This window comes from Streptomyces sp. NPDC045701 (assembly GCF_056432045.1).
In genome coordinates this window covers 1-54753 of record NZ_JBWKJV010000027.1, presented here as the reverse complement: position 1 = coordinate 54753, position 54753 = coordinate 1, and the positions used below count along the sequence as shown (strand labels likewise).

At 73.0% G+C, this 54753-nt stretch carries 60 protein-coding genes and 2 pseudogenes (1 of these 62 only partly in view); 23 read left to right on the top strand and 39 right to left on the bottom strand.

The window, feature by feature from the left end; all coding sequences use genetic code 11:
• Positions 1-285, top strand: the final stretch of a protein-coding gene (locus tag AC07DW_RS24460) for an SCO3374 family protein (RefSeq protein WP_478859813.1). 291 nt of this gene lie to the left of the window's left edge; 285 of the gene's 576 nt are visible here — the last part of the coding sequence; its start codon lies beyond the left edge, outside the window; it ends in the stop codon at positions 283-285.
• On the opposite strand, the gene AC07DW_RS24455 is transcribed toward AC07DW_RS24460, so the two are convergent.
• The 11 genes from AC07DW_RS24455 to AC07DW_RS24405 all read right to left on the bottom strand — a co-directional run bounded on the left by AC07DW_RS24455 (position 264) and on the right by AC07DW_RS24405 (position 8686).
• Positions 264-599, bottom strand: coding sequence for a histone-like nucleoid-structuring protein Lsr2 (locus AC07DW_RS24455; RefSeq protein ID WP_478859812.1), 336 nt, complete (start codon positions 597-599; stop codon positions 264-266). The two genes, AC07DW_RS24460 and AC07DW_RS24455, sit on opposite strands and share 22 nt — an antisense overlap.
• 147 nt (positions 600-746) lie before the next feature.
• Positions 747-1301 carry an amino-acid N-acetyltransferase gene (locus AC07DW_RS24450; RefSeq protein ID WP_478859811.1) on the bottom strand — a complete coding sequence of 185 codons (555 nt, stop codon included), beginning with the start codon at positions 1299-1301 and terminating at the stop codon, positions 747-749.
• A 9-nt stretch (positions 1302-1310) separates the two neighbouring features.
• Positions 1311-1754: a BlaI/MecI/CopY family transcriptional regulator gene (locus AC07DW_RS24445; RefSeq protein ID WP_478859810.1), complete on the bottom strand. Its 444-nt coding sequence runs from the start codon at positions 1752-1754 to the stop codon at positions 1311-1313.
• A 103-nt stretch (positions 1755-1857) separates the two neighbouring features.
• A complete protein-coding gene (locus tag AC07DW_RS24440; RefSeq protein WP_478859809.1) occupies positions 1858-2040 on the bottom strand; it encodes a hypothetical protein in 183 nt (60 codons plus the stop codon).
• 13 nt (positions 2041-2053) lie between these two features.
• The gene (locus AC07DW_RS24435; protein ID WP_478859844.1) at positions 2054-2638 is read right to left on the bottom strand and encodes a hypothetical protein; all 585 of its coding nucleotides are present in this window, start codon (positions 2636-2638) and stop codon (positions 2054-2056) included.
• A gap of 254 nt (positions 2639-2892) precedes the next feature.
• Complete coding sequence (locus tag AC07DW_RS24430) at positions 2893-3699, bottom strand: type III pantothenate kinase (RefSeq protein ID WP_478859808.1); 807 nt, start codon at positions 3697-3699, stop codon at positions 2893-2895.
• On the bottom strand, positions 3699-4730 hold the full coding sequence (gene nadC, locus AC07DW_RS24425; protein WP_478859807.1) for a carboxylating nicotinate-nucleotide diphosphorylase: 1032 nt from the start codon (positions 4728-4730) through the stop codon (positions 3699-3701). The genes AC07DW_RS24430 and nadC overlap by 1 nt, the downstream gene beginning before the upstream one ends.
• A gap of 2 nt (positions 4731-4732) precedes the next feature.
• Positions 4733-6418, bottom strand: a complete 1686-nt coding sequence (locus AC07DW_RS24420) for an L-aspartate oxidase (RefSeq protein ID WP_478859806.1) — start codon at positions 6416-6418, stop codon at positions 4733-4735.
• Complete coding sequence (gene panC / locus AC07DW_RS24415) at positions 6415-7428, bottom strand: pantoate--beta-alanine ligase (RefSeq protein WP_478859805.1); 1014 nt, start codon at positions 7426-7428, stop codon at positions 6415-6417. Before panC ends, AC07DW_RS24420 begins: the two co-directional genes overlap by 4 nt.
• Entirely contained in the window at positions 7425-8435 is a 1011-nt protein-coding gene (locus AC07DW_RS24410; RefSeq protein WP_478859804.1) for a Rossmann-like and DUF2520 domain-containing protein, read from the bottom strand. The genes panC and AC07DW_RS24410 overlap by 4 nt, the downstream gene beginning before the upstream one ends.
• A gap of 68 nt (positions 8436-8503) precedes the next feature.
• Complete coding sequence (locus AC07DW_RS24405; RefSeq protein ID WP_478859803.1) at positions 8504-8686, bottom strand: hypothetical protein; 183 nt, start codon at positions 8684-8686, stop codon at positions 8504-8506.
• Between the two features lie 104 nt (positions 8687-8790).
• On the opposite strand from AC07DW_RS24405, the gene AC07DW_RS24400 reads away from it, so the two are divergent.
• Positions 8791-9897 (top strand): DUF5937 family protein, encoded by a 1107-nt coding sequence (locus AC07DW_RS24400; protein WP_478859843.1) that lies wholly within the window; start codon positions 8791-8793, stop codon positions 9895-9897.
• 93 nt (positions 9898-9990) lie between these two features.
• Here the strand turns inward: AC07DW_RS24400 and AC07DW_RS24395 are convergent, their stop codons facing one another.
• Both AC07DW_RS24395 and AC07DW_RS24390 read right to left on the bottom strand, forming a co-directional pair.
• Positions 9991-10665, bottom strand: coding sequence for a response regulator transcription factor (locus tag AC07DW_RS24395; RefSeq protein WP_478859802.1), 675 nt, complete (start codon positions 10663-10665; stop codon positions 9991-9993).
• 57 nt (positions 10666-10722) lie between these two features.
• Positions 10723-11925: a sensor histidine kinase gene (locus AC07DW_RS24390; protein WP_478859801.1), complete on the bottom strand. Its 1203-nt coding sequence runs from the start codon at positions 11923-11925 to the stop codon at positions 10723-10725.
• A gap of 147 nt (positions 11926-12072) precedes the next feature.
• On the opposite strand from AC07DW_RS24390, the gene AC07DW_RS24385 reads away from it, so the two are divergent.
• On the top strand, positions 12073-13041 hold the full coding sequence (locus AC07DW_RS24385; protein WP_478859842.1) for an SAM-dependent methyltransferase: 969 nt from the start codon (positions 12073-12075) through the stop codon (positions 13039-13041).
• Complete coding sequence (locus tag AC07DW_RS24380) at positions 13038-14180, top strand: NADH-quinone oxidoreductase subunit D (protein ID WP_478859800.1); 1143 nt, start codon at positions 13038-13040, stop codon at positions 14178-14180. The genes AC07DW_RS24385 and AC07DW_RS24380 overlap by 4 nt, the downstream gene beginning before the upstream one ends.
• A gap of 30 nt (positions 14181-14210) precedes the next feature.
• Here AC07DW_RS24380 and AC07DW_RS24375 read toward each other — a convergent pair whose 3' ends face one another.
• The 4 genes from AC07DW_RS24375 to AC07DW_RS24360 form a co-directional block, all read right to left on the bottom strand.
• Positions 14211-15206 (bottom strand): hypothetical protein, encoded by a 996-nt coding sequence (locus tag AC07DW_RS24375; protein ID WP_478859799.1) that lies wholly within the window; start codon positions 15204-15206, stop codon positions 14211-14213.
• 130 nt (positions 15207-15336) lie between these two features.
• Entirely contained in the window at positions 15337-16317 is a 981-nt protein-coding gene (locus tag AC07DW_RS24370) for an ABC transporter substrate-binding protein (RefSeq protein ID WP_478859798.1), read from the bottom strand.
• 39 nt (positions 16318-16356) lie between these two features.
• Positions 16357-17031 carry an ABC transporter permease gene (locus AC07DW_RS24365; RefSeq protein ID WP_478859797.1) on the bottom strand — a complete coding sequence of 225 codons (675 nt, stop codon included), beginning with the start codon at positions 17029-17031 and terminating at the stop codon, positions 16357-16359.
• 3 nt (positions 17032-17034) lie between these two features.
• Positions 17035-17736 (bottom strand): ABC transporter permease, encoded by a 702-nt coding sequence (locus AC07DW_RS24360; protein ID WP_478859841.1) that lies wholly within the window; start codon positions 17734-17736, stop codon positions 17035-17037.
• A gap of 245 nt (positions 17737-17981) precedes the next feature.
• Between AC07DW_RS24360 and AC07DW_RS24355 the strand changes: the two genes are divergently transcribed.
• The gene (locus tag AC07DW_RS24355) at positions 17982-19124 is read left to right on the top strand and encodes an ABC transporter ATP-binding protein (RefSeq protein ID WP_478859796.1); all 1143 of its coding nucleotides are present in this window, start codon (positions 17982-17984) and stop codon (positions 19122-19124) included.
• A 37-nt stretch (positions 19125-19161) separates the two neighbouring features.
• Here the strand turns inward: AC07DW_RS24355 and AC07DW_RS24350 are convergent, their stop codons facing one another.
• Positions 19162-20277: an alpha/beta hydrolase gene (locus AC07DW_RS24350; protein WP_478859795.1), complete on the bottom strand. Its 1116-nt coding sequence runs from the start codon at positions 20275-20277 to the stop codon at positions 19162-19164.
• Positions 20278-20424: 147 nt separating this feature from the next.
• Here AC07DW_RS24350 and AC07DW_RS24345 point away from each other — a divergent pair, with 147 nt between their 5' ends.
• From AC07DW_RS24345 to AC07DW_RS24320, 6 genes are all read left to right on the top strand, one after another.
• Positions 20425-22263 carry a phosphatidylglycerol lysyltransferase domain-containing protein gene (locus AC07DW_RS24345; RefSeq protein ID WP_478859794.1) on the top strand — a complete coding sequence of 613 codons (1839 nt, stop codon included), beginning with the start codon at positions 20425-20427 and terminating at the stop codon, positions 22261-22263.
• A gap of 154 nt (positions 22264-22417) precedes the next feature.
• Positions 22418-23278: a dihydropteroate synthase gene (folP, locus tag AC07DW_RS24340; RefSeq protein ID WP_478859793.1), complete on the top strand. Its 861-nt coding sequence runs from the start codon at positions 22418-22420 to the stop codon at positions 23276-23278.
• Complete coding sequence (locus tag AC07DW_RS24335) at positions 23275-23739, top strand: nuclear transport factor 2 family protein (RefSeq protein WP_478859792.1); 465 nt, start codon at positions 23275-23277, stop codon at positions 23737-23739. Before folP ends, AC07DW_RS24335 begins: the two co-directional genes overlap by 4 nt.
• A gap of 131 nt (positions 23740-23870) precedes the next feature.
• Complete coding sequence (folB, locus tag AC07DW_RS24330) at positions 23871-24230, top strand: dihydroneopterin aldolase (protein ID WP_064067363.1); 360 nt, start codon at positions 23871-23873, stop codon at positions 24228-24230.
• Positions 24227-24826 carry a 2-amino-4-hydroxy-6-hydroxymethyldihydropteridine diphosphokinase gene (gene folK / locus AC07DW_RS24325; protein WP_478859791.1) on the top strand — a complete coding sequence of 200 codons (600 nt, stop codon included), beginning with the start codon at positions 24227-24229 and terminating at the stop codon, positions 24824-24826. The genes folB and folK overlap by 4 nt, the downstream gene beginning before the upstream one ends.
• Positions 24827-24875: 49 nt before the next feature.
• The gene (locus AC07DW_RS24320) at positions 24876-25352 is read left to right on the top strand and encodes a DUF3180 domain-containing protein (RefSeq protein ID WP_478859790.1); all 477 of its coding nucleotides are present in this window, start codon (positions 24876-24878) and stop codon (positions 25350-25352) included.
• Between the two features lie 86 nt (positions 25353-25438).
• Here the strand turns inward: AC07DW_RS24320 and AC07DW_RS24315 are convergent, their stop codons facing one another.
• The 7 genes from AC07DW_RS24315 to dacB form a co-directional block, all read right to left on the bottom strand.
• Entirely contained in the window at positions 25439-26434 is a 996-nt protein-coding gene (locus AC07DW_RS24315) for an aldo/keto reductase (protein WP_478859789.1), read from the bottom strand.
• 140 nt (positions 26435-26574) lie between these two features.
• Positions 26575-27180 carry a GTP cyclohydrolase I FolE gene (gene folE, locus AC07DW_RS24310; RefSeq protein WP_478859788.1) on the bottom strand — a complete coding sequence of 202 codons (606 nt, stop codon included), beginning with the start codon at positions 27178-27180 and terminating at the stop codon, positions 26575-26577.
• A gap of 122 nt (positions 27181-27302) precedes the next feature.
• On the bottom strand, positions 27303-29342 hold the full coding sequence (ftsH, locus tag AC07DW_RS24305; RefSeq protein WP_478859787.1) for an ATP-dependent zinc metalloprotease FtsH: 2040 nt from the start codon (positions 29340-29342) through the stop codon (positions 27303-27305).
• 170 nt (positions 29343-29512) lie between these two features.
• Entirely contained in the window at positions 29513-30052 is a 540-nt protein-coding gene (hpt, locus tag AC07DW_RS24300) for a hypoxanthine phosphoribosyltransferase (protein ID WP_064067358.1), read from the bottom strand.
• A 41-nt stretch (positions 30053-30093) separates the two neighbouring features.
• Entirely contained in the window at positions 30094-31140 is a 1047-nt protein-coding gene (tilS, locus tag AC07DW_RS24295) for a tRNA lysidine(34) synthetase TilS (protein WP_478859786.1), read from the bottom strand.
• Positions 31141-31340: 200 nt separating this feature from the next.
• The gene (locus tag AC07DW_RS24290; RefSeq protein ID WP_478859785.1) at positions 31341-32468 is read right to left on the bottom strand and encodes a zinc-dependent metalloprotease; all 1128 of its coding nucleotides are present in this window, start codon (positions 32466-32468) and stop codon (positions 31341-31343) included.
• Positions 32469-32523: 55 nt separating this feature from the next.
• The gene (dacB, locus tag AC07DW_RS24285; protein WP_478859784.1) at positions 32524-33942 is read right to left on the bottom strand and encodes a D-alanyl-D-alanine carboxypeptidase/D-alanyl-D-alanine endopeptidase; all 1419 of its coding nucleotides are present in this window, start codon (positions 33940-33942) and stop codon (positions 32524-32526) included.
• Between the two features lie 157 nt (positions 33943-34099).
• On the opposite strand from dacB, the gene AC07DW_RS24280 reads away from it, so the two are divergent.
• Positions 34100-34594 carry an inorganic diphosphatase gene (locus AC07DW_RS24280; protein WP_064067354.1) on the top strand — a complete coding sequence of 165 codons (495 nt, stop codon included), beginning with the start codon at positions 34100-34102 and terminating at the stop codon, positions 34592-34594.
• Between the two features lie 99 nt (positions 34595-34693).
• Positions 34694-36373, top strand: coding sequence for a threonine/serine exporter family protein (locus AC07DW_RS24275; RefSeq protein WP_478859783.1), 1680 nt, complete (start codon positions 34694-34696; stop codon positions 36371-36373).
• 134 nt (positions 36374-36507) lie between these two features.
• Here the strand turns inward: AC07DW_RS24275 and AC07DW_RS24270 are convergent, their stop codons facing one another.
• The 6 genes from AC07DW_RS24270 to AC07DW_RS24245 form a co-directional block, all read right to left on the bottom strand.
• Complete coding sequence (locus AC07DW_RS24270; RefSeq protein ID WP_478859782.1) at positions 36508-37191, bottom strand: DedA family protein; 684 nt, start codon at positions 37189-37191, stop codon at positions 36508-36510.
• A 183-nt stretch (positions 37192-37374) separates the two neighbouring features.
• Entirely contained in the window at positions 37375-38133 is a 759-nt protein-coding gene (locus tag AC07DW_RS24265; protein WP_478859781.1) for a MerR family transcriptional regulator, read from the bottom strand.
• Between the two features lie 119 nt (positions 38134-38252).
• Positions 38253-38894 (bottom strand): PadR family transcriptional regulator, encoded by a 642-nt coding sequence (locus AC07DW_RS24260; protein WP_478859780.1) that lies wholly within the window; start codon positions 38892-38894, stop codon positions 38253-38255.
• Positions 38895-38988: 94 nt separating this feature from the next.
• On the bottom strand, positions 38989-39525 hold the full coding sequence (locus tag AC07DW_RS24255; RefSeq protein ID WP_478859779.1) for a DinB family protein: 537 nt from the start codon (positions 39523-39525) through the stop codon (positions 38989-38991).
• A 93-nt stretch (positions 39526-39618) separates the two neighbouring features.
• Positions 39619-41076 (bottom strand): aldehyde dehydrogenase family protein, encoded by a 1458-nt coding sequence (locus tag AC07DW_RS24250; protein WP_478859778.1) that lies wholly within the window; start codon positions 41074-41076, stop codon positions 39619-39621.
• 82 nt (positions 41077-41158) lie between these two features.
• Positions 41159-42040 carry a helix-turn-helix domain-containing protein gene (locus AC07DW_RS24245; RefSeq protein ID WP_478859777.1) on the bottom strand — a complete coding sequence of 294 codons (882 nt, stop codon included), beginning with the start codon at positions 42038-42040 and terminating at the stop codon, positions 41159-41161.
• Between the two features lie 310 nt (positions 42041-42350).
• On the opposite strand from AC07DW_RS24245, the gene AC07DW_RS24240 reads away from it, so the two are divergent.
• A complete protein-coding gene (locus AC07DW_RS24240; RefSeq protein ID WP_478859776.1) occupies positions 42351-42887 on the top strand; it encodes an ATP-binding protein in 537 nt (178 codons plus the stop codon).
• A 96-nt stretch (positions 42888-42983) separates the two neighbouring features.
• On the opposite strand, the gene AC07DW_RS24235 is transcribed toward AC07DW_RS24240, so the two are convergent.
• The 5 genes and pseudogenes from AC07DW_RS24235 to rpmG all read right to left on the bottom strand — a co-directional run bounded on the left by AC07DW_RS24235 (position 42984) and on the right by rpmG (position 45305).
• Entirely contained in the window at positions 42984-43223 is a 240-nt protein-coding gene (locus AC07DW_RS24235; protein ID WP_064067345.1) for a DUF397 domain-containing protein, read from the bottom strand.
• Positions 43224-43491: 268 nt separating this feature from the next.
• Positions 43492-43737 (bottom strand): 30S ribosomal protein S18, encoded by a 246-nt coding sequence (gene rpsR, locus AC07DW_RS24230; protein ID WP_478859775.1) that lies wholly within the window; start codon positions 43735-43737, stop codon positions 43492-43494.
• Positions 43738-43741: 4 nt separating this feature from the next.
• Positions 43742-44877 (bottom strand): annotated as a pseudogene (locus AC07DW_RS24225) (CobW family GTP-binding protein).
• Positions 44877-45134: a type B 50S ribosomal protein L31 gene (locus AC07DW_RS24220; RefSeq protein WP_478859774.1), complete on the bottom strand. Its 258-nt coding sequence runs from the start codon at positions 45132-45134 to the stop codon at positions 44877-44879. The pseudogene AC07DW_RS24225 and the gene AC07DW_RS24220 overlap by 1 nt, the downstream one beginning before the upstream one ends.
• 6 nt (positions 45135-45140) lie before the next feature.
• Positions 45141-45305, bottom strand: a complete 165-nt coding sequence (gene rpmG / locus AC07DW_RS24215) for a 50S ribosomal protein L33 (RefSeq protein WP_030573688.1) — start codon at positions 45303-45305, stop codon at positions 45141-45143.
• Positions 45306-45367: 62 nt separating this feature from the next.
• On the opposite strand from rpmG, the gene rpmB reads away from it, so the two are divergent.
• From rpmB to AC07DW_RS24200, 3 genes are all read left to right on the top strand, one after another.
• Positions 45368-45604 (top strand): 50S ribosomal protein L28, encoded by a 237-nt coding sequence (rpmB, locus tag AC07DW_RS24210; protein ID WP_478859773.1) that lies wholly within the window; start codon positions 45368-45370, stop codon positions 45602-45604.
• The gene (gene rpsN, locus AC07DW_RS24205) at positions 45604-45909 is read left to right on the top strand and encodes a 30S ribosomal protein S14 (protein WP_478859772.1); all 306 of its coding nucleotides are present in this window, start codon (positions 45604-45606) and stop codon (positions 45907-45909) included. Before rpmB ends, rpsN begins: the two co-directional genes overlap by 1 nt.
• A gap of 61 nt (positions 45910-45970) precedes the next feature.
• Positions 45971-46315, top strand: a complete 345-nt coding sequence (locus AC07DW_RS24200) for a hypothetical protein (protein WP_478859771.1) — start codon at positions 45971-45973, stop codon at positions 46313-46315.
• A gap of 145 nt (positions 46316-46460) precedes the next feature.
• On the opposite strand, the gene AC07DW_RS24195 is transcribed toward AC07DW_RS24200, so the two are convergent.
• Positions 46461-47621, bottom strand: coding sequence for a DUF2786 domain-containing protein (locus AC07DW_RS24195; protein WP_478859770.1), 1161 nt, complete (start codon positions 47619-47621; stop codon positions 46461-46463).
• Between the two features lie 137 nt (positions 47622-47758).
• Between AC07DW_RS24195 and AC07DW_RS24190 the strand changes: the two genes are divergently transcribed.
• The 3 genes from AC07DW_RS24190 (at position 47759) to AC07DW_RS24180 (ending at position 52408) form a co-directional block, all read left to right on the top strand.
• Entirely contained in the window at positions 47759-48526 is a 768-nt protein-coding gene (locus tag AC07DW_RS24190) for an ABC transporter ATP-binding protein (protein ID WP_478859769.1), read from the top strand.
• Positions 48520-50607 (top strand): FtsX-like permease family protein, encoded by a 2088-nt coding sequence (locus tag AC07DW_RS24185; RefSeq protein ID WP_478859768.1) that lies wholly within the window; start codon positions 48520-48522, stop codon positions 50605-50607. Before AC07DW_RS24190 ends, AC07DW_RS24185 begins: the two co-directional genes overlap by 7 nt.
• A 106-nt stretch (positions 50608-50713) precedes the next feature.
• Positions 50714-52408 carry a bifunctional 3'-5' exonuclease/DNA polymerase gene (locus AC07DW_RS24180; RefSeq protein WP_478859767.1) on the top strand — a complete coding sequence of 565 codons (1695 nt, stop codon included), beginning with the start codon at positions 50714-50716 and terminating at the stop codon, positions 52406-52408.
• A 75-nt stretch (positions 52409-52483) separates the two neighbouring features.
• Here AC07DW_RS24180 and AC07DW_RS24175 read toward each other — a convergent pair whose 3' ends face one another.
• The gene (locus AC07DW_RS24175) at positions 52484-53242 is read right to left on the bottom strand and encodes a hypothetical protein (RefSeq protein ID WP_478859766.1); all 759 of its coding nucleotides are present in this window, start codon (positions 53240-53242) and stop codon (positions 52484-52486) included.
• Between the two features lie 123 nt (positions 53243-53365).
• A pseudogene (locus AC07DW_RS24170) lies at positions 53366-53530 on the bottom strand (SigE family RNA polymerase sigma factor); the annotation flags it as partial.
• Positions 53531-53577: 47 nt separating this feature from the next.
• On the opposite strand from AC07DW_RS24170, the gene AC07DW_RS24165 reads away from it, so the two are divergent.
• The 3 genes from AC07DW_RS24165 to AC07DW_RS24155 are packed head-to-tail and all read left to right on the top strand — an operon-like array spanning position 53578 to position 54695.
• Positions 53578-53742 carry a hypothetical protein gene (locus AC07DW_RS24165; RefSeq protein ID WP_478859840.1) on the top strand — a complete coding sequence of 55 codons (165 nt, stop codon included), beginning with the start codon at positions 53578-53580 and terminating at the stop codon, positions 53740-53742.
• 27 nt (positions 53743-53769) lie between these two features.
• Positions 53770-54567, top strand: coding sequence for a transposase (locus AC07DW_RS24160; RefSeq protein WP_478859765.1), 798 nt, complete (start codon positions 53770-53772; stop codon positions 54565-54567).
• A complete protein-coding gene (locus AC07DW_RS24155) occupies positions 54564-54695 on the top strand; it encodes a hypothetical protein (RefSeq protein ID WP_478859846.1) in 132 nt (43 codons plus the stop codon). The genes AC07DW_RS24160 and AC07DW_RS24155 overlap by 4 nt, the downstream gene beginning before the upstream one ends.
• Positions 54696-54753 lie beyond the last annotated feature (58 nt).

Genomic DNA, 54753 nt, shown 5'->3' with positions numbered 1-54753 from the left:
GACTGGGGCGGGATCACCCTGGACCTGGTGGCCCTGGGCGCCGGTGACCGGATGACCGCTCCCGTTCCCCCAGGATGGAGCGGATCCGGCTCGCCCGACGCCGTCACCTGGCTGCGCCCCCCGGAACCCGGGCGCGAAGTGGAGCCGACACTCCCGGCCATGGCAGCCGTGGCGGGCGGCGCCGGCGCCCCCTGCCTCGTACGGCTCGTGGACGCGGCGGCATCGGAATGTCACCGGGTCCGGTTGCTGGGTGCGGACCACCCTCAGCGGTTGGCGTCCTCGTAGGCCTGCTTGATGTCGGCGGGCACGCGACCGCGGTCGTTCACGTTGTAGCCGTTCTCCTTGGCCCACGCGCGGATCTTCGCGGTGTCGGGGCTGCCACCCGCGGCGACCCGGCCCTTGCCGCGCCCGGCCGAGGAACGGCCACCGGTGCGACGGCCGCTCTTGGTGTACGGCTCGAGCAGCCCCCGGAGCTTGTCCGCATTGGCGGTGGTGAGGTCGATCTCGTACGTCTTGCCGTCCAGAGCGAACGTCACCGTCTCGTCCGCCTCGCCACCGTCGAGGTCGTCGACAAGAAGGACCTGAACCTTCTGTGCCACCGGATTTCCTTTCATCGAAAATGCAGTACGCGGAAAGGAAACCGCTTTTCCCTGGAAAACACAAACCCCTGGGAGAGGTTCAGTTCCCCGAGAGCGCGGGAAACATGCGCGATTCGGACATAGGGGCCGGGATCGGGGATCAGCAGATCACAGGTGCAGAAGCATCCGGCTGTTGCCCAAGGTGTTCGGCTTCACTCGTTCGAGACCGAGGAACTCGGCGACGCCCTCGTCGTAGGAACGGAGCAGCTCGCTGTAGACATCTCCGTCGACCGGGGTCTCACCGATCTCGACGAAGCCGTGCTTCGCGAAGAAGTCGACTTCGAAGGTGAGGCAGAAAACCCTGCGGACACCGAGCCAGCGGGCGGTGTGCAGCAACTTGTCGAGCACGTGATGGCCGATGCCGGCGCCCTTGCAGTGCGGATCGACGGCGAGAGTACGCACTTCGGCGAGGTCTTCCCACATCACGTGCAGTGCGCCGCAGCCGACGACGGTGCCGTCCTCGTCGCGTTCCGCGACCCAGAACTCCTGGATGTCCTCGTAAAGCGTCACGGGCGCTTTGTCGAGCAGGATGCCTTCGGTGACGTACGGATCGACAAGTCGGCGGATCGCCTGCACATCACTGGTCCGGGCCCGGCGCACGGTCACGGCATTCGCCGGCCCGGGGGAGGGAAGCGCGGATGGCGGGGAGGAGGAGGACGACATGGCTGGACGCTATCGCCCCGCCCCCGCCTCCCCCTCGGCGGCCCGGCCCGGTCCCGGTTCTTCCCTCGGTTCTTCGGCGCCCTGTTCCGGGGTGTCCCGTTGCACGACGCGGACCGCGTCGTTGAGTGCCTCCCGCTGCTCCGCCGACATCATGCCGAAGAAGGCCACGAGTGCGGCGGCGGGGTTGTCGCTCTTCGACCAGGCTTCGTTCATCAGTGCGGCCGAGTAGGCGGCGCGGGTGGAGACCGCCGTATATCGATAGGCGCGGCCCGACACTTCGCGGCGCACCCAGCCCTTCTGATGGAGATTGTCCATTACGGTCATGACGGTGGTGTAGGCGATGGACCGTTCCTGCTGGAGGTCCTCCAGGACTTCCCGGACGGTGACGGGCCGGTTCCATTGCCAGACGCGCGTCATGACGGCGTCTTCCAGCTCTCCCAATTGACGGGGCACATCTTCACCATAGTGGGAGATGTCCGAATAACTGGCTATTGAGGGAACAAAAAGGGCGTACGACGGGTGCGTCGTACGCCCTGGGCGCGGGGTGGGGCGCCGGTCAGGCCGGTCCGGGCGTGCCGTCGGCCTGGCGGGTGGCCTCGGCGCGGGCGAGCGCCGCGTCCACGACCGCGTCCTCCTTGGCCTTGTTGGGGCCGCCCTGGCTCTTGACGATCGTCACGACGAGGCCGATGAAGAAGGCGGCCATCACCACGGGGGGCAGGAGCGCGGATACGTATTCCATGGCTCCAGGGTAGCTAGCCGGCGGCGCGCTCCTCGGGTGGGGGCGCGGCGGGGCGCCGCCGGGGCGGGAACACCTCGGACGGCTTGGGCACCGGGCGGTCGCCCGGCGGCGGGGTGGGCGACGGCGCCGGGGAGGGCGTCGCCGGCCGGGGCTTCGGCTCGTCCGCCGCGGCGGCCCGGCCGCCGGGCAGGGCGAGCAGCCGGGTACGGGGCGCGGGGGCGACGTGCCGGCCGGCCAGCCGGGCCCGTACGGAGTGCTCGGCCAGCGTCCGGCACCGGCCAAGCAGGGCGGCGCCCACGGGCGTGCCGCTGAGGGTGCGCAGGGCGGCGAGGTCCTCGGGCCGGGGGTCGTAGCCGGCGGCGAGGGCGTCCTGGAGCAGTTCCAGGTAGCCGGTCGCCGAGCCGGGCAGCGCGTCGCGGTAGCGGGCGAGGTCGGCGAGGAGGAAGGCCCGCATCCGGCCGGCCTCGCGGACCGCCTCGTCCACGGAGCCGGCGAGTCGCAGGCAGTCCTGCACGTCTTCGTCGTCGAGGGGCGTGGGGTGGAGGGCGTGGGCGAGGGCGCGTCGGAGCACACGCAGTTCGTCTGCGCCGAACGCCAGGCCGCCGCGGGATCCGTAGGGCGTGGGCATGGCCCGACGATACGGTCTGATCAGACAAAATTCTCTTATCGGACACTCCGGCGCGTTGCGGACCGCGCCGGGGTGTGCGTTGCGGACCGCGCCCGGGTGTGCGTTGCGGACCGCGCCCGGGGCCCCGGCCGCCACCGCGGCGGCGGAGGCCGTGCGGCGGACGGCCCGGCCGGAGCCGCCCGCACACCGGGGCGGGGCCCGGGGGCGGCCCGCCCGGAGCGGCGCTACATGCGGGAGACGTTGCGCTCGTAGACCATGCGCAGGCCGATCAGCGTCAGCCACGGCTCGTGCTCGTCGATCTCGGCGGCCTCGCCCAGGACCATCGGCGCCAGGCCGCCCGTGGCGATGACCCGCACGTCGGAGGGGTCGCCGTCCCGGCCGACGAGTTCGCGCTTCATACGGCTGACGATGCCGTCGACCTGGCCGGCGAAGCCGTACACGATGCCCGCCTGCATGGCCTCGACCGTGTTCTTGCCGATCACGCTGCGCGGGCGGGCCAGCTCGATCTTGCGGAGCTGGGCGCCCTTGACGCCGAGCGCCTCGACGGAGATCTCGATGCCCGGCGCGATGACGCCGCCGATGTACTCGCCGCGCGCGCTGATCGGGTCGAACGTCGTCGCCGTACCGAAGTCGACGACGATCGCCGGCCCGCCGTACAGCTCGTTCGCCGCGACCGCGTTGACGATGCGGTCGGCGCCGACCTCCTTGGGGTTGTCCGTGAGGATCGGCACGCCCGTCTTGATGCCCGGCTCGACGAGGACGGCGGGGACGTCCCCGTAGTACCGCCGCGTGACCTCGCGGAGCTCGTGGAGCACGGACGGGACCGTCGAGCAGATCGCGATGCCCTCGATGCCGTCGCCCAGCTCGTCCCCGAGCAGGGGGTGCATGCCCATGAGGCCCTGGAGGAGCACGGCGAGCTCGTCGGCGGTGCGGCGCGCGTCGGTGGAGATGCGCCAGTGCTCGACGATCTCCGCGCCGTCGAACAGGCCCAGGACCGTGTGGGTGTTGCCCGCGTCGATCGTGAGCAGCATCAGCCCTGGTCCGCCTCTCGCAGGTCGAGGCCGATGTCGAGGATGGGGGACGAGTGGGTGAGGGCGCCCACCGCCAGGTAGTCCACGCCCGTCGCGGCGTACGCGGCGGCGTTCTCCAGCGTCAGGCGGCCGGAGGACTCCAGGACGGCGCGGCCCGCGACGAGCGTGACGGCCCCCTCCGTCTGCGCCGGGGTGAAGTTGTCCAGCAGGATCAGGTCGGCGCCCGCGTCCAGCACCTCGCGGACCTGGTGGAGGGTGTCCACCTCCACCTCGATCGGTACGTCGGGGAAGGCGGTCCGCACCGCCGTGAAGGCCTGGGCGACACCGCCCGCGGCGACCACGTGGTTGTCCTTGACGAGGGCCGCGTCGGACAGCGACATGCGGTGGTTGACGCCGCCGCCGCAGCGCACCGCGTACTTCTCCAGGGCGCGCAGGCCCGGCGTGGTCTTGCGGGTGTCGCGGACCTGCGCCTTGTAGCCCTCCAGGGCGTCCGCCCACGCGCGCGTGGCGGTGGCGATGCCGGAGAGGCGGCACATGACGTTCAGCGCGCTGCGCTCACCGGTGAGCAGGTCACGGGTGCGGGTGGTGACCGACAGCAGCTTCTGGCCGGCCTCGACGCGGTCGCCGTCCGCCACGTGCCGCTCGACGGCGAACTCCTCGGTGCAGACGACCGACAGGATCGCCTCCGCGATGTGGATGCCGGCGACGACCCCCGCCTCGCGCGCGGTGAAGTCACCGGTCGCGACGGCGTCCTCGGGGACGGTCGCGGCGGACGTCACGTCGACCCCGCCGTCCAGGTCCTCCTCGATGGCGCGGTACGCCACGTCCTCGACGAGGACGGGGTCGAGGCCGGCGTTCACCAGGAGCGCGGCGAGCGCCGGGTCGAGCCCGCACTCGTACGCCTCCTCGTCGAAGGCGTCACCGCCGCAGCCGCAACCGTCGCCACAGCCGTCCCCCGCCTGGCCGGCCGGGGCGCTGATGTTGATCAGGGGTACGTCCACGGGCTGCGGGCGTTCTTCGGGCGTGCTCACGGTTACGGCTCCCTGGGGGCGTCGGCGTCGGTCGGGGGGAAGTCTTGGGTGTCGGTGGCGCGGACGTCCAGGCTCCGGTCCGGGCCGAGGCGCACGACCAGGTGGCGGCGCCAGGCGGTGTCGTCGCGGTCGGGACGGTCCTCGCGCCAGTGGCAGCCGCGGGTCTCCTGGCGGCGGCGCGCGGCGGCGACCAGGACGCGGGCCACGCACAGGAGGTTGGTGGTCTCCCAGGACTCCACGCCGGGCTCGGCGGCCTTGCTGCCGTCGTTCAGCGCCTCCGCGTGCACCGCGTCCAGCGCGTCGGCCGCCTCCGCGAGGCTCGCGGCGGAGCGCAGCACCCCGGCGCCGGCGGTCATGACGTGCTGGACGCGTCCCCGGGCGTCCGGGTCCAGCAGCGGGAGGACGGTGGGGGCGGGGTGCGGTACGGGGTCGCCCGCGCGGGCGCCGGAGGCCGCGATGTCGTCGGCGATGCGCTCGGCGAAGACCAGGCCCTCCAGCAGCGAGTTCGACGCCAGCCGGTTGGCGCCGTGGACCCCCGTGCAGGCGACCTCGCCGCAGGCGTACAGGCCGGGCACGGTGGTGCGGCCGTACAGGTCGGTGCGGACGCCGCCGGAGGCGTAGTGGGCCGCGGGGGCGACCGGGATCGGCCGCGTCACCGGGTCGATGCCGTGGGCGCGGCAGGCTGCGAGGATCGTGGGGAAGCGGGACTCCCACATCGCGGCCCCGAAGTGCCGGGCGTCGAGGTACATGTGCCGGGCGTCCTGCTCGCGCATCCGGCGCATGATGCCCTTGGCGACGATGTCGCGGGGCGCGAGCTCGGCCAGCTCGTGCTGCCCGACCATGAACCGGACGCCGTCCGCGTCGACCAGGTGGGCGCCCTCGCCGCGTACCGCCTCGGAGACGAGGGGCTGCTGGCCCTCGGCGTCCGGGCCGAGGAACAGGACGGTGGGGTGGAACTGGACGAACTCCAGGTCGCTGACCTCCGCGCCCGCCCGCAGCGCCAGGGCGACGCCGTCGCCGGTGGAGACGGCCGGGTTGGTGGTGGCGGAGAAGACCTGGCCCATGCCTCCGGTGGCGAGGACCACCGCGGGGGCGTGCACGGCGCCCACGCCGTCGTGCTGCCCCTCGCCCATGACGTGCAGGGTGACACCGGCGGTACGGCCGTCGGCGTCCGTGAGCAGGTCCAGGACGAGGGCGTTCTCGATGGTGCGCACGGCGCGGTCGCGCACCGCGTCGACGAGCGCGCGGGAGATCTCGGCGCCGGTCGCGTCGCCGCCCGCGTGGGCGATGCGGCGGCGGTGGTGGCCGCCCTCGCGGGTGAGCTCGATGGTGCCGGTGTCGTCGGTGTCGAAGCGGGCGCCGGTCGCGATCAGGCGGCGTACCGCGTCGGGACCCTCGGTGACGAGCAGGCGTACGGCCTCCTCGTCGCACAGGCCCGCGCCGGCGACGAGCGTGTCGTCGAGGTGCTGCTCGGGGGTGTCGCCGTCGCCGAGGGCCGCCGCGATGCCGCCCTGCGCCCAGCGGGTGGAGCCGTCGTCCAGGCGGGCCTTGGTGACGACGACCGTACGCAGCCCGGCGGCCGTGCAGCGCAGCGCGGCGGTCAGGCCCGCGACCCCGGAGCCGACCACGACGACGTCGGCGTCGATCGACCAGCCGGGGGCGGGGGCCTGGAGGCGTATGCCGGTCATGCGGGGGCTCCGAAGGTGAGGGGGAGGTTGTCGATCAACCGGGTGGTGCCGACCTTCGCGGCGACGGCGAGGACCGCCTCTCCGGTGTGGTCGTCGGGGACGTCGGTGAAGTCGGCGGGGTCCACCAGCGCCACGTAGTCCAGGCGCAGCGGCGGGTCGGCCTTGGCCGCCTCGTCGAGTACCGCGCGGGCCGCCGCCCGAACCGCGTGGGCGGCGCCACCCGGGGCGGCCGCCGCCACCGAGTGCGCGTCGGCCGCCGCCCGGGCCTCGCCGAGCCGCGACAGGGCCTCGGCGCGGCTCTCGGACGCGGGCAGCGTCTCGGCGCGGGCCAGCAGCGCCGTCTGGGCCGCGAGCCGGTCGCGGGCGGCGAACAGCGCGGCGGAAAGGGACAGGGCGGTGCGGCGCTCGCCGGGCGACAGGTACCGGTTCCGGCTGGACAGGGCCAGCCCGTCGGCCTCGCGGACGGTCGGTACGCCGACGATCTCGGCCGGGAAGTTCAGGTCCCGGACCATGCGGCGGATCAGGGCGAGCTGCTGGGCGTCCTTCTGCCCGAAGAACGCCACGTCGGGGCGTGTGAGGTGCAGCAGCTTGGCGACGACGGTCAGCATGCCGTCGAAGTGACCGGGGCGGGACGCGCCCTCCAGCCGCTCCCCCATGGGGCCGGCGGTGATCCGTACCTGGGGCTCGCCGCCCGGGTAGACCTCGTCGGCGGACGGGGCGAAGACGGCGTTCGCACCGGCCCGCTCGGCGGTCCTGAGGTCGGCCTCCAGGGTGCGCGGGTAGCGGTCGAGGTCCTCGCCGGCGCCGAACTGGAGCGGATTGACGAACACGGTGACCAGCACGTACCCGTCGCGGCCGACGTGCTCACGGGCGGCGCGCACCAGGGTGGCGTGGCCCTCGTGGAGGGCACCCATGGTCATGACGACCGCGGTACGGCCCCGGGGCGCGGAGCGTTCGAGGGCGCGCTCCAGGTCGTCCCGGGTGGGCACGAGGGCGAAGTCGGGGCTCATCGGCCGCTGTCTCCTTCCTCGCCGGCGGGGCCGTCCGTCCCGGCGGCGCCGTCCGTCCCGGCGGCGCCGTCCGTCCCGGCGGCGCCGTCCGTCCCGGCGGCGCCGTCCGTCCCGGCGGCGCCGTCCGCGAGGACGCCGAGCAGGTCCTCCGCGAGCTCGGGCTTGAGCAGGCCGTGGGCGAGGGCGCGGTCGGCGGTCGTCCGGGCCATGGCGAGGTACCCGGCGACGGTGGCGGGGGCGTGCTTGCGCAGCTCCGCCACGTGCGCGGCGACCGTGCCCGCGTCACCGCGCGCGACGGGGCCGGTGAGGGCGGCGTCGCCGGAGCGCAGGGCGTTGTCCAGGGCGGCGCCGAGGAGGGGGCCGAGCATCCGGTCCGGGGCGGCGACCCCCGCCTGCCGGAGCAGCTCCATGGACTGGGCCACGAGGGTGACCAGGTGGTTCGCGCCCAGGGCGAGGGCCGCGTGGTAGAGCGGGCGGGCCGCCTCCTCGATCCACTCCGGCTCACCGCCCATCTCGATGACCAGGGCCTCGGCGGCCAGCCGCAGCTCGTCCGGGGCCGTGACGCCGAACGAGCAGCCGGCCAGCCGGTCGACGTCGACGCTCGTGCCGGTGAACGTCATCGCGGGGTGCAGGGCCAGCGGCAGGGCGCCGGCCCGGCGGGCGGGGTCGAGCACGGCGGTGCCGTACCGCCCGGAGGTGTGCGCCAGGAGCTGCCCGGGGCGTACGGCGCCGGTCTCGGCCAGCCCCTGGACCAGGCCCGGCAGCGCGTCGTCGGGGACGGTGAGCAGCACCAGGTCGGCGCACTCCAGGACGTGGGCGGGCGGCACCAGCGGCACGTCGGGCAGCAGGGCGGCGGCGCGGCGGCGGGACGCGTCGGACACGCCGGAGACGGCCACCGGGCGGTGCCCGGCGAGCCGCAGCGCCGCGGCGAGGGCGGGTCCCACCCGGCCGGCGCCGACGACGCCGACGGTGAGGCGGGCGGGGCGGGGTGGTGAGGGTGCGTTCACGCGTCGACGGCCTTCCGTTCCAGTCCGCGGGGGGTACCGGACGATTTCTCGTCATGCTACGCCAGGCGTTACGCGGGGCCGCCTCCCTGTCCACAGCCTGTGGACCCGCCTTCCGCGCGGGCGCGGCGCAGGTGGTGGTCGCGGGCCGCGCGGAGGGCGGCCACGTCGTCCCGGCCGGGGGGCGGCGGAGGTGCCTCGCCGTGCCGGGCGGCCCGGTAGGCGTCGATCATGTGCTGGTGCAGGGCGTTCATGTACGCCACCCTCCGCCCGCCCGTGCCGCGGCGCCCGTGGATTGACGAGCCCCGTCAATCGGCGCGAGGTCCACCGCCGGACCCCTCACCATGGGGCCGTGAGCGTGATCATCGACATCACGGGCCTGCCGCCCGAGCGCATCGTCTTCGAGCCGTCGCCCCTGGCCGAGCTGGGCGTGGCGCTGCACGCGCTGGCCGAACCCGGCCACCACCCGGGCCTGCACGGCTGGGCGACCGCCACCTCCGCCGCCCTCAAGCCGGACCTGGCCGACCGGCTGCACGAGGCGGACTTCCTCTGGACGACGAGCTTCTCGGACATCCTGATGCCGTACGCCGGCATCCGCGGCGGCGACGGCCGCACCGGCGCCACGCTCGCCGAGGAGCTGGACCTGCTGGACCGGCTGGACGAGGACCGGTTCGTCGCCGCCGCGCTGGAGTTCACCTGCTCCGAGCAGTACGCGGCCGGCGGCCCCGTCCGCACCGACCGGGCCCTGGAGCTGGCCGCCAACCGGGGGCCGAGGCAGCTGGACTTCACGCGCCGTCTGCTGGCCGACCCCGCGGACGTACGCGCCTGGCTGCGCAGGCTCTTCGAGGACTGCGACCGGGCGTTCTTCGCGGACACCTGGCGCCGGGTCGCGCCCACGCTCGCCGCGGACGCCCGGCACAAGACGGAGCTGCTGCGCCGCAAGGGGCTGGCGGAGACGCTGCGGGCGGTGTCGCCCGCCGTGACGCTGGGGCTCTCCGGGGACGGCACCCGGCAGCGTGTGGAGGTAAACAAGCTCGCCAACGGCCGGACCACCGCCGCCGACCCGGCCGTCGGGGCGGGCGTGACGTTCGTGCCGTCCAGCTTCGGCTGGCCCCACCTGATGGTGCTGCACGCCCCGGGCTGGCGACCGGTCGTCCACTACCCGGTCGGCGCCCCGGAGCTGCCGAGCCCGGCCTCCGTGGAGCTGCTCCAGCTGCGCATGGACGCCCTGGCCCATCCGATGCGGATGCGGATGTGCCGCCAGCTGGCGCGGGCCGCGTACACGACGGGCGAGCTGGCCGAGACGTACGGCATCACCTCGCCGGAGGTCTCCCGCCACCTGGCCGTACTGAAGAAGGCGTCCCTGGTGACAACCCGGCGCCGCGGCCGGTACGTCCTGCACCAGCTCGACGTGGCGGCGGTGGCCCGGATCGGCAGCGACTTCCTGGAGACGGTGCTGCGCTAGGGGGTGTCGTGCCGGTCGTGCCGGGCTCACGACGTCCGGCACCGCCCGACGCGGCCGGGCCGGGCGCCGCCGGGTGGCCGCGGGGGCGGCGCCTCAGTGCGTGCCGCCGCCGGCCCGGACGAGACCCGTCTCGTAGGCCAGGACCACGACCTGGACGCGGTCGCGGAGCGCCAGCTTGGTGAGGATGCGGCCCACATGGGTCTTGACCGTGGCCTCCGACAGGACGAGCCGGGTCGCGATCTCGCCGTTCGACAGGCCCTGGGCGACCAGCATCATGACCTCGCGCTCCCGCTCGGTCAGCTTCTCCAGCGTCTTGTCGCGCGGCTCCCCGCCGGTGACCGGGAGCATCGGCGAGAAGCGGTCCAGGAGGCGCCGGGTCGTGGACGGCGCGACGACCGCGTCGCCGCTGTGCACCGAGCGGATCGCGCTGAGCAGCTCACCCGGCGGCACGTCCTTGAGCATGAAGCCGCTGGCGCCCGCCTTCAGCCCCGAGAACGCGTACTCGTCGAGGTCGAAGGTGGTGAGGATGAGGACCTTGGGCGCGTCCGGCGCGGCGCAGATCCGGCGGGTCGCCTCGACGCCGTCGAGCCTCGGCATGCGTACGTCCATCAGGACCACGTCCACGGCGGTGGCGCGGAGGACCTCGATGGCCTCCGCCCCGTCGCCCGCCTCCGCCACGACCTCCATGTCCGGCTGGGCGGCGAGCACCATGCGGAAGCCGGTGCGCAGCAGCACCTGGTCGTCGACGAGCATCACGCGGATGGCCATGAGGTTCCTTAACCGGGGGGACGGGAGAGGGGAGTCGGGGGCGGGGAGGCCGGGGGATCAGTGGGCGGGCTTGAGGGGGAGCAGGGCGCTGATCCGGAAGCCTCCGCCGGGCCGGGGCCCGGCGTCCAGGGTGCCGCCGACCATACCGACGCGCTCCCGCATGCCGATCAGACCGTGGCCCCGGCCGTCGGCGCCGCCGTCCACGTACAGCTCGTGCGCCGCGCCGCGGCCGTCGTCCTCGACCAGCAGGCCGAGGCCGTCGTCGAAGTACACCAGCCGCACGCTCGCCCCGGCGTCGGGGCCGCCGTGCTTGCGGGTGTTGGTCAGCGCCTCCTGGACGATGCGGTACGCGGTGAGCTCCACGCCGCTCGGCAGGGGGCGCGCGGTGCCCTCGACCCTGAAGTCGACGGTCAGGCCCGCGGCGCGGACCTGCTCGACCAGGTGCTCGATCTGCTGGACGTCCGGCTGGGGCACGTAGTCCTCGGAGTCCTGCGGTTCCCCGGTGCGCAGGATGCCGAGCAGCCGGCGCATCTCGGCGAGGGCCTGGCGGCCGGTGCCGGAGATGGTCTCCAGGGCCTGTTTCGCCTGCTCGGGCGAGGCGTCGAGGACATAGGCGGCGCCATCAGCCTGGACGACCATGACGGAGACGTTGTGCGCGACGACGTCGTGCAGTTCGCGGGCGATACGGGCGCGCTCGGCGGCGACCGCGACCTTGGCCTGCGCCTCGCGCTCCCGCTCCAGCCGGGACGCGCGCTCCTCCAGCTGGTCGAAGTAGGCGCGGCGGGTGCGCATGGAGTCCCCGAGCACCCAGGCGAGGACGAACGGCACGGTCAGGACGACGGTGAAGAACACCTTGCCGGGGGTCGAGACGTTCTCCGAGGGCCAGCGCAGCTGGGCGAGCGGCGCGGCGCTCACTCCCCCGACCAGCGCGAGGCGGGACGCCCAGCGGTGGCCGTCGCCCTGCGCCGCGACCGTGTAGATCACGACGAGCATCGCGAAGTCGGCCGGGTTTATGTGGATGTCCAGGGCGAGCTGGGCGACGCCTATCCCCGCGACGAGCAGCAGCGTCTTCTCGGGCGCCCGGCGGCGCAGCGCGAGCGCCAGGCAGAGCAGCAGGACGATCCCGGCCGCCACGGGGCGGGGGTCGGCTCCGACCGGCTCCTGGACCACCCACAGCATGGAGAACCCCAGGAGCGTCACAGCCCAGAAACTGTCGACGCCCGTGGGGTGTCTGCGGAGGAAGTCATAAAGGCGCTGCACGTAACCCAGAGTAGGGAAACCGGATAGGTGCATGGGTCAACCGGAGGGCCGATCCGGGCGGCGGGGGCGTACTCCGCAAGGTGGAGACTGGTGCCCGTGAATGATGAGACGTGCCGGCCCGGCCCGTGGCGCGGCTGGCGGGCCGCGATGGAGACGGCCCTGTACGGGCCGGACGGCTTCTACCTGCGCCCCGAGGGACCGGCGGGGCACTTCCGCACGTCGGTGCACGCCTCGCCGCTGTTCGCGGGAGCGGTGGCCCGGCTCCTGGCGCGGGTGGCGGAGGAGCTGGGCACGGACGACGTCGACCTGGTCGACATGGGGGCGGGGCGGGGCGAGCTGCTGACCGGGGTGCTGGCGGCCGTGCCGCCGGGCCTGCGGGTACGGGCGTACGCCGTCGAGCGCGCCGCCCGCCCCGAGGGGCTCGACCCGCGCGTCACCTGGTCGGCGGAGCCGCCCTCCGGGGTGCGCGGGCTGCTGTTCGCGAACGAGTGGCTGGACAACGTCCCGGTGGACGTGGCGGAGCCGGACGGGGCGGGTACGCCCCGATACGTGGAGGTGGCGCCCGACGGGTCCGAGCGGCCGGGCGCGCCGGTGGCGGGCGCGGACGCCGAGTGGCTGGCCCGCTGGTGGCCGCTGCGGGAGCCGGGCGCCCGCGCCGAGATCGGCCGGCCGCGGGACGAGGCGTGGGCCCGGGCGGTCGGCACCGTGGAGGCGGGCCTGGCGGTGGCGGTCGACTACGCCCATGTGGCGGGCGCCAGGCCCCCGTTCGGCACGCTCACCGGCTTCCGGGCCGGCCGCGAGGTGCCTCCGGTGCCGGACGGGTCGTGCGACCTCACGGCGCATGTGGCCCTGGACGCCTGCGCGGCGGCGGGCGGCGCGGCGGCGGGTGCGGTAGCGGGCGGGGGCACCGAGCTGATCGCCCAGCGGGAGGCGCTCGGGCGGCTCGGAGTCGGCGGCGGACGGCCGCCCCTCGACCTGGCCCGCACGGACCCCGCCGGGTACGTACGGGCGCTCGCGCGGGCCGGGGAGGCCGCCGAGCTGACCGCGCGGGGCGGGCTCGGGGACTTCACCTGGCTGCTCCAGCGCGTGCCCGGGGAGGGATACTGTCCGGCATGACGGAGACCACGGTCGGCATCGGCGGTGCCGCGGAAAGCACCGACATGGTGCTGAACATCGGACCCCAGCACCCCTCCACGCACGGCGTGCTGCGCCTCCGCCTCGTCCTGGACGGCGAGGTGATCCGGCACGCCGAACCCGTGGTCGGCTATATGCACCGCGGTGCCGAGAAGCTCTTCGAGGCGCGCGACTACCGGCAGATCATCATGCTGGCCAACCGCCACGACTGGCTGTCCGCGTTCTCCAACGAACTGGGTGTCGTCATGGCCGTCGAGCGGATGCTCGGCATGGAGGTCCCGGAGCGGGCCGTGTGGACCCGCACCCTGCTCGCCGAGCTGAACCGGGTCCTCAACCACCTGATGTTCCTCGGCTCCTACCCCCTCGAACTGGGCGGCATCACCCCGATCTTCCACGCCTTCCGGGAGCGGGAGGACCTCCAGCACGTCATGGAGGAGGTCTCCGGCGGCCGGATGCACTACATGTTCAACCGGGTCGGCGGCCTCAAGGAGGACCTGCCGGCGGGCTGGCCCGGCCGGGTCCGCGCCGCGGTGGCCGAGGTCCGCTCCCGTATGGACGTGTACGACCGGCTGGTCCTCGGCAACGAGATCTTCCGCGGCCGCACCCGGGGCGTCGGCGTCCTGTCCCAGGAGATCGTGCACGCGTACGGCGTCAGCGGCCCGATCGCCCGCGCCTCGGGCGTCGACTTCGACCTGCGGCGCGACGAGCCGTACCTCGGGTACGGCGACCTCCAGGACACCCTGGAGGTCGTCACCCGGACCGAGGGCGACTGCCTGGCCCGCTTCGAGTGCCTGCTGGGGCAGACCCACAACTCGCTGGACCTCGCCGACGCCTGCCTGGACCGGCTCGCCGAGCTGCCGCCCGGCCCGATCAACCAGCGGCTGCCGAAGGTCCTCAAGGCGCCCGAGGGCCACACGTACGCCTGGACCGAGAACCCGCTCGGCCTCAACGGCTACTACCTGGTGTCCAAGGGCGACAAGACCCCGTACCGCCTCAAGCTCCGCTCGGCGTCCTACAACAACATCCAGGCGCTGGTGGAGCTGCTGCCGGGCACGCTGGTCGCCGACATGGTGGCGATCCTGGGGTCGTTCTTCTTCGTCGTCGGCGACATCGACAAGTAGACCGGGAGCCGGCCGGCTCCCGGTCGCCGGTCAGGACACCGCGTCGCGCCGCAGCTCGACCACGTCGAGCTGCTCGGTCTCGTCGTGCGCCGTCAGGTCGATGACCTTGCCGACCGCGCGGTCCTCCCTGCGCCGTACGGCGAGCGCCTCCTCACCCACGACGTCCGCGAGGTCCTCGTGCTGCACGGACTCGATGGCCGCCGGGGGCTTCGCGCCCGTGCCGAAGAAGTCGAAGCCGCCCTGGAGGCGCGGCGCCGGCCGGCGCTGCTCGGCGTACGGCACGACCGCGGAGGCCCGCGGGACGGGGCGCATCGCGGAGGCGCCGTGGACGGAGGGGGCGGCGGCCGACGGGCGGTCGTGCCGCCGCTCGGTGACCGCCGCGTGCTTCCCCTGCGGCTCGTCCGCCTCACGGCCCCGCTCGGCCAGGTCGCGGCGCCGGGGCTCCCCGGTGGTGCGCCTCGCCTCCTGCTCGGCGGCGTTGCGCGTCAGCCTCTCCAGCGCCCTGGCGGCCCGGAGGTAGGCGGTCGGCGTGGGCGTGGAACCACCGGCGGGCAGCGCCCGGGTGGGGGCGGCGGCCTCCAGGGCGAGCCGGCGGCGGCCCTCCAGCGCGCTGGCGCGTTCGGTCTCGGCGGTGGCGTACCGGCGCAGCAGCTCCGCGTGCTCGTTCCGCAGCGCGGCCAGTTCGACCCGCTTGGCGCGGAGTCTGGCGTCGAGCTTGGCGCGCAGCTCGCGCGACTCCTCCAGGTCGGTCTCCAGCTCGGCGACGCGCTCCTCGGCGCGCCACTGGTCACCGGCCCGGGCCCGGGTCAGCTCGGCGACCCGGCGGCCGGCCGCGCGGTCCCAACGGCGCATCAGGACCGCGCCGGTGACCGCCGCGGCGGCAGCGGCGGCGGTCAGGACGCGCAGCACCAGCGGATCGGTGAGGAGCCAGGCGCCACCGGCGCACACGACGGCCGCTCCGGCTACCGCGGAAGGGGGGAGAAGCCGGTGCAGGGGTGGGGAATGGCGGTGGCGTCCACGTGGCATGGCCTGAAATTTACCGTGCGTAGGTGCCCTATGGGGGATCCGCCCGGCAATGTTTCGGCCCTGTGATCCGAAACGGAACAGGAAGCGCTGCCCGGCCGGCCCGGCGACCGGGCCGGCCGCCCTTACGGCCCTACTTCCCGATCAGTGCCTTCGACTCCAGGTAAGCCTTCGCCACGTCCGCCGGCTTTGCCCGCTCGGCGTCCACCTTCCTGTTCAACTCCACCAGGTCCTCGGTGGTGAGCGCCTTGGTGATCTTGTTAAGGGCGGCGGCTATCTCCGCGGATCCCGCGTCCTTCGCGTGGACGACGGGAAGCACGTTGTCGGCGTTCTGGAGCTTCTTGTCGTCCTCCAGCAGCACCAGCCCGAAGCCGTCCAGCGTCGCGTCGGTCGTGGTGGTCAGTACGAGCTGGTCGATGCCGTCCTTCACGGCCTGCTTGGCCTGCGGCGTGCCCACGCCCTTGGGGTCGATGCCGGTCACATCGATCCCGTACGTCTTCTTCAGGCCGGGCGCGCAGAACGGCCGTATCTCGCACTCGTCACCGGCCGCGATCCTGACTTTCAGCTTCGAGGCGCCGAGATCCGAAAGCGTCCTGAGCTTGTTCTTCTCGGCGAATTCCCTGCTCACGGCGAAGGCGTTCTGATCGACCGCCTCACCGGCCGGGAGCACCTTCAGTCCGCGCGGTCCGGCGAGCTTCTCCAACGCCGTTACGGTGGCCGTCACATCGCTGGAAGCGACCGGCTTCTCCTCGACCGCCTCGGGTCCGTTCACCTTCGCGTTCAGGAATTCCGCAAGCGTAGCCGCGTATTCCGGTACGACGTCGATCTCGCCCTTCTCCAGGGACGGTTCGTACAGCTCCCGGTTCTCCACCGTCTTGACGGACGTGGAGTATCCGGCGTCCTTCAGCACCTGGGCGTACAACTCCGCCAGCACATTGGCCTCGGTGAAACCGGCCGACCCGACGACCAGCGTCCCCTTGCCACCGCCGTCGGACGCGGAGGTGCCGGGGCCGCCCCGCTCCTCCAGGCTCTGGCCGCCACCGCACGCGGCCAGCCCTCCGGTGAGCGCCACCACGCCCAGTACCGCACCCGCCATCGCCGAGGTCCTGCTCATCACGTTCTCCGTCCGGTCCCGCTGCTTGCCGTTCATCGGTCAGTGCGCCCGCGTCGCCCGCATGGGGTCGAACGCCCGGCCCGCCACCACCAGCAGGCCCTCGGCCAGCAGGGCGAGCGCGCCGACCACCAGTGCCCCGGCGACCACCTGCGCGGTGTCGTTCCTGTTGAAGCCGGCGGTGATGATCCGGCCCAGCCCGCCCTCGCCCGCCATCGCGGCCAGCGTCGCGGTGGCGATCACCTGCACGGTCGCCGACCGCAGGCCCGTCATCACCATCGGGTACGCGAGGGGCAGTTCCACCCGGCGGAACACCTGGCCGCCCGACATGCCCATCCCCCGGGCCGCCTCCACCACCGACCGGTCCACCTCGCGCATGCCGACGTACGCGTTGGTGAGCAGCGGCGGCACGGCGAACAGCACCAGCGCGATGATCGTCGGCAGGCCGCCCTGCTTGCCCAGCGGCGTGAGCGTGAGCAGCACCAGCACCGCCAGCGTGGGCACCGCCCGCCCCACGTTGGAGATGTTGACGGCCAGCGCCCCGCCCCGGCCGATGTGCCCGAGCCACAGCGCGAGCGGCAGGGCGATCAGGCACGAGACCGCCAGGCACACGCCGCTGAACCACAGGTGCTCGGCCAGCCGGTGCCACACCCCGCTCTCGCCCTGCCAGTTGGCCCCGGTCGTCAGCCAGGCCCAGGCGTCACCCACCGCGCCCATCGCTCACCCCGCCCCACGGATGCGTGTGCCCGGCGTACGGGCCGGGCGGGTCCACGGCGTGAGCACCCGCTGCAGCGCGAGGAGCAGCAGGTCGGCGGCGACCGCCAGCAGCACGCACAGCACGGACGCCGTGAGCACCTGCGCCTTGAAGAAGCTCTTCAGCCCGCTGGTGATGAGGGTGCCCAGCCCGCCGTAGTCCACCAGCGCGCCGACCGTCGTCAGCGCGACCGTCGACACCGTCGCCATCCGCACGCCCGCCATCACCGCGGGCAGCGCCAGCGGCAGTTCGACCTCCCACAGCAGCCGGCCCGGTCCGTACCCCATCCCGCGCGCCGCCTCCCGCGCCTCCTCGGGCACCGCGGCCAGCCCGGCCAAGATGTTGCGGACGAGGATGGTCAGCGAATAGAGCACGAGCCCGGTCACCACCAGGGCGGCGGACAGGCCGAACAGCGGCAGCAGCAACGAGAACATCGCCAGCGAGGGGATCGCGTACAGCACGGTGGTCAGCCCGAGGACGGGCCCCGCGAGCCGTGGACGGGCCCGGACCAGCAGCGCCAGCGGAAAGGCCACGGCCAGCCCGATCAGCACCGACACGACCGTGATCCACACGTGCTGGACGGTGGCGTCGGTCAGCTCCTGGGCGCGGGAGCCGACGTACTCCCCGCAGATCCAGTCGTTGGCCGCCAGACAACCGGCAGCGCTCACCACGGCACTCACCCCCGCCCCCTCCTCCCGATCCCGTCCCGCCCGGCGGCGCGGGCACGCGTACCCGCCACCCGGCCCGGCATTCCGCCGCTCGGGACCACCGGGACGGCCCGGCGCCGCCACTCGGCCCGGTGTTCGATCCGACGACGACCCTAACCCCGCCCACTGACAATCACCGCCGGTCACCACGGCCTGGCAACACGGCCTTCACACACCGGGCGGCCGCGGCGGCCACAATGGGACGCATGATCCGATTCGAGCGCGTCACCAAGCGGTACGCGGACGGCACGACCGCCGTCGACGACCTGTCGTTCGAGGTGGCCGAGGGCGAACTGGTCACGCTCGTCGGACCGTCCGGCTGCGGCAAGACCACCACGATGAAGATGGTCAACCGGCTGATCGAGCCGACCGAGGGCCGGATATTCGTCGACGGCCAGGACATCGCGGACGTCGACCCGGTGCGGCTGCGCCGCCGGATCGGCTACGTCATCCAGCAGGTGGGCCTCTTCCCCCACAAGACCGTCCTGGAGAACACCGCGACCGTCCCCCACCTCCTCGGCGTCAAACGCCCCGCCGCCCGGGCCCGCGCCGCCGAACTCCTCGCCCTCGTCGGCCTCGACCCGTCCGTCCACGGCCACCGTTACCCCGAGCAGCTCTCCGGCGGCCAGCGCCAGCGCGTCGGCGTCGCCCGCGCCCTGGCCGCCGACCCGCCCGTCCTGCTGATGGACGAGCCGTTCGGAGCGGTCGACCCGGTGGTGCGCGAGCACCTGCAGAGCGAGTTCCTCAAGCTCCAGTCGGAGGTGCGCAAAACGGTCCTGTTCGTCACCCACGACATCGAGGAGGCCGTCCGGCTCGGCGACCGCATCGCCGTCTACGGACAGGGCAGGATCGAGCAGTTCGACGCCCCGGCCACGGTGCTCGGCGCCCCGGCGACCCCGTACGTCGCCGACTTCGTCGGCGCGGACCGCGGCCTGAAGCGGCTGTCCGTGACGCCCGTCGAGCCGGGCGACCTCGAACAGCCGCCGGTCGTCCACCTGGACGACGCCCTGCCCCGCGAGCTGGGCTCGCGCTGGGCCGTCGTCCTGGACCGCGACGACAACCTGCACGGCTGGATCTCGGCCGAGCAGGCCGCCCGCGGCACCGGGACCGTGGGCGACCACGCGCGCCGTATGGAGGCGTGGCTGCCCGTGGGCGCCTCGCTCAAGCAGGCGTTCGCGACGATGCTCCAGCACGACGCGGGGTGGATCGCCGTCATCGACCGCGAGGAGCGGGGGCGTTTCCTCGGCGTCCTGACCCCGGCCCGGCTGCACGAGGCGCTGCGCCGCTCGATCGACGCGGACGCGCGCGACGTCCCCCGTACGGACGTCGACCTCGAAACGGTCGGCTGATCGGGCCGCCGGCCGGGGCGGCCCACCGGTCCGCCGGTCAGGCCGCGCTGAGCCGGCCGCCCAGCCACACCAGCGCCGGCGGGATCTCCCGGTTCCAGGTGGTGAAGTTGTGCCCGCCGCTGTCGAGCGTGATCGACGAGACGCGCGCGGGCGCCTTCACCTTCCCGATGAAGGCGCGGGTGGCCGCGAGGTTCCCCTCGCCCTTCGCGGAGGTGGTGACGAGGAACGACGACGCGCCCTGCGGCAGGTGGTCCAGACTCCACAGCAGGTCCGCCCGGTCGCGCAAACGCCGGTCGCCGTGGAAGAGGTCACCGGTCGTGATGTCCTCGGCGGCCCTGTAGTACGCGGACAGCCCCGCGCCGGCCGCGTACCGCTCCGGGTGGTGCAGGGCGATCTTCAGGGCGCAGTAGCCGCCGGTCGAGTTGCCGATGACCCCCCAGTTCCGGGGCGCGGTGCCGACCCGGTAGGTCTCGGAGACCGCCTTCGGCAGGTCCTCGGCGAAGAAGGTCTCGGTCCGGGGGCCGCCGGGGACGTCGACGCACTCCGTGTCGCGCGGCGGGGCCACGGTGGGCCGCATCATCACCAGGACCATCGGCTGCATCTTCCCGTTCCTGGCCTGCTCATAGGCCGTCCGCGGGTACTTCAGCCCCTTGAGCAGGTTCTCCGCCGTACCCGGGTAGCCCGTCAGCACGACCGCGGCCGGGAAGGTCCTCTTCGCGTACGCCGGCTGGAAGTACTCCGGGGGCAGGTAGACGTACGCCGGGCTGTCGATCTTCGAGGTCTCCCCCGAGATGACGACCTTCTGGACCTGCCCGCCCACCGCCGGGCGGCCGCCGCCGGGGACGCCCTCGATCTTCTGCCTGCCGACGACCCTGACGTCCTTCCCGCCCGCCGAGTGGTCGACGACCACGCCCAGTTCCTGCTCCTGCCCGAGCAGGTCGGCCCAGGAGCCGTAGAAGAGGAAGTAGTTGTTGGCCGCGAGGCCCACGGCGGCGAACAGCGCCGCCTGGGTGGCCAGCAGCAGACCGATCCGGCCGAGCACCGCCCGGGGGCCTCCGCGCGCGAGCCGCGGCCACAGCCACACCGTGACGGCGAACAGCAGCAGGGCCAGCAGGGCGGCCAGCGCCAGGACGGTGTTGCTGGTGAGACCCATGAGTGCTTCGGCCTTCTTCGTCGAGATTTTCCGGGTGGGCGATGAACCCGCCTCCGACCGGCCCCGTCCTAAAGAGCGCAGAACGTCCGGGCCGAACCAGTTCCGGCCGAAGGGACACAACGAATCTTTGCGGAGCCTTGGGAAGCGATGTCTGTCACTGTAGATGGGGATAAGTCGGAATCGGTTCCGAGCCGGATAAGCCGTCTCCTGCGCGGTCCACGCGCCGAGAAGGTGCCCTCCCTGGTCGGCACGGCATGCACGTTCATCGGTCTGATCGACATCGCCGCGGGCGTCTTCCCGCGCTTCCGGGCCAGCCGGATGCACGCCGTCGCCGAGGTACTGCCGGGCACCCTGGGCCCCCTCTCGGCGGCCCTCTCCCTGGGCGTCGGCGTCCTGCTGCTGCTCCTGGCCCACGGCCTCAAGCGCCACAAGCGCCGCGCCTGGCGGGCGGCCGTGGTCCTCCTGCCGGTGGGGGCCGTGGCGCAGTTCGTCTACCGCCACTCCGTCATCGGCGTGCTGTTCTCGCTGCTGCTGCTGACGCTGCTGCTGCGCCACCGCGCGGAGTTCGCGGCCCTGCCCGACCCGCGCAGCCGCTGGAAGGCGCTCGCCAACTTCGTCCTCATGGGCGCCGGTTCCATCGCCCTCGGCCTGGTCGTCGTCAGCGCCCACCCGGGGAAGGTCGTGGGCAGCCCGAGCCTGAGCGACCGCCTGGAGCACGTGCTGTACGGCCTGTTCGGCGTGGAGGGGCCCGTGGGCTACCGCGGCGGCGTCGACTGGACGGTCGGCTACTCGCTCGGCGCCCTCGGCCTGCTGACCGCCATCACCACCATCTACCTCGCCTTCCGTCCCGAGCACCCGGTCGCGCGGCTCACCGAGGACGACGAGACCCGGCTGCGCGCGCTGCTGGACAGGCACGGCGGCCGTGACTCCCTCGGCCACTTCGCGCTCCGCCGCGACAAGGGCGTCGTCTTCTCCCCCAGCGGCAAGGCCGCCGTCTGCTACCGCGTCGTCTCCGGTGTGATGCTCGCCAGCGGCGACCCGATCGGTGACGTCGAGGCCTGGCCCGGCGCCATCGAGCGGTTCATGGACGAGGCCAAGGCCCACTCCTGGACGCCCGCCGTCATGGGATGCTCCGAGACCGGCGGCGAGGTCTGGACCCGCGAGACGGGCCTGGACGCGCTGGAGCTGGGCGACGAGGCGGTAGTGGACGTCGCGGATTTCTCCCTGTCCGGGCGCGCCATGCGCAACGTGCGCCAGATGGTCAAACGCATCGAGCGCAATGGCTACGAGACGCGGGTACGGCGCGCCCGTGACCTCTCGGACGGCGAACTGGAGCGGATCCGGCGCGCCGCGGCCGACTGGCGGGGAACCGACACCGAGCGGGGCTTCTCCATGGCGCTGGGCCGGATGGGCGACCCCGCCGACGGCGACGCGGTGATCGCCACCGCGCACAAGGCGGACGCCGGGCCTGGCACGTCTCCGTACGGCGACCTGAAGGCGATCATCCATTTCGTGCCGTGGGGTACGGACGGGATGTCGCTGGAGCTGATGCGCCGCGACCGCTCCGCCGACCCGGGCATGAACGAACTGCTGATCGTCGCCGCCCTCCAGGCCTCGCCCAAGCTGGGCATCGAGCGGGTGTCGCTGAACTTCGCGATGTTCCGCTCGGCGCTGGCGCGCGGCGAGAAGCTCGGCGCGGGCCCCGTGCTCCGGATCTGGCGCGGCCTGCTGGTCTTCCTCTCGCGCTGGTTCCAGATCGAGTCCCTGTACAAGTTCAACGCCAAGTTCCAGCCCCGCTGGGAGCCCCGCTTCGTGGTGTACCGCAACGCCCGCGACCTGCCGCGCATCGGCTTCGCCGCGATGCAGGCGGAGGGCTTCGTGAACGTGGCCCCGCCCCGGCCCTTCCGCCGCCGCGCCACGGCCGCCGCCCGCCCGTGCGCCCACATCGCCCGGGCGCGCAACGACCACGAGGTCCGCGCCGCCTGACCCTGGTCCCGGGGCGGTGCGCCCCACCACCCGGGGCCCGCCCCTCCCCTTGGACCACCCGCCGACCGGCCCCGCTGCCCCGGCGGGTGGCCCACCGCGCGCGGTGGGACGTTCCCGTCCGTCCCTCCTTCCGGACACCCCCTAGGCTGGACGCATGAGTACCTTGCGCGGACGGGGCACGGCCCGGGGCCTGCCCACGTTCGACCGCTGCGCGGTCATGGGGGTCGTCAATGTGACGCCCGACTCCTTCTCCGACGGCGGTCGCTGGTTCGACACCACGGCCGCCATCAAGCACGGCCTGGACCTGGTCGCCCGGGGCGCGGACCTGGTGGACGTCGGCGGCGAGTCGACCCGCCCCGGCGCCACCCGGGTGGACGAGGACGAGGAGCTGCGCCGGGTCGTCCCCGTCGTCCGCGGCCTGTCGGCCGAAGGGGTCGCCGTGTCGGTGGACACCATGCGCGCCTCCGTCGCCCGCCGGGCCGTCGAGGCCGGCGCGATCCTCGTCAACGACGTCAGCGGCGGCCTCGCCGACCCCGCGATGGTGCCCTCCGTCGCCGCCGCCGAGGTGCCGTTCGTCGTCATGCACTGGCGCGGCTTCAGTAAGGACATGAACAGCCTCGCCGTGTACGACGACGTGGTCGCCGAGGTGGTCGCCGAGCTGCGCGCCCGCGTGGAGGCGGTCGTGGAGGGCGGCGTCGACCCGGAGCGGATCGTCGTCGACCCGGGCCTGGGCTTCGCCAAGAGCGCCCCGCACGACCTCGCCCTGGTGGCGCACCTGGCCGACCTGCGGGCGCTCGGCCGCCCGCTGCTGGTGGCCGCCTCCCGCAAGCGCTTCCTGGGCCACGTACTGGCCGGGGAGGGCGCCGCCCCGCCGCCGGCCCGGGAACGGGACGCCGCCACCGCGGCGGTCTCGGCCATCGCGGCGTACGAGGGCGCCTGGGCCGTACGGGTCCACGAGGTGCGCGCGACGGCGGACGCGGTCCGGGTGGCCCGGGCCGTCGAGGCCGCCCGGTGAGCGACGCGGCACGCACCGACATCGAGGCGGTGGAACTCGCCAACACCGCCTTCTACGAGGCGCTGGAGCGCGGCGACTTCGAGGAGGTCTCCGACCTCTGGATGGACGACTCGCAGGGCGCGATCTCCTGCGTCCACCCCGGCTGGCCGGTGCTCACCGGGCGCGGCGAGGTGCTCCGCTCGTACGCGCTGATCATGGCGAACACGGACTACATCCAGTTCTTCCTGACCGACGTGAAGGTCTCCCTGGCCGCCGACACGGCCCTGGTGACCTGTACGGAGAACATCCTCAGCGGTGGCCCCGCCGAGGACGGCGCCGACCTCGGGCCGCTGGTCGGACAGCTGGTCGTCGCCACGAACGTGTTCCGCCGCACACCGGACGGCTGGCGGCTCTGGGCCCACCACGGCTCGCCCGTTCTGGCCGAAACCGGCGAGGAGGAGCCCGACGAGAACCCCTCCTGAGTGGGTAGGCGAGCCGAAGAGGAGCCCATGGGCAGGTCCTGTCAGTGCTCGCGGGTAGATTCGACTGGTGGCCCGCGCCGTCCGCACCCGGTCGCGTGCCCGCCAGACCAACGACAGCAGGAGTGATTCGCGTGGATCGTGTCGCGCTGCGCGGCCTCAAGGCCCGCGGGCACCATGGCGTCTTCCCCCGGGAGCGCGAGGAGGGCCAGACGTTCATCGTGGACCTGGTGCTCGGCCTCGACACCCGCCCCGCGGCGGCCGACGACGACCTGGCGAAGACCGTGCACTACGGCGTCGTGGCGGAAGAGGTCGTGGACGTCGTGCAGGGGGAGCCGGTCGACCTGATCGAGACGCTCGCCGAGCGCATCGCCCAGCAGTGCCTCAAGCACGACGGCGTCCAGGAGGTCGAGGTGGTGGTCCACAAGCCGGACGCCCCGATCACCGTGCCCTTCGACGACGTGACCATCACCATCACCCGGAGCCGCGCATGAACAAGACGCACAGCGACCCGACGGTACAGCCGGTGCCCGCCTCGGTGACGGAGCAGGTCGACGCCGCCGACATCACCCTGTCCAACCCCAAGCGGGCGGTGCTCTCCCTCGGCTCCAACCTGGGCAACCGCCTGGAGACCCTCCAGGGCGCCATCGACGCGCTGGAGGACACCCCCGGCGTGCGGGTGAAGGCGGTCTCGCCGGTGTACGAGACGGAGCCCTGGGGCGTCGACCCCGGCTCCCAGCCGTCGTACTTCAACGCCGTCGTGCTGCTGAAGACCACCCTGCCGCCCGCGTCGCTCCTGGAGCGGGCGCACGCGGTGGAGGAGGCCTTCCACCGGGTCCGCGACGAGCGCTGGGGCGCGCGGACGATCGACGTCGACATCGTGGCGTACGCGGACGTCGTCTCCGACGACCCCGTCCTCACCCTCCCGCATCCCCGCGCCCACGAGCGGGCCTTCGTGCTGGCACCGTGGCACGACGTGGAGCCGGAGGCGCAGCTGCCCGGCGTCGGGGCGGTCGCCGAGCTGCTCGGCGGCGTCGGCCGTGAAGGCGTCCTGCCGCGGGCCGACCTGGAACTGCGCCTGCCCGAGTAACGTTGGGTGATCAGCAGGCACGCCACGGCGACGAGATGAAAGGCCCCCGGTGAAACGACTGCGGCTCAAGGTACTGGCCGGACTGTTCGCCGTCGCCGGCATCCTCTCGTGGGGCGGCGCCCGGCTCTGGGAGTCGTTCGGCACCCTGCCGAGCGTTCCCCTGGCCGCGCCGATCGTCCTCGCCGTGATCGCCGTGGTCCTGACCGCGACGGCACTGTCGCTGCGCTCCCGGCTGCGCGCCCAGCGCGAGCGCCGCCCCGACGCCAAGGGCGTCGAGCCGTTGATGGCCGCCCGCGCGGTCGTCTTCGGCCAGGCGAGCGCCCTGGTCGCCGCGCTGGTGAGCGGCATGTACGGCGGCACGGGCGTCTTCCTGCTCGGCTCGCTCGACATCCCGGCCCGCCGTGACCAGGCGTTCTACGCCGGGTTCTCGGTCCTGGCCGGGATCGGGGTGATCGCCGCGGCGATCTTCCTGGAGCGGGTCTGCAGGCTCCCGGAGGACGACGACGAGGCGGCCACGCGCGCGTGACACGCGGGGGGCTCCGGCCCCGTCGGCCCGCCCCGCCGCGTGAACCCCGCCGATCGCCCACCGTGCGCAGGCGGGTGCGCGCCCGGTCAGAGCAGCGTGCCGCCCGAGACCTCCGTCTCCGCGAGGACGGCCGACAGGCGGTCGCGCACGTCCGGCGTGAGGCGTACGTGCGCGGCGGCGAGGTTCTCCCGGATGTGCGCCGGAGTGCGGCTGCCCGGGATGGGGACCACGTGCTCGTCCTGGTCCAGCAGCCACGCCAGGGCAAGCTGCGCCGGGGTGATGCCCAGCTCCTCGGCGACGCCCCGCACGGGGGCGAAGCGGTCGCTGTTGGCGCGGTGGTTCGCGGCGTCGAACCGGGGCATGTGCTGCCGGAAGTCGCCGTCCTCCACCTTGTCGACCTTGCCGGTCAGGAAACCCGCGCCCAGGGGCGACCAGGCGACGACGCCCACCCCCAGCTCGCGGGCCGCGGCCAGCAGCTCCTCGTCGACGTGGCGCCACATGGACCACTCGGTCTGGACGGCCGCCACCGGGTGCACCGCGTGCGCCGCCCGCAGCTGGGCGGCGGTGACGTTGGAGAGCCCGAGATGCCGGACGAGGCCCGCCTCGATGAGCCCGGCGACCGCACCCACGGTGTCCTCCAGCGGCACCTGCGGGTCCGGGAAGTGCGGGTAGTAGAGGTCGATCCGGTCCGTGCCCAGCTCCCGCAGGCTCGCCTCGGCGTACCCGCGCACATGCTTCGGGTCCGCGTTCACGGCCAGCTCCCCGAAGGCGTACCCGACCGGGAAGGGGTGCGGCTCGACGCCCTCCGGAAGCCGGAAGCCGAACTTGGTGGCGATGACCACCTCGTCCCGCCGTCCCCGCAGCGCCTGGCCGATCAGCCACTCGTTGTGCCCGTCGGCGCCGTAGCCGTCCGAGGTGTCGATGAGCGTGGCCCCGGCGTCGACCGCCGCGAGCAGCGCCCGCTCGGCGCGGGCGTCGTCGATCTCCCCGTACACCCCGGGCGACAGCACCATCGCGCCGAAGCCGAGAGCGGACACCTCGAGGCCGCCGAGCAGGCGGGTGGGCAGGGCATTGTCGCTCATGCGCGGCATCTCCATCCGTGGACCCCGCGGGATCCCTGAGACTTTCCGATGTACGCGCACGAGTCTTCCGGCAGGCCGCCCCCGCGTCCAATGCCCTCGGCCGCAACTTCCGGCCATGGAGCGGAAATTGGCGCGATCCCTCAGTGCGCCATGATGAGGCTCATCGCTTCCGCGCGGGTGGCGACGTCGCGGAGCTGGCCCCGCACCGCCGACGTGATGGTCTTGGCTCCGGGCTTGCGGATGCCGCGCATCGACATGCACATGTGCTCGCACTCGATGACCACGATCACGCCACGCGGCTCCAGGATCTTCATCAGGGAGTCGGCCACCTGGGTGGTGAGTCGTTCCTGCACCTGCGGGCGGCGGGCGTACACGTCGACCAGCCGCGCCAGCTTCGACAGGCCGGTGATCTTGCCCTCGGTCGAGGGGATGTACCCGACGTGGGCCACGCCGCGGAACGGCACGAGGTGGTGCTCGCAGGTGCTGAACACCTCGATGTCCTTGACCAGGACCATCTCGTCGTGACCCAGGTCGAACGTCGTCGTCAGGACGTCCTCGGGCTCCTGCCACAGGCCGGCGAATATCTCCCTGTACGCCCGCGCCACCCGCGCCGGCGTCTCCCGGAGCCCCTCACGGTCCGGGTCCTCACCGACCGCCAGCAGGAGCTCGCGCACAGCGCTCTCAGCTCGCTTCTCGTCGAACTCGCCGATCGTGCCCTCGACGTCCAACGTCACCGGGTCGGTCATCTGTGCCTCGTTCCATGGTGCTGGTGTGCGCGCGGGACCGCGCACGCGAAAGCCGCGCCTCCCCAGGCTAGAACCTGGTCGGCGCGGCTTTCATTCCGGGGCCGTGGGCCCGGCCGGACCGGTCAGCTCTCCGGACGCTCCTCCGGGACCGCCTCCGCCGCCGGGGCGGACGGGCCGGGCTTGGTGACGTCCGTCGGCGTGGAGCCGTTGGCGCCCACCGCGCCGTTGGTCAGCGCCAGCTCCTTGGGGGACAGCACCGGCGGCCGCGTCGACGGCGTACGCCGCGAGGAGCCGGTCCACGCCGGGCGGGCCGGGCGCTTGACGATCGGGGCGAAGATCTCGGCGATCTCCTCCTTGTTGAGCGTCTCCTTCTCCAGCAGCCGGAGGACCAGGTTGTCGAGGACGTCACGGTTCTCGACGAGGATCTCCCAGGCCTCGTTGTGCGCGGTCTCGATGAGCTTCTTGACCTCTTCGTCGACGAGCGCGGCGACCTCTTCCGAGTAGTCGCGCTGGTGCGCCATCTCCCGGCCCAGGAAGGGCTCGGTGTTGTCGCCGCCGAACTTGATGGCGCCGAGCCGCTCGGTCATGCCGTACTGCGTGACCATGGCCCGCGCGGTCGCGGTCGCCTTCTCGATGTCGTTGGCCGCGCCCGTGGTCGGGTCGTGGAAGACCAGCTCCTCCGCCGCGCGCCCGCCCAGCATGTACGCCAGCTGGTCGAGCATCTCGTTGCGCGTGGTGGAGTACTTGTCCTCGTCCGGGAGGACCATGGTGTAGCCCAGGGCCCGGCCGCGGGACAGGATGGTGATCTTGTGGACCGGGTCGGAGTTCGGGGACGCCGCCGCGACCAGGGCGTGCCCGCCCTCGTGGTACGCGGTGATCTTCTTCTCCTTGTCCGACATGATCCGGGTCCGCTTCTGCGGGCCCGCGACCACACGGTCGATCGCCTCGTCCAGCATGTGGTTGTCGATAAGCTTCTGGTTGCTGCGCGCGGTGAGCAGCGCGGCTTCGTTCAGCACGTTCGACAGGTCGGCGCCGGTGAAGCCCGGCGTACGACGCGCCACGGCGGACAGGTCGACGTCCGGGGCGACCGGCTTGCCCTTCTGGTGGACCTTGAGGATCTCCAGACGGCCCTGCATGTCCGGGCGGTCGACGGCGATCTGCCGGTCGAAGCGGCCCGGGCGCAGCAGCGCCGGGTCGAGGATGTCCGGTCGGTTCGTGGCGGCGATCAGGATGACGCCGCCCTTCACGTCGAAGCCGTCCATCTCGACGAGCAGCTGGTTGAGGGTCTGCTCGCGCTCGTCGTGGCCACCGCCGAGACCCGCGCCGCGGTGCCGGCCGACGGCGTCGATCTCGTCGACGAAGACGATCGCCGGGGCGTTCGCCTTGGCCTGCTCGAAGAGGTCACGGACACGGGAGGCACCCACACCGACGAACATCTCGACGAAGTCGGAGCCGGAGATCGAGTAGAAGGGGACGCCCGCCTCGCCGGCGACGGCGCGCGCGAGCAGGGTCTTGCCCGTACCGGGCGGCCCGTACAGCAGCACGCCCTTGGGGATCTTGGCGCCGACGGCCTGGAACTTCGCCGGCTCCTGGAGGAACTCCTTGATCTCATGGAGCTCCTCGACGGCCTCGTCGGACCCCGCCACATCGGCGAAGGTCGTCTTCGGGGTGTCCTTGGTGATCAGCTTGGCCTTGGACTTCCCGAAGTTCATCACCCGGGAGCCGCCGCCCTGCATCTGATTCATCAGGAACAGGAAGACCACGACGATCAGCACGAACGGCAGCAGCGAGAGCAGCACCGAGACGATGGCGCTCTGCTTGGTCGGCGAGACGGTGTAGCCCTTGTCGATGTCGCCGGCTTCGTACTTCTTCTGGAGCGTGGCGGCGAGGTCGGAGCCCTGCGTGCCGATGTAGCTCGCCTGGATCTTGTCGCTGCCCTTGACCTTCTGGCCGTCCTTGAGGTCGACCTTGATCATCTGTTCGTCGCCGGTGGTCAGCTTGACCTGGTCGACCTGGTTCTTGTCGATCGCCTGGACGACCTCGCCGGTGTCCACCGTCTTGTAGCCACCGGACGAGCCGACGACCTGCATCAACACGACCACGGCGAGGACGGCCAGCACGATCCACATGACCGGCCCACGGAAGTATCGCTTCACGTCCATCCATACGGAGCGATGACGCCCCGTCCCTCCTGCCCGTAGGTAAATGCTGCTATGAGAAAAGACTGTTCTTCGGACGGTACCCCAGCATTGTCACCCGCGACCGCCTTCCCATGCTTCAACGGCGGGAGGGCGGTCCAGGTTCCCGGGGCCCGGCGGGCGTCCTGGGCGGTTCAGCCGCCGTAGACGTGCGGGGCGAGCGTTCCGACGAACGGGAGGTTGCGGTACTTCTCCGCGTAGTCCAGGCCGTAGCCGACGACGAACTCGTTGGGGATGTCGAAGCCGATCCACTTCACGTCGATCGCGACCTTCGCCGCCTCCGGCTTGCGCAGCAGCGTGCAGACCTCCAGGGAGGCCGGCTCGCGCGAGCCGAGGTTCGACAGCAGCCAGGACAGCGTCAGACCGGAGTCGATGATGTCCTCGACGATCAGGACGTGCTTGCCCTTGATGTCGGTGTCCAGGTCCTTGAGGATCCGGACGACGCCGGAGGACTGGGTGCCCGCGCCGTACGAGGAGACGGCCATCCAGTCCATCGTGACGGGGGTGGACAGCGCGCGGGCCAGGTCGGCCATCACCATGACGGCGCCCTTGAGGACACCCACGATGAGCAGATCCTTGCCCGCGTACTCAGCGTCGATCTTCGCGGCGAGCTCCGCCAGCTTCGCGTCGATCTCTTCCTTGGTGATGAGCACCGACTTGAGGTCGGTGCCCATGTCTTTCTCGTTCACCCGGGTCACTTTCGTTGCAGCGTGCGTCAGCCTTGCCGAATGACCAGTCTGCCACCCTGCCGGCGTGCCACGACGCGGCCGGGCAGATTGATCGCTCCCTGACCCCGCCAGCCGGTGATCAGCCGGTCGAGTTCCTCGATGTGCCGGGCGAACAGGGAGCCGGCGGGGGCGCCCTCGGCGATGGCCGCGCGGCGCAGCACGCGGCGGCGGACGGCCGGCGGCAGCGCGTACAGCTTGGCGCACTCCAGGAGGCCCGCCTCGTCCCGTACGGACGGGTCGGCGTCGGCCGCCCAGGCGTCCAGGGCGTCGGCGTCGTCGCGGCACAGCCGGGCCGTCCGGGCGAGGGCCTCGACCACCCCCTTGCCGAGGGACTTCTCCAGGGCGGGCAGCCCCTCGTGGCGCAGCCGGGACCGGGTGTAGGCGGGGTCGGCGTTCATGGGGTCGTCCCAGACCGGCAGGGACTGCACCATGCAGGCCTTGCGGGCGGTCTGCCGGTCGAGCTGGAGGAACGGGCGACGGTAGCGGCCGGCCGTACCGGACACGGCGGCCATGCCGGACAGGGAGCGGATGCCGGAGCCCCGGGCGAGGCCGAGGAGCACCGTCTCGGCCTGGTCGTCACGGGTGTGTCCGAGCAGTACGGCGGCGGCGCCGAGGCGCTCGGCGGCGTCGTCGAGGGCGCCGTACCGGGCGTCGCGCGCGGCGGCCTCGGGTCCGCCCTCGCGTCCGACGGTCACGGCGATCGCCTCGACCGGGTCGAGGTTCATGGCGGTGAGGCGGGCGGCGACCTCGGCGGCGCGCAGGTCGGAACCGGGCTGGAGGCCGTGGTCGACGGTGACGGCACCGGCGCGGACGGCGAGCTTGCGGGCCTCGAAGGCGAGGGCGGAGGCGAGCGCCATGGAGTCGGCGCCGCCCGAACAGGCCACCAGGACGAGCGGGGGCCGGCGGGACCCGGCGGCGGGTTCTTCGGTTGTCCCGGCGGTGGGGAGCGCGGGAGTGGAGTGCTCGGTGAGTACGTCGTGGAGTACGCGGCGGACCGCCAGGCGTATCGCCGCGACCGCAGGATGGGGACCCATGTCCGGTGCCCTTCGTGTGAAGTTGGGGGGTGCCTCGGTCGGAGTCTTAACGGCCGGAGCGGGGAGTTCGGTCACTCAGAGTGCGTCGATGGTGACAGAACTCGGCCGTTACCCGAGCATCGCACGCCTACCCACAGCCCACGGTCCCTCGGATGGGTGATTGGGGAGGCGTTCTTCTGCCCTCGGCCGGATCGGGCTCCTCAGTCTGCTTTACGGTGCACCCTCGCGACCCAGTCCGCCGGTTTGGCGATCTCCGCCTTGGTGGGCAGGGTGTTGGGGGAGGTCCACACCCGGTTGAACTCCGCCATCCCGACCTCGTCGACGACCGTGCGAACGAACCGCTCGCCGTCGCGGTACTGGCGCAGCTTGGCGTCCAGGCCCAGCAGCCGGCGCACCGCCTGGTCCAGCCGGGAGGCGCCCTTGGCCCGGCGCTCCTGGAACTTCTCCCGGATTTCCGCCACCGACGGCACGACCTGCGGGCCGACGCCGTCCATCACGTAGTCCGCGTGGCCTTCGAGCAGCGACATCACGGCGGTGAGGCGGCCGAGGATCTCGCGCTGCTCGGGCGTCTGGACCAGCTCGACGAGGGAGCGGCCGCCCTCGTCCTCCTCGCCCTCGGGGCGGGCGCCGGTCAGGGCCTGGGCGGCCTCCCGCAGCCGCTCCAGGACCGTCATCGGGTCCACGTCGGTCGCGGCGAGGAATGACTGGATCTCGCCCCGGAGGTGGTCGCGCAGCCACGGAACGGCCGTGAACTGGGTGCGGTGCGTCTCCTCGTGGAGGCTCACCCAGAGGCGGAAGTCGTGCGGGGCGACGTCCAGCTCCCGCTCGACGTGGACGATGTTCGGCGCCACCAGCAGCAGCCGGCCGCCGCCGTTCTCGCCGGCCGGGAGCTCCCGGGTGGCGGGGGCGAACGTCTCGTACTGCCCGAGGACCCGGGAGGCCAGGAACGACAGCAGCATGCCCAGCTCGACGCCGGTCACCTTGCCGCCGACCGCGCCGAACACGGCCCCGCCGGGGCTGCTGGAGCGGCGCTCCTGCATCTTCTCCAGCAGCGGCTTGAGCAGCTCGCGGAAACCGGCGACGTTGGCCCTGATCCAGCCGGCCCGGTCGACCACCAGGACAGGGGTGTCCTCCGGTTCGTGCCCCTCGGGGATCATCCGGGTGAAGGCCCGGACGTGCTCCTCGGACGCCTTGGCGTGCCGCCGCAGTTCGGCGACGACCGCGCGGGCCTCCTCGCGGCTCCCCTCGGGCCCTGGGCGGACCAGTCGGGTCGCGGTCGCGACCGCGAGCTTCCAGTCGACCATCTCGGCACCACCGATGCTCGTCATGCGTCAACCGTACGTGCTCGGCGCCGGATCGGGTCAGGGTGCGGCGCCGACCGGCTCACGGGACGAGCGCGGCGGCGAGCTTGTCGAGGGCGGGCTGGGCGGCGGCGGCGGACGGGGTGCGCCCGGCGAGGAACGCGAAGGCCAGCAGGCGGCCGTCGGCGGTCACCACCGTGCCGGCCAGGGTGTTCACGCCGGTCAGGGTGCCGGTCTTGGCCCGTACCAGGCCGGCGCCCTTCGCGCCCGGGGATCCGTCGGTGTAGCGGTCGGCGAGGGTGCCGCTGAAGCCGCCGACGGGCAGGCCGGTGAGGACCGGGCGCAGCTGCGGGCGGGCGGGGTCGGCCGCCCGGGCGAGCAGCGCGGTGAGCAGGGCGGCGGAGAGCCGGTCGCGGCGGTCCAGGCCGCTGCCGTCGGCGAACCTGGCCCCGCCGAGCGGTACGCGCAGCTCGCGCAGCCGCTGGGCGACGGCACGGCCGGCACCGTCGAAGCTCGCGGGCAGCCCGGAGGCGATCGCGGTCTGGCGGGCGAGGGCCTCGGCGAGGTCGTTGTCGCTGTGGGTCAGGGCGCGCTCGACGAGTGCGGACAGCGGCTCGGACCAGGTCTTGGCGAGGGGCACGGCCTTCTTGGGCGCACGCGCGCGTGCGGGGGCCTTGCCGGTGGTGACGCCGTGTCCGCCGAGCAGGGCGGCGAAGGCGCGGGCGGTGTCGCCGGCGGGGTCGGTGGAGCGCGGGGCGGGGCCGGCGGTGGACCTGTCGAGGCGGCCCTCGTCGGTCATCAGGGCGGTGACCGGGGCGATGTTGTCGTTGACGCCGATGGGGTGCCGTTCGGGGCCGGTGTAGCGGGAGGTGTCGTACGTCAGGGTGACGGCGGTGACGCCGCGGGAGCGCAGGGCGCGGGCGGTGTCGGCGGCCAGGGCGGTCAGCCGGGCCCGGTCGAGGGTGGGGTCGCCGCCGCCGACGAGGGTGACCCGCCGGGCGTCGGGGCCTGCGACGGTCGTGGTGGGGATGCGGTGGTCGGGGCCGAGGGCGGTGAGGGCGGCGGCCGAGGTGGCGATCTTGATGGTGGAGGCGGGTGTCATGGCGGTGGCGGCCCCGTTCCCGTACAGCCGCTTTCCCGTCGTGGCGTCGACGACGGACGCCGTGCGCAGCGGGCCGAGCCCCGGGTCGGCGAGCAGCGGGCCGAGGGCGGCCGCCAGGGAGGCGGGCGGCGCGGCGGGCTCCGGGGCGGCCTCGGTCCGTGGCGCGGTGAGGGCCGTGAGGACGCCGGGGGCGCTGGGGGCCGGGGCGGGGGCGGGCCGTCCGGGGCCGGCCGCGTGGTGATCTGCGCCACCTGTACGAGCCTGGGCGGCGGCCCGGGCGCGCTCGGCCGTACGCTGACCCGAGTCCCAGGGTCCGGCCAGGGTCACCGCCCCGGTCGCCAGGACGAGGCCGAGCACGGCGGAACCCGCGGTGAGCTGCACCAGCTTCGGCTCCAGCACGGCTGACCAGCCCCTTTCGCGAGCACACGGTTGCGTGAGGGACACTTAACCACTGAGCTGTGCCGCGAGCACGGCGCCCCCGGTGAGCACGGCGGTCCGGTCCTGCTGGGGGAGCAGTATCACCCGACGTTTTGTGTTGATCTTGGAGGAGCCACCCGTGGAGTTCGACGTCACCATCGAGATCCCGAAGGGGTCGCGGAACAAGTACGAGGTGGACCACGAGACCGGTCGTATCCGACTGGACCGCCACCTCTTCACGTCGACCGTCTACCCGGCCGACTACGGCTTCGTCGAGGGCACCCTGGGCGAGGACGGCGACCCGCTGGACGCGCTGGTCATCCTGGACGAGCCGACCTTCCCGGGTGTGCTGGTCAAGTGCCGCGCCATCGGCATGTTCCGGATGACGGACGAGGCGGGCGGCGACGACAAGCTGCTGTGCGTCCCGGCCTCGGACCCCCGCATGGAGCACCTGCGCGACATCCACCACGTGTCGGAGTTCGACCGCCTGGAGATCCAGCACTTCTTCGAGGTCTACAAGGACCTGGAGCCCGGCAAGTCCGTCGAGGGCGCCAACTGGGTCGGCCGCGCCGAGGCCGAGGCCGAGATCGAGGCCTCCGTCAAGCGCCTGGAGGCGCAGGGCGGCGCTCACTGAGCCCCTTTTTTCCGTATGACGGGCGGTGCACCCCTCGGGTGCACCGCCCGTCGTCGCGTGGAGGCCCTTGGCCGTGCCCATACTGGGCAGGCGGGTCGGATGGGTCGGACGGGAGCGAGGACGAGCACAGTGGCGCCGGAGACGGACGGTCCGGAGGACCGTAAGCCTCAGTCGGACGAGGCACACAGCGCCTTCGCGCCGCCACCGGGCGTGGAGCAGCCTTCCGGTCCCGAGGAGGACCAGCAGACGACGTCGGAGTTCGCCCTCCCCCCGGGGCTGGTGCCCGAGGTTCCCGCCGAGCCGGAGGGGTCGGCGTTCGCCCCGCCGCGCACGTATTCGGCGAAGGAGTCGCCCGCCGCCTTCACGCCCGCCGAGGGGTTCCCCGCCATACGGCTGTCCAAGGACGCGCCGTGGCAGGACCGGATGCGCACCATGCTGCGGATGCCGGTGAGCGAGCGGCCGGTGCCGGAGCCGGTGCAGAAGCAGGACGACACGGGGCCCGCCGTGCCGCGCGTGCTCGACCTGACGCTGCGCATCGGCGAGCTGCTGCTGGCGGGCGGCGAGGGCGCGGAGGACGTCGAGGCGGCGATGTTCGCGATCTGCCGCTCGTACGGGCTCGATCGCTGCGAGCCGACGGTCACCTTCACGCTGCTGTCGATCACGTACCAGCCCTCGCTGGTGGACGACCCCGTCACGGCGAACCGGACCGTGCGCCGTCGTGGCACCGACTACAACCGCCTGTCGGCGGTCTACACGCTGGTCGCCGACATCAACGCCGAGGACTACGAGGTCTCGCTGGAGGAGGCGTACCGGCGCCTCGCGGAGATCCGCCGCAACCGGCACCCCTACCCCGGCTGGGTGCTCACCGTGGCGGCCGGCGGGCTCGCGGGCGCCGCGTCCATGCTGCTGGGCGGCGACATGGCCGTGTTCCTGATCGCGGCGGCCGGCGCGATGCTGGGCGACCGGCTGGCCTGGCTCTGCGCGGGGCGCGGGCTGCCGGAGTTCTACCAGTTCGCGGTGGCCGCCGTGCCGCCGGCCGCGCTGGGCGTGACGGTGAGCCTGCTGCACGCGGGGCTCCAGCCGAACGCGGTGATCACCGGTGGGCTGTTCGCGCTCATCCCGGGACGGGCGCTGGTGGCCGCCGTGCAGGACGGGCTGACCGGCTTCTACATCACCGCCTCGGCGCGCCTGCTGGAGGTCGGGTACTTCTTCGTGGCCATCGTGGTGGGCGTGCTCTCCGTCCTGTACGGCGGCGTCCAGCTCGGCGCCAAGCTCAACCCCGAGGGCGTGCTCAACGCGGTCGAGCGGCCGGTCATCCAGATCCTGGCGGCGGTGCTGCTGTCGGTGACCTTCGCGGTGCTGCTCCAGCAGGAACGTTCCACGGTGCTGTTCGTGGCGCTGAACGGGGCCGCCGCGTGGGTGATCTACGCGTCGATAGCGGTGACGGCGGGCGGCTCGACGGTGATGGCGACGGCGGTGGCGGCGGGGTTGGTGGGCCTGTTCGGGCAGCTCATGGCCCGGTACGAGCACACCTCGTCCCTGCCGTACGTGACGGCGGCGATCGGGCCGCTGCTGCCCGGCAGCGCCACGTACTTCGGGGTGCTGAACATCGCGCAGAACAACATGGACGCCGGGTTCACCTCCCTGGCGCGGGCCGCCGCGCTGGCGCTGGCCATCGCGATCGGCGTGAACCTGGGCGGCGAGATGGCCCGCCTGTTCATCCGCGCTCCCGGCTCCGCGGCGTTGCGCCGCGCGGCCAAGCGCACGCGCGGCTTCTGACCCGGTCGGGGCCGGGTTGCCGCGGGGCGGGCGGTGTGCGGTGCTGCCGGTGGGCCGGGGTCGGCCCCTCCGGGCTCACCCCACGACCCACCGACGGACACCGCGGACACCCGCACCGGAAAGGGGCGGCGCCGTCAGCGCTTGGCGTGCCGTCCGCGCGGGGCCTGCGGCGCCCCGTCCTCGGCGGCCGACTGCTTCTTGCTCTGGGACCGGGCGCGCAGGTACTCGATCACGATCGGGACGACCGAGATCAGCACGATGAGGATGAGGATGGCCTCGATGTTCTTGTGAACGAACTCGATCTTGCCCAGCGACGCCCCGAGCAGCGTCACACCGGCGCCCCAGAGGAGACCGCCGATGATGTTGAAGGTGAGGAACGAGCGGTAGTTCATCCGGCTCACACCGGCGATGATCGGCGTGAAGGTCCGGACGATCGGTACGAACCGGGCGAGGATCAGCGACTTGGGGCCGTGCTTCTCGAAGAACTCATGGGCCTTCTCCACGTTCTCCTGCTTGAAGAGCCGGGAGTCCGGACGCCGGAAAAGGGCCGGTCCGACCTTGCGGCCGAAGAGGTACCCCACCTGGTCGCCGATGATCGCGGACAGCACGACCAGGGTGCACACCACCCACAACGGGGTGTCGAGCACACCGGTGGTGACCAGCAGGCCCGTGGTGAACAGCAGTGAGTCACCGGGGAGGAAGAAACCGATCAGCAGTCCGGACTCGGCGAAGACGATGACCAGGACGCCGATGAGGCCGAAGGTCTCGATGAGGTAGTCCGGGTCCAGCCAGCTCGGTCCGAGCGCAAGCGTATTCACGGGTTCCGGGGCTCCTGGGTCGGTGGGCGGGGACGGCTGCCCAAAGCTATCAACGCTTGCCCCGCCCTCCCGGTTCCACGCCCCCTCCCGACCGGACGCCCGGCCCCGCGCCCGCCCCGCACGGGGGTCCGGGCCTGGGGCCGGAGCGGGCCCGGGACCGGGAGCCCGTGCGGGGGCGACCGCTCAGGCGTGGCGGGCGGCGTTGGCGTGGATCGCGCCGTGGAGGTGCTGGGCGAACCCCGGCCGCATGGCGTCGAAGTACGCGGTGAAGCGCTCGTCCCCGACGTACATGTCCGCGAGGCACCGGTGGATCTCGTAGGTGCACTCGTAGTGCCACCGGACGATCTGCCGGCGGTGTTCCTCCGCCAGGTCCATCGCCCGCTCGCTCGTCGGCGGTTCACCGTCGGCCATGACGGCCTGGTAGCGGTCGCCCCAGTCGGCCGCCTCCTCCTTCATGCGCTGCCAGTCGGCCTTGGTGTAGCGCGCCGTCCGGCGGGCCGACTCGCGGTAGGCGTCGGTGTCGCCCCAGCGCCGGCGCACCTCCTCCTCGTACTGGTCGGGGTCGTGGTCCCCGAACACTTCGAACTTCTCCTCGGGCGTGAGGTCAATGCCCATCTTCCTGGCCTCCATGGCGTGTTCGACGGCCTCGGCCATCTTCTGCAGCTCGGCGATCCGCGCGGTCAGCAGCTCGTGCTGGCGCCGCAGGTGTTCCCGCGGGTCCGCGTCGGGGTCGTCGATCAGGACCGCGACCTGGTCGAGCGGGAAGCCCAGCTCCCGGTAGAACAGGATCCGCTGCAGCCGGTCGAGGTCGGCGTCGTCGTAACGCCGGTGGCCCGCGTGGCTGCGGCCGCTCGGGGAGAGCAGCCCGATCTCGTCGTAGTGGTGCAGGGTCCGCACCGTGACGCGGGCGAAAGCGGCGACCTGTCCCACGGAGTAGCTCACGGCCTCTCCGCTCCCTTCTTCTCGGTACGCGGACCAGCCTGGCCCCTCACGCGACGTGAGGTGCAAGCCGTCGCCGCCACGCCCCCGAGCGGGCACCCGCACCGCCCCGGCGGAACCGGCTAGCGCAGGTCTCCGGGGTGCGGGATCCCCGTCGCGTACGGGTTCTCCTCGCCGTCCGCCAGGACGCCCACGAAGGGCTCGCCCTCACCGGCGAACGTGTACGCGCCGCGCTCGATGCGCTCGATCAGCCCCCGCGTCCACGCGGCGCCCGCGTCGGCCGAGTGCACCCACATGTTCATGATCTCGCCGATGTGGCCGAGCGACTCCGGCCCGTCGGCGGGCGTGTAGTACTCCGTGACGCCCGCCCGCCACCGCTCCAGGCCCTCGATCCGCCGCTTGAGCAGCGCGACCGCCTCCTCGCGGGGCAGGTCGACGATGAAGCCGACGCCCGCCGACAGGACGTCGGTCCTCTGGTCGTACGCCGTCAGGGACTCGCGCAGCAGCGCGAAGTACGCCTCGGTGCCCTTGTCGGTGATCTCGTACTCGGTGCGCGGAGGCCCGCCGGCCGTGCTCGGCGCCGTCTCGTAGGCGTGCAGGAGCCCTTGCTTGGCCATCTGCTTGAGCGCGTGGTAGATGGAGCCCGGCTTGGCGCTGGACCACTCGTGCGCGCCCCAGAACTCCAGGTCGTTGCGGATCTGGTAGCCGTGCGCCCGCCCGTGCCGGCGCACGGCCCCCAGCACCAGCAACCGGATCGCCGACATCTCCTCACGCACCTTCCTGGTCGGTCCCGACCAGGGTACGCAGGGCGCTCCGGCCGCAGCGGGCGGCCGGCCCACGCGCGCGTCCCGCCGGGCGTCAGCCCCGTTCGAGCGCGATCAGGTCGAAGGCGCCCTTGCCGTCCAGCGACTCGCGGATGATGTCGGCGTGGCCGGCGTGCCGGGCGATCTCCTCGACCAGGTGCATGCCCAGCCACCGCATCGAGACCCGGGCGTCCTTCGGGTACCAGGGCGCGTCGGGCAGCGGGAAGGTGTCGTCCAGGCTCGGCACCGTCCGCAGCAGTTCCTCGGTCTCCTTGGCGACCCCGTCCCAGAAGGCGAGCACGGCCGGGATCGACTCGCCCTCCTCCAGCCGGAAGCCGTCCGCCCAGGTCTCCTGGGTGCGCTGCCTCTCGTTCGGCTGCTGCTGCGCCATCCGCAGCCACCCCAGCTCCGTCTCGGCGACGTGCTTGAGCAGCCCCGAGAGCGACAGCTCGCTGGCGCTGGGACGGGAGGCGGCCTGCTCCTCGGTCAGCCCGATCACCGACCGGCGGAGTGCGCCGCGCTGCGCCTCGATGAAGTTCAGCAGCGCGCCGCGCTCGTCGCCGTGGGCCTCTGAAGGAACGTGCGTGACCATGACCTGTCCGCCTTTCGGGTCGGTGCCTTACGACAACCAACCTACGGACCCTCGCGGTCAGGTTCTGTCCTCAACTCGCGGCCACCAGGGCACTCAGAAGGGGAAACGGCTCCGGCCGTGCTGGATGGAGATCCACTTGTGGGTGGTGAAGGCATCCACCGTGGATTCGCCGTTCAGCCGCCCCACACCTGAGTGCTTCTCGCCTCCGAAGGGCACGATCGGCTCGTCGTGGACGGTGCCGTCGTTGATGTGGATCATGCCCGTGTGGATGCGCCGGGCGATCCGTACGCCACGCTCGACGTCACTCGTATGGACGGCACCGCTGAGCCCGTACGGGGTGTCGTTGGCGATCCGTACCGCCTCGTCCTCCCCGTCGAAGGGGATGAGCATCACGACGGGCCCGAAGATCTCCTGGCCCAGGACCGGGGAGTCGGCCGGCACGTCGGTCAGCACGGTGGGCGCCACCACGTTGCCGGTGGCGGTGCCGCGTACGAGCGCCGACGCGCCGGCGGCGACCGCCTGGTCGACCAGTGTGGTCACGGCCTCGGCCTGGGAGGAGTTGATGAGCGGGCCGATGTGGGTGGTGGGGTCGGCGGGGTCGCCGGACTTGAGCCCGCGGACCTTGGCGACGAACCTGTCGGTGAACTCCCGCAGCACCGATCGGTCGACCAGCACCCGGTTGGCGGCCATGCACACCTGCCCCTGGTGCACGAACCGGCTGAAGACGGCCGCGTCGACGGCGTAGTCGATGTCCGCGTCCTCCAGCACGATGAGGGCGCTGTTGCCGCCGAGTTCCAGGACGGACCGCTTGAAGTGGGCGGCGCAGACGGTGGCGACGTGCTTGCCGACGCGGTCGGACCCGGTGAAGGAGATGACCTTGGGCACCGGGTGCTCGATCAGGGCGTCGCCGATCTCCGCGATGTCGGTGATCACCACGTTGAGCAGTCCGGCCGGGAGCCCGGCGTCCTCGAAGATCTTCGCGACCAGGGCGCCGCCGAGGATCGGGGTGTTCTGGTGGGGCTTGAGCACGACCGCGTTGCCGAGGGCGAGCGCCGGGGCGACGGACTTGATGGAGAGCAGGAAGGGGAAGTTGAACGGGCTGATGACCCCGACCACGCCTACGGGCACCCGGTAGAGGCGGTTCTCCTTGCCGTCGACCGGCGAGGGCAGGATGCGGCCCTCGGGCCGCAGCGCCAGCTTGACCGCCTCGCGCAGGAACTCCTTGGCCAGGTGCAGCTCGAAGGCCGCCTTGGTGCGCGTCCCGCCGAGCTCCGCGATGATCGCCTCGGTGATCTCGTCCTCGCGCTCCTCGATGAGCCGCAGCGCCCGCTCGAAGACGGCACGGCGGGTGTACGGGTTGGTGTCCGCCCACGCGCGCTGGGCCCGCTCGGCCGCCCGGTAGGCCTGGTCCACTTCCTCGACCGTGGCCACGGTTATGGAGGCGAGCTTCTCCTCGTTGTACGGGTTGAAGTCGATGATGTCCCACGAGCCGCCGCCGGCCCGCCACTCACCGTCTATGTACTGCAGGGCCAGGTCTGTGAAGTAGGACATGCCATCCCTTCCCGAGGGCGCGCACCGCTCTCATGACACGCTCATGACGACGCGTTTGATGGGACGTCATCCTACTGGCGGGTCACGTGAGTTGGAGGAGCCCCCGCAGAACGTCGCGGCTCTCCTCGGGGCCCGGGCTGTCCTGATGCAGCCGTTCCATCACCCGCTCGTACTGGGCCACTTCCTCGCGCTTGTCGAGGTAGAGCGCGCTCGTCAGCTGCTCCAGGTAGACGATGTCGGAGAGGTCGGACTCGGGGAAGCGGAGCATGGTGAACGCACCGCTCTCGCCCGCGTGTCCGCCGAAGCTGAAGGGCATGACCTGAAGGGTGACGTTGGGCTGCTCGGAGACCTCGATGAGGTGCTTGAGCTGGTCGCGCATCACCTCCCGGTCGCCGTACGGGCGGCGCAGGGCGGCTTCGTCGAGAACGGCGTGAAAGTGCGGGGCCCGCTCGGAGACGAGGACCTTCTGGCGCTCCAGGCGCAGTGCCACGCGCCGGTCGATCTCCGCGCGCGGGGCACCCGGCATGCCGCGGGTGACGACGGCGTGCGCGTACGCCTCCGTCTGCAACAGCCCGTGCACGAACTGCACTTCGTAGATGCGGATCAGCGAGGCGGCACCCTCCAGACCGATGTACGTCTGGAACCAGCCGGGCAGGACGTCTCCGTAACTGTGCCACCAGCCGGCCACGTTGGCCTCGCGGGCGAGACCGAGGAGGGACTCGCGCTCGGCGTCGTCGGTGACGCCGTACAGCGTGAGCAGGTCCTCGATGTCCCTCGCCTTGAAGCTCACCCTGCCCAACTCCATACGACTGATCTTGGATTCGGACGCCCGGATCGAATAACCGGCGGCCTCGCGCGTGATGCCGCGCGACTCGCGCAGCCGCCGCAGTTGCGAACCCAGCAGGATGCGCCGCACCACGGAACCGCTCGACTCACTTGCGGTCACGTCTCCAACCCTCCCCATCGCTGATGTGTACGACGGAGCACCCCCGAACTCCGAGACGCCGGATTCTGCCACCAAAACGCTTCACCGCGTACTCGGACGGTTACGCAAAGACGAAGCCTTGACCGAGTCGCGACCCCGTGAGCGTCCTGCGGGTGAAACTGGGGGACGGAAGATATGGCCAGCAACCGGCACGGGGAGGGACAGGTCGGGCGCGTGCACGTGCATCTGCCCTTGCATCAGGTGGTCGCATTCGGAACCATGGGGCCCGCGCACCTGCGTAGTCGTTCGTGTTGTCGCACCACAGCCGCGAATCCCGGGAGTGCCTCGCATGGGGACGAATGGATCGACCATGCTCGAGCCTTTAAGGCAGGGGCTTCCGCCGATCGACGCCGCTTCCGTCTCCAGCTCCGCCTCGTGCGCGCTGCCCGCCCGCTATGAAGCGGTGCGCGGGGCACGGAAGTTCACGAGCACGACGCTCGCCCAGTGGGACCTCACCGACCGGTTCGACGACGTCGCCCTGGTGGTGTCCGAACTCGTCACCAACGCGCTCCGGCACGCCCTGCCCGCCGACCGGCCCCGCGAGGCGCCGCACGACCCGCCGGTACGGCTGCATCTGATGCGCTGGGCGAGCCGCCTGGTGTGCGCGGTGCGCGACCCCAGCCCGGACAGCCCCACGGCGCGCGAGTCCGACGAGGACTTCTCCGCCGAGTCCGGCCGGGGACTGTTCCTGGTCGAGTCCTTCAGCGACAGCTGGGGCTGGCACCAGCTGGCGGGCACGCTGCACGGCAAGGTGGTGTGGGCCCTGTTCCGCCTCTCGGAGACGCCCGACGCGCCGCAGGCGCGGCAGACACCGCAGACGCCGTAGGGCACACGGCCGGCGGACGGAACGCCGGGCGCCGGACGGACCGGCGGCACGAACGTCCCAGGGGCGCCCCGGCGGGCGCCCCTGGGTCCGAGGGCCTCAGCCGGCTGCCAGGTGGTCGAACTCGCCGTCCTTGACCCCGAGCAGCAGGGCCTCTATCTCCGCCGGGGTGTACACCAGCGCCGGCCCGTCGGGATGCCGGGAATTCCGCACGGCCACATCCCCGCCGGGCAGCTTGGCGAACTCCACGCACGAGCCCTGCGAGTTGCTGTGCCTGCTCTTCTGCCATACGACGCCGTGAAGCTCCGTGGCCGCCATGCCGTTGTACACGTGGTGCACAGGACGCTCCCCGAGATACATGTTGCAGGTGTCAACTATCGGGATCATAGCTAGGTCGACGCACTGATTGCATGTGCAGATGCACGTGCACGGGGGGTGGTCCTGTGGTTACAGCCGCTTTGCTACTCCCCCGTACGACCATAGAGACGTACGGCGGGCTCCGTTGGCTCCCTCCTTCCTCCACGACATACGAAAAGGCCCTCCCGGAAGGAGGGCCTCGTACCGGACATGCGTACGCCGAGGGGGCCGGGTGCGCACGCCGAGGTCGTCAGCGTGCCGAGGAGGAGTACGGCAGCAGGGCCATCTCCCGTGCGTTCCTGATCGCCCGGGCCAACTGCCGCTGCTGGCGGGCCGACACGCGTGTCACCCTCCGGCTGCGGATCTTGCCCCGGTCCGAGAGGAACCTCCGCAGCAGGTCGGTGTCCTTGTAGTCGATGTAGGTGATGCCGTCGCGGTCCAGGGGGTTGGGGCGGGACCTGGCGGGCTTGCGGCCGGCCGGGCGGCGCGGGGACATGGGGTCAGACCTCCAGGAGGGCGTCGAATGAGGACGGGATCCGCTGCCAGGCCTCGCGGCCCGCGGCGTACTCCGCGTCGGTGAGCAGGCAGGAGTCGAGAAGCTCGGCGAGCCCCTCACGGTCCAGGCCGGGCGAGGTGAAGACCAGGTGCTGGCAGCGGTCCCCGTGCTCGGGGTGCCAGTCCAGCGCGGCCGCCGCCCGGCGCACCGGCGGGACCATCTCCCAGGCGGCGTCCGGCAGCGAGGCGAGCCACGGTCCGCCGGGCTCGACGCACAGGGCGCCGCCCGCCGCGTCCCAGGCCAGCAGCGTGTCGGGCCGGTCGGCCAGCCAGAACCGCCCCCGGCTGCGGGCGGCCGCGCAGCACAGGTCCTCCAGCGCCGCGTACAGCCGCTCCGGGTGGAACGGGCGACTCCGGTGCCACACGTACGTACCGACGCCGTGCGCGTCCGCCTCCTGCGGCAGCAGCGCACAGGCCGGGTGCTGGGCGGCCGCCGCGGCCTCGACGTCGAACCCGGCCAGCGCGGCGGCGGCCAGGTCCCCGTCCGGCAGCTCCACCCGGCGGGCCGTCGGTGGAGCTGGGCGAGCAGCGCCCGGTCCTCGTCGTCGGCCTCAGGGCCGTCCAGGACGGCGAGCACCGGCGCGTACTCCAGCTGGCGCGCCCAGGTGTCGGCGACCGTCCGCCGGTCGGTGGCGGCCGCGGCGAGACCCGCCTCCCGGAGGTCGTCGCCGTTGCCGAGGCAGGGCAGCACCAGGGCCGGGTCGACGGCGGTGATCACGGAGCCGATCGTCAGCCCGGCCGCCGCGACCACCTCGGCCATCGCCTGGGGCTCGACGGAGTCCCACAGCTCGACCACCGCCAGCCGCGTCGCCCCGCCGACGGCGCTGTCCGCCAGCCGCTCCAGCTCGGGCACCAGGTCCTCACGCAGCGCGCAGCACGCGCAGTCGTTGACGAGCGGGGTCTCGTCCGCCGACAGGAGGCCGGTCGCGTCGCGCACGGTGCGCCTGACCGTGCCGCGCTCGGCGGCGGCCGTCAGGTCGTGGTGGAGCGCCACGCTGCCGGGGACGGTGGTGCGCAGCCGCTCCACGGCGGCGGCGCGGGCTTCGGCGTGCAGCCCGCCGACGAGAGCGACGGACAGCATCAGCGGGCCCCGTGGCGCCGGCCGTACCGCTGCTCGAACCGCTCCACGCGCCCGGCCGTGTCCAGCACGCGCGCCTGGCCCGTGTAGAAGGGATGGCTCGCGGAGGAGATCTCGACGTCGATAACGGGGTACGTGTTGCCGTCCTCCCACTCGACCGTCTTGTCACTGGTCGCGGTGGACCGGGTCAGGAAGGCGAAGCCGCCCGCCTTGTCACGGAAGACCACGGGTGCGTACGTGGGGTGGATTCCCTGCTTCACGGCGCCTCAGCGCTCCTCTCGGAAGTCGACGTGCCGTCCGGCGACCGGGTCGTACTTGCGCAGCGTCATGCGGTCGGGGTCGTTACGGCGGTTCTTGCGGGTCACGTAGGTGTAGCCGGTGCCGGCGGTGGACCGGAGCTTGATGACCGGTCGGAGTTCGTTGCGGGCCATGGCGCTAGAGTAGATGGAAATGGTTTCCATTTCCATCAGAGCCTCAGAGAGGTAGGTCACCCTTGTCCGCCCACTGCCAGCTGACCGGCGCCCAGCCGGGCTTCGGCAACCGCGTCTCGCACTCGCACCGGCGTACGCCCCGGCGCTTCGACCCCAACGTCCAGCGCAAGCGCTACTGGCTGCCCAGCGAGGGCCGGTACGTCCGGCTCACCCTGTCCACCAAGGGCATCAAGACCGTCGACACCATCGGGATCGAGGCCGCCGTGGCCCGGATCCGCGCCCGCGGGGTGAAGGTCTGATGGCCAAGAAGAGCAAGATCGCGCGCAATGAGCGGCGCAAGGCGGTCGTCGAGCGGTACGCGGCCCGCCGCGCCGAGCTGAAGGAGATCATTCGGCGGCCCGGCACCCCGGAGGCCGAACGGCTCGCCGCCCGGGCGGAGCTGCGCCGCCAGCCGCGGGACGCCAGCCCCACCCGCGTCCGCAACCGCGACAGCGTGGACGGCCGCCCGCGCGGCCACCTGCGCCGGTTCGGGCTCTCCCGGGTGAACCTGCGGAAGCAGGCGCACGCCGGGTTCCTGCCCGGAGTCACCAAGTCGTCCTGGTAGCGGGCCCTACCGGCTGGTAGCTTGGCGCGCGTTTCCGGCACTGACGTTGGGGAGACGTGGCGTGGACGCGCACAGGCTCGTACGTACCGGGGTCGTCGCGGCGGCGGGTGCCGCCGCCGTTCTCGCACTGGCCGGCTGCGGCGGCGGCCCCGACCAGCGGCGCGCCGGCGCCACCGCCGGCGGGCGGCCGTCCGGCGGCCCCGCCGCGTCACCGGCCACCTCCGCGCCCCCCGCCCCGTCCCCGTCCGCCCCTCCCGCCGCCCCCGGCGCGGCGGACGGGTCCTGGGTGGGGCTCACGGGCGGCAGGCCCGTCAGCGTCACCGTCAAGAAGGGCCACGCCCTGGTGCTCGTCGTCACCTGGGCGGGTGGCGCGAAGGACACGCTCACGAAGGCGGAGACGCCTTAGGGGGTGTCCCCGGCCGGCCGTGGTCCCGTGCGCGCCCCGGCGGCGCCGGACCGGCGAATCCGCACGCCACGCCCCGGGCCCGGCGCGACGACGCCGCGTCGTCCCGTTCGTGAAGGCGGCGCGCCCCGGGGTGCCGCTCCCGCCGCTACCCGGGCAGCCGGCCCCGTCCGCGGCCGGCCGTCCGGCCGTGGTCCGTGCGCGCCCGGTCGGCCGCCGCCGTGCCGTGGTGCCAGCCCGCCTCGTCGGTGGCCCCCCGCACCCGGGCCGTGGTCGTCTCGGGGAACATCCGGTCCGCCCGGTCCGTCACCGCCACGTCCCGCGCCGCCAGGACCGGCAGCAGTGACGGTTCCCCGGCCGTGACCCGCTCGGAGGTGGACGCCAGCCGGTCGCCGAGCCGGTGGGCGTACGCCAGCAGGAACGACTGGCGGAACGTCTTCGTACGCTTGCGGCCCCCCGCCCTCTGCTCGGCCTCCGCCTTCGTCATCGCGCCCGTGCCCTGGACCAGCAGCGAGGTGTACAGCAGCTCGACGACCTCCAGGTCCGGCTCGAAGCCGACGACCGTCGAGAAGCCGAACGCCTCGTTCCACACGGCCCGGCAGCGGTTCGCCGACGCCACCGCGTCCAGCAGGATCGCCTTGGCCGTCTCGTACGGCGCCTCCACGCCGATCCGCAGGGCGCCGGGTTCCTCCGGGCTGTGCGTGCGGGCCGCCAGCGCCGCCTCGTCCAGGCTGTACCGGGCCATCAGCTCCTGCGCCTTCGCGGTGAGCGCCTCGGCCTCCTCCGGGAACCCGGTCGCCTCCGCCTTGGCCAGCAGCGCCCGGATCCGGCCCAGCACGCGCGGCTCGCCGTGCGCCGGCGGCGCGTACAGCGGTGACGTGCCCGGCGCGGGGCCCACCGGCTCGATCGCCGGGAGGCGGGCGAGCAGCCGGTACAGCTCCAGCACGGCGGTGGCGTAGGAGAAACGGTCGGCCCGCCAGCCGGTGTCGCCCAGCACGGCGACCTGCTCGGCCCACCGGGGCGGCAACTGCTCGTACCCGCGGATCTCGGCCGCGATCAGCCCCGCCACCAGCCGTACGTGGTGCTCGTCCAGGTCGCGGCGTACCAGCCGGACGACGTCGGCCGGCTGCCAGCCGCGCTGCCAGGCACGGCGTACGAACTCCTCGCCCCGGCGCGCCAGTTCCGCGTCCGCGGCCGGGTCGGCGGCCAGGAGGGAGGCTCCCGTGTCCAGGGCGGTGTCGTCCCCGGCGTACAGCGCCGCCGCGAACGCCCGCTCGACGACGCCCGCCTCCGAGTGCCCCGCTGACATGCTCCCTGCCTCCTCTTTCGGTACGCCGGCTCCGGTGTCCGCCGCTGTCCATGGTCGCAGGGGGTAGGGCCGGCCCTACCCCGAAGACACCTGCCAGCGGTCGTGATCGGGAGCCGGGAAGACGGTTGGCTCGAGGCATGACCACCACCGCCGTACGGCTCACCGCCCTTCGTCGCGCCTACCGCGACGTCACCGCCCTCGACGGGGTCGACCTCGGCTTCCGCGCCGGGTCCTTCACCGCCGTGATGGGCCCGTCCGGGTCCGGGAAGTCGACGCTCCTCCAGTGCGCGGCGGGGCTCGACCGGCCGACGGGCGGACGGGTCGAGGTGGCCGGGGTCGACCTGGGCGGGCTGAGCGAGCGGCGGCTGACCCTGCTGCGGCGCGACCGGATCGGGTTCGTGTTCCAGGCGTTCAACCTGCTGCCGTCGCTGACCGCCGCGCAGAATGTCGCCCTGCCGCTGCGGCTGGCCGGACGGCGCCCCTCGCGGGCCGACGTGCGGGCGGCCCTCGCCCGCGTGGGGCTCGCCGACCGGGCCGGGCACCGGCCGGGCGAGCTATCCGGCGGGCAGCAGCAGCGGGTGGCGATCGCGCGGGCGCTGATCACCCGGCCCGCCGTGCTGTTCGGCGACGAGCCGACCGGGGCGCTCGACACCACGACCAGCCGTGAGGTGCTGCGGATGCTGCGGGAGGTCGTGGACCGGGACGGCGGGACGATCATCATGGTCACGCACGATCCGGTGGCCGCGTCCTACGCGGACCGGGTGGTCTTCCTGGTCGACGGCCGGGTCGCCGGCGAGCTGACGGCACCCACCGCCGAGGCGGTCGCGGGCCGGATGGCCGGACTGGAGTCGGCGTCCCCGGTGTCCTCGGCCTCCCCGGCCTCCCCGGCGCGTGCCGCGTGCTGAGCCTCGCGGTCCACGGGCTGCGCGGCCGCTGGACGGCCTTCGTGGGCGGCTTCCTCGCGCTGGCCCTCGGCGTGGGGCTGCTCACGGCCATGGGCCTGGGCCTGGCGTCGACGTTCGACGCGCCGGAGCGGGCACCCGAGCGGTTCGCCGCCTCCCCGGTGGTGGTGATCGGCACGGACACGCTGACCGTCGGGCGCGTGACGCACGAGCTGTTCCATCCACACCCTGTGGACGCGCGGCTGCTCGGCGAACTGCGCGCCCTCGGCACGGTGGTCTCCGACGGGCGCCCGGACGCCGTCGGCGTGGACGCCGACCCCGAGGCCGTACGCCGGGTCGTCGGCGACCGGGGCCGGGTCGTCACCGGGGACGAGCGCCGGCAGGCCGATGCGGGCCCGGCGCGGGACGCGGAGGCCCTGGTCACGGTGAACGCCCTGCTGGGCACGGCCGGCGGCGTCACCGCCTTCGTCTCGGTGTTCGTCGTGGCGTCGGCGTTCGCCTTCGCGGTGGCGCTGCGCCGACGCGAGTTCGGCCTGCTGCGCACGGCCGGGGCGACCCCCGGGCAGGTCCGGCGGGCGCTGCTCACCGAGGCGGCCCTCCTCGGTGCCGCCGCCTCCGCCGCGGGCTGCGCACTCGGGGCGCGGGGCGCGCCGGAGCTGGCCCGGGTCCTGGTCGAGGGCGGCCTCGCACCCGAATGGTTCACCGTCCGGGACACCGCCTGGCCGTATCACGTCGCCTTCTGGACGGGCCTGGTCGTCGCCGTCACCGGCGCCTGGGCGGCCGCGCGCCGGGCGGGGCGCACCGGCCCGGTGGAGGCGCTGCGGGAGGCCGACGTCGACAGCGGCGTGCTGCCCCCCGGCCGCCGCCTGCTGGGCACGGCGCTGCTGCTCACGGGCGCCGCCCTGCTCGCCTGGACGCTGCTCACCGACCCGTCGGACCCGCTGAGGCGCAAGGCGTACACGATTCGGCCGATGGTGCTGATCACCGGGGTGGCCCTGCTCGCCCCGCTGCTCGTCCGCCCGCTGGCACGCACGCTGCCCCTGCCCGGTGCCCTGGGCATGCTCGTACGGGAGAACACGGCGGCCGCCCTGCGCCGGACCGCCGCCGTCGCCGCACCCGTCCTGGTCACCGTCGCGCTGGCCGGGGCGCTGCTGGGCTCGGCGGCGTCGGTGACCGCCGCGAAGGCGGCCGAGACGCGGCGGCACACGGCGGCGGACCACCTGGTGACGGGCGAGAACCTCCGCCCGGTGCGGGTCCCCGGCGCCACGCTCTCCCCCACCGCGTCGACCGGCGTCTTCGTCCGCGACGGCCGCACCGCCGTCGTGCGGTACGAGGCCCGGGCGGTCACCGACCCGGCCGCCTTCGCGGACCTCGCCCGCCTGCCCGTCGTGGCGGGTGACCTGAAGGACCTGGACGACGGCTCGATCGTCGTCAACGAGGAGATCGCCCACGGCGAGTCCGGGCGGCGGACGGTCGGAGACCGCGTCGACGTATGGCTGGGCGACGGCCGGGAGGCGTCGCTGCGCGTCGTCGCGGTGCTCGCGACCGGGACGGGTGACAACGGCCCGTACGTCACGGCCGCCAACGCCCCCGCGGCGGCGGTCGACCGCATCGACGTACGGCTCCCGCCCGGCACGGATCCCGGCGTGCTGCGGGCCACCGGTGGCACGGTCACCACCGTGGACGCCGGGGCGGCCCCGCGCACCGGCCCGCAGACCCGGCTCGGTCTCCTCGTGGTGCTCGGCATCGCCCTGGTCTACACCGCCATATCCCTCGCCAACTCGCTGGTGACGGCCACGTCGGTACGGGGCGGGGAACTGCGCGCGCTGCGGCTGACCGGCGCGACCCGCCCGCAGGTCCTGGCGGTCGTCGCGGGCGAGACGCTGCTCGCCGTGGGGATCGGCGCGGTGCTCGGCGCGGCGGTGGCGGCGGTCTGCCTCGCCGGACTCGGCGCGGCCCTCGCCGCCCTCTCCGCCCCGGTGGTGATCGCCGTCCCGTGGGGCACGGTCGGCGCCGCTCTGGGCGGCTGCGCGCTCGTGGCCGTCACGTCGTCGGTGCTGACCGCCGCCCGTACGGTCCGGTGAGCCGCCGCGCCGGACGTCCGGGCCGGGGCGGGGGCAGCCCTCTTCCACGCCGCCGCGTGACCGCCGGTCGCGCCGATTGTCAGTGCCGGGTGCCAGACTCGCATGCGTGAACGAACGCTGGGCGGTGGACGACTCCGGGGGCGGTGGCGCGCGGCTCGTCCCCCTCGGTGAGGACGGCCTGCCCGCCGGACCGGTGCTGACCGAGCCCGACCTCGTCGAGGCGGTCCGGTCGCGGCCGGACGTCGGCCGCTGGGTGTGGCGCTCCACCGGCGCCGTGTACCCGCGGCTCCTCGCGGCCGGTGTCCGGGTCGGGCGGTGCTACGACATCGAGGACGCCGAGCAGCTGCTGCTCGGGCACGAGGGGCGGCTGGGCGAGCCCCGTTCGGCGGCGGCGGCCTGGGCACGGCTGCGCGACCGGCCCGTACCGCCCGATCCGCCGCCGAGGGCGGCCGAGCCGGGCGCGCACGCGCAGTCGTCACTGTTCGACCCCCGGCCCGCGCTGGACCTGCCCTTCGAGGCGCTGCTGGAGGTGTACGCGGACCAGCACCGAAGACACGAGGCCGCCGAGCACCCCGGGCGGATGCGGCTGCTGACGGCGGCCGAGTCCGCCGGGATGCTGGTGGCCGCCGAGATGCACCGGGCCGGCCTGCCGTGGCGGGCGGACGTCCACCGGGCGGTGCTGCACGAGTTGCTGGGCGAGCGGTACGCGGGCGGCGGCGAACCGCGCCGGCTGGCGGAGCTGGCGGACCAGGTGTCGGCGGCCTTCGGGCGCCGGGTGCGCCCCGACCTGCCGGCCGACGTGGTGAAGGCGTTCGCCCGGGCGGGGATCACGGTGCGGTCGACGCGCCGCTGGGAGCTCGCGAAAATCGACCACCCGGCGGTGGAGCCGCTCATCGCGTACAAGAAGCTGTACCGGATCTGGACGGCGCACGGCTGGAGCTGGCTCCAGGACTGGGTGCGGGACGGGCGCTTCCGGCCGGAGTACCTTCCGGGCGGCACGGTCAGCGGGCGCTGGACGACCAACGGCGGCGGCGCCCTGCAGATCCCGAAGGTCATACGGCAGGCGGTCGTCGCGGACGACGGCTGGCGGCTCGTCGTCGCGGACGCGGCCCAGATGGAGCCCCGGGTGCTGGCGGCGATCTCCCGCGACCCGGGGCTGATGGAGGTGGCGGGCCACCCGGACGACCTGTACACGCGCCTGTCCGACCGGGCGTTCTCGGGTGACCGCGACCACGCGAAGCTGGCGCTGCTGGGCGCGATCTACGGGCAGACCAGCGGGGACGGCCTGAAGAACCTGGCGGCCCTGCGCCGCCGGTTCCCCCTGGCGGTGGCGTACGTGGACGACGCGGCGAAGGCGGGCGAGGAGGGCCGGCTGGTACGCACCTGGCTGGGGCGCACGAGCCCGCGCGCCGCGGGTGCGGTGGAGGCGGACGAGGCGGGCATCCCCCAGGAGGGCACCGAGGAGCCGCTGTCGGACGGCGAGTTCACGCCGGGGTACGCGTCGGTGAACGCCCGCGCGCGGGGCCGGTTCACCCGGAACTTCGTGGTGCAGGGCAGCGCCGCCGACTGGGCGCTGCTGATGCTGGCCGCGCTGCGGCAGGCGCTGGCGGGGATGCGGGCAGAGCTGGTCTTCTTCCAGCACGACGAGGTGATCGTGCACTGCCCCGCCGCGGAGGCCCCGGCCGTCACCGAGGCGATCCGCACGGCCGGTGACACGGCCGGGCGGATCGCGTTCGGGGACACCCCGGTTCGGTTCCCCTTCACGACGGCCACGGTGGAGCGCTACTCCGACGCGAAGTGAGGGGGCCGGGGCCGGTCCGCGAAGTCCCGCCCGGCCCGCGCGCTGCGGGCGGACGCCATACGTTCCGTACGCTCCCTAGCGGGCCAGGAACCAGGTCCGGCTGAGGGCGATGGCCTTCAGCTCCGCCATGGTGATCAGGGGCTCCGCGCCCCTCTTCGCCGACTTGGGCGTGGGGGCGTTGTACGCGGAGACCGTCATCTGGAGGCCGTTGACCCTGAGCGAGTCGACCCGCCAGCGGACGACGCCCGGTTCCTGGGCGGGCAGCCGCCGGGTGGCGACCTTGGTCCCGTCCGGCAGGGTCTCGGTCCACGTGACGTCCTCGAGGTTGCGTACCGCCTCGATGTACGTCATGTGGCCCTGGCCGTCGGTCACCACGACATGGCCGTCCACGCCGGTGCCGCCCTCGGAGTACACCTCCAGGCGCTTGGGCAGCAGGGACTTGAGGACCGGCAGGATGTCACCCGGTTCCGCCTCCGCGCCGGGCTCGACCGTCCCGAACGTGTTCGGCTCACCGTCCGGGGTGAAGGAGGCGTCGACGAACATCCCCAGGTGCCGCAGCTTGCCCGGGTTCATCCGCGGGTTGCGGCCCTTGGGCGACACCGCCCCGGACACCTGCACGTTCTGGGTGGCGAGCTCGATGAGGTAACCGTTCGGGGAGACCATGGTGACCGCCCACCTCTTGACGCCGCCCGCCCTGCCCGCCTCGGTGTACCCCTTCACGGCCCGGTCGCCCGGCTGGTTGGTGCACTCCTCGTAGGGCGAGCCCTTCCGGGGCGGGCAGACGAGCAGCTTCTTCAGCCCGGGGTCCGCCGGGTCGACCCGGCGCACGGACAAGGTGACGGTCGCCTCGCCCCCAGCCGTCGCCGAAGGTGATGGAGGCCCGTCCCGCGTCGGCCGGCTCCGTACTGCCGCTGCCCTCGACCCGGGGGTCCGCGACGGCGATCCCGGCCCGGTTCACACGCTGCGGTCCTCCCAGTACCGCAGCACCACCACGGCCCGGTCCTTCGGCGCCAGCCGCGCCAGCGCGTCCAGCAGCGCCACCCGCAGGGCCGGGTCGTCGCCCCGCCCGGTGGTGGACTCGGGCAGCTCGGCCAGCGGCCGCTCCCCCGAGGAACGCCGCCGCCACACCGAAGAAATACTCGCCGGAGTTCCGTGAGGAAGCTGTCCAGATCGCGCTGCGGTCGAGCAAGACGATCTCTGAAGTCGGCCGAGAACTCGAAATGAACCCGGAAGACCCTTCGCAGCTGGGTGAAGAAGATCAGAGAAAGCAAGAACCGGCGCCGGGAGCCTTTTTCATCTGTAGCTCTGGCGGGTGTGGCGTGGTTCGCTGTTGACGCGGGAGGAACACGCGGGGCATCTCCATGGTTGGGCGGGTCACCACAACAGGCCTGACCAGCGGAGATGCCCCGGTGTTCGCTTATCCTGCCGCGTGTGACGTGGAGTTGGAACTCCTCGAAATGGTGACGATGGTCCTTGTCGCGATTGAAGGGGACCGGTCCTGCAAGCTCCGGCCGTATGACCGTGCCCGGTGCACCCTGGTCTACCTGCGCAAGCACGACACCCTCGAACAGATCGCAGCCGGATTCCGAATCAGCGTGGCCACAGCCTGGCGTTACGTGCACGACACGATCGAGTGTCTTGCCGCGTTCGCGCCGTCCCTCACCGAGGCGCTCACGCACTACCACGGCGACGGATACGTGCTGCTCGACGGGACGGTCGCCGGGACCGACCGAGTACAGGCGGCAGGCCACTACTCCGGCAAGGTTCGTCGTGAGGGGGTGAACCTGCAGGTCATCACGACGGACGCAGGTGCGTTGCTGTGGATCTCACCGGCCCTGCCCGGCGGAACCCATGATGTGAGGGCCGCGCGAGAGCACAACATCATCTCCGTCTGCGCGGGGCTGGGCCTCGAGGTCCTGGCGGACAAGGGCTACGTCGGAGCCGGCGGCACCGTCATCACCCCGGTCCGGCGCCGCTCCCGAACCGAGCTGAGCGACAAGCACAAGGCGTCGAACAAAGTCCACGCAGCGCTTCGGGCCCCGGTCGAACGCACCATCGCGAGGATCAAGCAGTGGCGCATCCTCCGCCATGCCCGTACCAGCCCGAACAGACTCTCGTCAGTCACCTCAGCCCTTCTCACCCTCATGATCTACACGTGAAAAAGGCTCCGGGAACGGAGCTGGCGGTGAGCGAGCGGGCGCGCCTGAAGGAGCTCGAACGGCGCAACCGCGAGCTGGAGATGGAAGTCAGCTTCCTGAAAAAAGCCGCGGCGGAGTCAACCGGTTGACGCAACAGCGGCGGCGAGCTTATCAGCGGGGGTTTCAAAGCCTAGAGTCTGCCGGGGC

Bases quoted from the DNA above. Each gene is read 5' to 3' on its own strand.
- hpt (WP_064067358.1), bottom strand. From the start codon at position 30,052: ATGGGCACCGACCTCAAGTCGGTGCTCATCACCAAGGAAGAGATCGAC.
- folK (WP_478859791.1), top strand. From the start codon at position 24,227: ATGAACAAGACGCACAGCGACCCGACGGTACAGCCGGTGCCCGCCTCG.
- AC07DW_RS24290 (WP_478859785.1), bottom strand. From the start codon at position 32,468: ATGACGAGCATCGGTGGTGCCGAGATGGTCGACTGGAAGCTCGCGGTC.
- AC07DW_RS24375 (WP_478859799.1), bottom strand. From the start codon at position 15,206: ATGCCACGTGGACGCCACCGCCATTCCCCACCCCTGCACCGGCTTCTC.
- AC07DW_RS24245 (WP_478859777.1), bottom strand. From the start codon at position 42,040: ATGGGGAGGGTTGGAGACGTGACCGCAAGTGAGTCGAGCGGTTCCGTG.
- AC07DW_RS24350 (WP_478859795.1), bottom strand. From the start codon at position 20,277: ATGGGTCTCACCAGCAACACCGTCCTGGCGCTGGCCGCCCTGCTGGCC.
- tilS (WP_478859786.1), bottom strand. From the start codon at position 31,140: ATGGGTCCCCATCCTGCGGTCGCGGCGATACGCCTGGCGGTCCGCCGC.
- AC07DW_RS24430 (WP_478859808.1), bottom strand. From the start codon at position 3,699: ATGCTGCTCACGATCGACGCGGGCAACACCCACACGGTCCTGGGCCTG.
- AC07DW_RS24405 (WP_478859803.1), bottom strand. From the start codon at position 8,686: ATGAACGCCCTGCACCAGCACATGATCGACGCCTACCGGGCCGCCCGG.
- AC07DW_RS24260 (WP_478859780.1), bottom strand. From the start codon at position 38,894: ATGTCGGCGATCCGGTTGCTGGTGCTGGGGGCCGTGCGCCGGCACGGG.
- AC07DW_RS24195 (WP_478859770.1), bottom strand. From the start codon at position 47,621: ATGTCAGCGGGGCACTCGGAGGCGGGCGTCGTCGAGCGGGCGTTCGCG.
- folP (WP_478859793.1), top strand. From the start codon at position 22,418: ATGAGTACCTTGCGCGGACGGGGCACGGCCCGGGGCCTGCCCACGTTC.
- AC07DW_RS24275 (WP_478859783.1), top strand. From the start codon at position 34,694: ATGGGTCGGACGGGAGCGAGGACGAGCACAGTGGCGCCGGAGACGGAC.
- AC07DW_RS24315 (WP_478859789.1), bottom strand. From the start codon at position 26,434: ATGAGCGACAATGCCCTGCCCACCCGCCTGCTCGGCGGCCTCGAGGTG.
- AC07DW_RS24370 (WP_478859798.1), bottom strand. From the start codon at position 16,317: ATGAGCAGGACCTCGGCGATGGCGGGTGCGGTACTGGGCGTGGTGGCG.
- AC07DW_RS24450 (WP_478859811.1), bottom strand. From the start codon at position 1,301: ATGTCGTCCTCCTCCTCCCCGCCATCCGCGCTTCCCTCCCCCGGGCCG.
- AC07DW_RS24345 (WP_478859794.1), top strand. From the start codon at position 20,425: ATGTCTGTCACTGTAGATGGGGATAAGTCGGAATCGGTTCCGAGCCGG.
- AC07DW_RS24395 (WP_478859802.1), bottom strand. From the start codon at position 10,665: ATGGCCATCCGCGTGATGCTCGTCGACGACCAGGTGCTGCTGCGCACC.
- AC07DW_RS24240 (WP_478859776.1), top strand. From the start codon at position 42,351: ATGGGGACGAATGGATCGACCATGCTCGAGCCTTTAAGGCAGGGGCTT.
- AC07DW_RS24420 (WP_478859806.1), bottom strand. From the start codon at position 6,418: ATGACCGGCATACGCCTCCAGGCCCCCGCCCCCGGCTGGTCGATCGAC.
- ftsH (WP_478859787.1), bottom strand. From the start codon at position 29,342: ATGGACGTGAAGCGATACTTCCGTGGGCCGGTCATGTGGATCGTGCTG.
- AC07DW_RS24380 (WP_478859800.1), top strand. From the start codon at position 13,038: ATGACGGAGACCACGGTCGGCATCGGCGGTGCCGCGGAAAGCACCGAC.
- panC (WP_478859805.1), bottom strand. From the start codon at position 7,428: ATGAGCCCCGACTTCGCCCTCGTGCCCACCCGGGACGACCTGGAGCGC.
- rpsR (WP_478859775.1), bottom strand. From the start codon at position 43,737: ATGTCCCCGCGCCGCCCGGCCGGCCGCAAGCCCGCCAGGTCCCGCCCC.
- AC07DW_RS24255 (WP_478859779.1), bottom strand. From the start codon at position 39,525: ATGGTCACGCACGTTCCTTCAGAGGCCCACGGCGACGAGCGCGGCGCG.
- AC07DW_RS24190 (WP_478859769.1), top strand. From the start codon at position 47,759: ATGACCACCACCGCCGTACGGCTCACCGCCCTTCGTCGCGCCTACCGC.
- AC07DW_RS24355 (WP_478859796.1), top strand. From the start codon at position 17,982: ATGATCCGATTCGAGCGCGTCACCAAGCGGTACGCGGACGGCACGACC.
- rpmG (WP_030573688.1), bottom strand. From the start codon at position 45,305: ATGGCCCGCAACGAACTCCGACCGGTCATCAAGCTCCGGTCCACCGCC.
- AC07DW_RS24250 (WP_478859778.1), bottom strand. From the start codon at position 41,076: ATGTCCTACTTCACAGACCTGGCCCTGCAGTACATAGACGGTGAGTGG.
- AC07DW_RS24365 (WP_478859797.1), bottom strand. From the start codon at position 17,031: ATGGGCGCGGTGGGTGACGCCTGGGCCTGGCTGACGACCGGGGCCAAC.
- AC07DW_RS24440 (WP_478859809.1), bottom strand. From the start codon at position 2,040: ATGGAATACGTATCCGCGCTCCTGCCCCCCGTGGTGATGGCCGCCTTC.
- AC07DW_RS24385 (WP_478859842.1), top strand. From the start codon at position 12,073: ATGGAGACGGCCCTGTACGGGCCGGACGGCTTCTACCTGCGCCCCGAG.
- rpsN (WP_478859772.1), top strand. From the start codon at position 45,604: ATGGCCAAGAAGAGCAAGATCGCGCGCAATGAGCGGCGCAAGGCGGTC.
- folE (WP_478859788.1), bottom strand. From the start codon at position 27,180: ATGACCGACCCGGTGACGTTGGACGTCGAGGGCACGATCGGCGAGTTC.
- AC07DW_RS24160 (WP_478859765.1), top strand. From the start codon at position 53,770: ATGGTTGGGCGGGTCACCACAACAGGCCTGACCAGCGGAGATGCCCCG.